The organism is Paenibacillus paludis (assembly GCF_042610515.1).
GTDB lineage: Bacteria > Bacillota > Bacilli > Paenibacillales > Paenibacillaceae > Paenibacillus_AQ.
Genome location: NZ_JBGJZP010000010.1, coordinates 1 through 57,671, shown reverse-complemented (window position 1 = coordinate 57,671; position 57,671 = coordinate 1). Strand labels below are relative to the sequence as shown.

Below are 57,671 nucleotides of genomic sequence, written 5' to 3'. Positions count from 1 at the left end.
CCGGCTGGATAATATCATTAGCCGGGTCAACATCATGGAAGTTCCGGATATTCAGAACTGGGCACAGGCAAATGAGTTTCTGGTGACCACCGGCTATTCCTACCAGAATAATATGGACGCCTTCCTTGAGCTTATCCCCCATCTGGTGAACCGGGGTGTAGCGGCATTCGGCATTAAGCCCAAGCGGTTTATTGCCGAGATTCCGCAGAAGATCATTGATTGCGCAGAAGCTCACGGACTGCCGTTGTTCGAGCTTCCGGAATCGACCATTTTCTCCAATGTGGTGCGTGAGGTCATGGAGAAGGTGATCACATTTGAAACCCGGAACATTCTGCTGCTGCAGCGCCGCCTTGAACAGGTATCGGAGTTGATGCTCCACGGGTATGATATGCCGGGAATTCTTGAGGTCGTCGGGGAGATGATCGGCAATCCGATCTCTATACTGAATGCTTTCAGCCAGTTCATCGTTTCCCCCGGGCAGCTGGACTATTTCAAGTCCTTCTACGACCACCTTCTAAGCTTTGATTCCAGATCTTCTCCCAAGCACAGCACTATTCATGCCATGGTTGCCGCAGATCACAACGTCAACCTGCATGTCTTCAACCTATGGGAGACAGAGAGAGACCCGATCCTGGTGCTGGTCGCGGAGAAGAACGGAGCCTGCAGCGAGCTCGATCTGTCCACAGTGTCCCGGATTCTCCCGCTGCTGAACATCCGGCTTAGCGGTGAGAACACCTATAAGCTGGTTCAGGCCAAATACTTTGATGATTTCCTGAAAGACTGGCTGATGGGCTGCATCCCAAGCTCCGAGGATCTCGATATTAAAGGCCAGTTCTACGGGTGCAGCAATCTGTCAGCCTGCAGCTACCGTGTGGTCATCGTGAAATTCCACTCCAGCGTGCAGCCGACACCGGACTCCACCATTCTATCGAGGCTTAATCATATGGAGCCCAGAAGTCCATCCCTCTTTACGTCGATGTCCGGCAAAATCGTCGCGCTTATGCCTCAGACTGACGGAAGCAGCGATGATCCACATAATAAGGCGGAAGCCTTGGCGGGACAGATTGCAGAAGCATGCGGCACAACAGAGTTCTCCTTATGCATTGGTGAATCCAGCAGCGCACTCTCTATTAATACGGGATATATCGATACTGAGAATTTATATATTGCCTCCTGTATCAGCCGGGAGAATTCCAGACTGATTACCTGGAAGCAGCTTGGCATCTATACGATACTCTCACTGCTCCCCAAGCATGCCAACGTCGAGAAGTTTCTCGACCGCTTTATCCGGCCGCTCGTGCTGTACGACAAAGCCCATAATTCCAGCTTAATTCTAACACTGACCGCCTACTTTCAAGTGGGCTGCAACATCAAAATCACCGCACAAGCCATGTATACCCACTATAATACCGTCGTTTACCGCCTCGATAAGATCAAGACGATACTCGGCATCTCGTTCGACGATCCGGAATTACGGCTTCAGTTACAACTGGGTTTAAAGATTTACGAAATGGGAGAGTAGAGCGAACATACTTTGAAAGGGGAGTTATAAGTGAACAACAGAGGTCTGCTGCGAAATCTGTTTCGGATTCGTCGGGATATTAATCCTCGTCTATTTAATTCTATTATGATCATCACTTTCTTGCTGCTGATTTTGCTGTGGTATGTTGGGAGCAACTTTTCGGGCATCAACCCGATCTTCCTGCCTACACCTCAAGCGACCTTCTCTTACCTGTTCACAGCTATCCTGGATGGAAGCATCTTGCAGGATATCACTATCAGCTGCTATCGCGTGCTGATGGGCTTTCTTATCGCGGTTGTGATCGGCGTTCCGCTGGGCCTGCTGTCAGGCACCTATAAAATCATAAACGCTGTAACCAAACCGTTGATCGAATTCTTCCGCTACCTGCCCGTATCGGCGCTGATACCGCTGATCATGGTCTGGACAGGCGTAGGTGAGACGGCAAAAATTACGATTATTGTCGTCGGCGCCGTCTTTTCGATGACCGCCATGATTGCAGATATCGTCAAAGGCATTCAGATCGACCTGATCAACACTGCTTATACGCTGGGAGCCTCTCAAGCCCAGGTGATCCGCAATGTCATTATCCCCGCCATTATGCCGAATGTCATGGACACGATGCGCATGGTTATGGGCTGGGCATGGACGTACCTGATTATGGCGGAAATGCTGGCTTCCAGCTCCGGGCTTGGCTACAACATCATGATCGCAGAACGGTTTATGAAGACTTACATCATCTTTGGCGGCATTTTTGTCATCGGAATTCTCGGTTTGCTGTTCGACCGTATATTTGCCTTCATCAACAAGCGCCTGTTCCACTGGGCCGAAGACGTGTAAAGCAGCCACACTCGAAAGGGGACCACTCTTATGCAGCAAGTGCCAGCCATCAAAATTTCCTGCAAAAACCTCAACAAGATTTACCGATCCAAAAAAACGGAAACCTTCGCTCTTGAGAACATCAACATTGATATTGCCAACAATGAATTCATTAGTGTCGTTGGTCCCTCCGGCTGCGGCAAATCGACCCTGCTCCGCATTTTTGCCGGACTGGACGAAGCAACCTCCGGCGATATCCTGCTCGACAACCGCGTCATGACCGGCCCGGGCGCGGACCGCGGCATGGTATTCCAGGCGTATACTCTATTTCCATGGCTGACGGTAGAGAAGAACATCCGCTTTGGCCTAAAGCTGAAGAAAATGCCCAAGGCGGAGGCGGATCAAATCGTCGAGAAATACTTGAACCTAGTGGGCTTAACCGATTTTCGCAACAGGCTGCCCAAAGAGCTGTCCGGCGGTATGAAACAGCGGGTAGCCATTGCCCGAGCGCTGGCCAACAATCCGGAGGTACTGCTGATGGACGAGCCCTTTGGCGCACTTGATCCCGACACCAAAGGAAATATGCAGCTGCAGCTGCGGGAATTGTGGGAGAAGGAGAAGCATACCGTCATCTTTATTACACACGACATTGAGGAAGCCGCCTTCCTGTCCCAGCGTGTGTATGTTATGAGCTCCCGCCCGGGGCGGGTCATTGCGGATATCCCGATTGATCTGCCGCAGAAGCGCGATCTGGAGCTTAAGGACACACCGGAATTTATCCAGATCCGCAAAAAAATCCATAGCCTTCTGCATTCAAAAGATTTCGGGAATGACCTTCATGCGACAAGCTAGCTTTATCGCTACATTCCATGAGGATAAGGCTTTTCTGAAAGGCTTCCTGCTCTTATCACTTCCTATCGGCCTGCAAAGCATGTTGACCAGCATCACCAACACCTTCGCTTCCTTAATGGTGGGCCAGCTTGGAGACCTGCAGGTATCTGCTGTCAGTCTGGCGGGGCAAGTTTTTTTCATTCTCAATCTGATGATTGTCGGCATTGTCAGCGGCTCTACCATTTTTCTGTCGCAATATTACGGTAAAGGCGATCAGCACAATCTCAAGATCGCATCGGCTGTCGCATTTGCCCTCGTGCTTGCGGTTAGTGCCTTGTTCACTCTGATCGGCCTGCTGTTCCCGGCAGAGGTGCTCCATATTTTCTCCAATGAGCAAGAGGTGGTTGAGCAGGCTGCCAATTATCTGCAGACGGTGTGCATCAGTTATTTGCCTACAGGGTTGTCCCTGGCCTGCACAATGATCTACCGGAATATCGGGCGGGCCGGCCTGCCTCTCCGGATCACTCTTTTGACGATCATCATCGACATTATTCTCAGCTATATGCTCATCTTCGGCTATGCCGGTCTGCCTGTTCTCGGTATTCAGGGGGCTGCCGTTGCCATTGTAATTGCCAGAACGATAGAAATGCTGATTACGACTTCCATTCTGTACAGCAAGTTCAAAAGCTTTGCTCCGACACTCCGGAATCTATTCTCGGCAAAAAAGGAATTTCTAGCAGTATTCTTTAAAACCTCCGCTCCGGTCATTTTAAATGAGACGGTGTGGAGTATCGGTTACGCCTTGTATAGCGTCGTCTTCTATCATATGGGCTACGCGGTCGGGGCAGCCGTCGGGATCGCCAAAGTGCTGGAACAGCTGCTAATCGCATTGTTTATCGGAACCGGACAAGCTGCCGCGATTATTCTCGGTCAGACCATTGGAGAAGGTAAACCGGAGAAGGCTCCTTATTATTCCAACCGTATGGCGACCTATACCGCTCTCGGCGGAGTACTGCTGGGCATTATTATGATGACCTGTGTGCCGCTCTTCCTGAATCTGTACCAGGCAATTTCGCAGGAAGTCCGCGATACCATTGTCCTGATCGTCATCTATCTGGCAGTCATCATGCCCATCAAGGGAATGAACTTCATTCACATTATGGGAACGCTCCGGGCCGGCGGCGATACGAAGATGTGCTTCATCATTGATAATGTAGCCCTGTGGTGCGTATCCCTTCCGCTCACATTCCTGACCGGCTACGCGCTTAATCTCGGCATCGAAATCGTGTTTCTGTTCGTAATTCTGGATGACTTGTTCAAGTTCACGCTGGTACGCATCCGGATTCGGGGCAACAAGTGGATTCACAATCTGGTGGAATGATTCCTTGGAATCCTTCTGCCGGATGTTGATCATATACAAACCAAATGGAGGGGAAGAAATCAACATGAAACAAAAAAAATTCGGCTTCATTCAAACGGGTGCGACCCTGCTGGCCTCGGTGGCCATGCTGTCCAGCTTATTGGCTTGCGGAAACACGAATTCGGCGGATGGTTCAGCTGATGCTGCAGGCGGCAACAGCTCTGCCGCTCCGGCAAAAAGTCCTGTTACCGTGAAAACGGCCTATGCGCCATTCATCGGCGGAATTGGCATTTATGCACTGGATGATAAGAAATTCGACCTCGACCATAACGTTGACCTGAAAATCGGCGCGTTTGGAGCCACCTCTCCTCTGATGAGTGTCATGACTGGCGATGTAGACATGGCCTTTACGACTCTCCAATCCTATTTGGTTTCAGTGAATGCACTTATTGAAGAAGGCTCCGATATTACCACGTTGCCAAAAATCGTCTATTTGCATAATGCTTCTACGGGCGCAGACGGCATTGTATCCGATGCAAGCATCAAGAGCGTGGCTGACCTGAAAGGAAAATCTGTTAGTGCTCAATACGGCGAGGTAACCCACTATATGCTGGCCAAGGCACTTGCTACGGCAGGGATGACTATAGACGATGTCAAGCTCGTAGATATGGGGCCGGGCAAAGGCGGCGCCGCGTTTGTGGCCGGCAGCGTAGATGCAGCAACCACTTTCGAGCCTTATCTGTCCCAAGGCACAACCTCGCGCGATGGTAATATTATCATTTCGACTGCCGACATGGAGAATACGATTCTGGACGTCGTGGTAGTATCCGCCAAAAACGCCGCAGAGAAGCCGGAATGGCTGCTAAACACGCTTAAAGCGGTGGAAGACGCAACTCAATACATCGAAGGTGATCTGGATGCAGCTGCGGAGCTGACAGCTGACGATCTGCAAGTAAGTGCCGAAGAAGTCAAAGCGATGTTCCCTACCGTTCATTTGTACACACTGGCCGATAATGTGGAAGGCATCGGTGAAGGCGGCTGGATTTACGACACCATGCAGGACGTCGTTGATTTCTACACATCCATCGGTATAATCAAAGAACCGTTTGACGTAACACAGCTTGTATCTACAGACTTTTTGTGGGAATAGCTGCTAGCCCGTAAACTATTATTATAACCGGAGGCGATCCTTGATGATTACGATACCCGAACATAGCGTGTACATCCTGATTGATGTGCAGAACTCGGATCCTGCAAAATCGCGCGGCCTGACTCCACAAAGACAGGCTTATCTCAAAAACGTGGAACGCGTAACTGAATATTTCCGCACACGCGGCGATGTGCCGATTGTGCATATTCGCGAGATTCACCGCAAAGACCTGATCGACTTTGGCCGGGAGCTTGACGGCGCCGAGAATATCCATTGTGTGGAAGGGAATCCCGAAGCCACCTATTATGAGCCTACAGCACCCATCGAAGGAGAATACACGGTCGACAAACGCCGCTATAGTGCCTTCTTCGGCACTGACCTGGAAATTCTGCTGCGCGGCCTCAAGGCTGAGCACCTGTTCCTGGTTGGGGGCATGACAGACATTTGTGTGCATTATACTGCGGTAGACGCGCATCAATACAACTATCATGTGCATGTGTTCAAAGAAGCTGTTGGCACGCCAAGCAGTGACGAAGTAGCTCAAGCCGCACTAGACAACATTGAATACTTTCAAACTGGCTCGATCATCTCTGTCGAGGACTTATTCAACTAAAATCAGGAAAATGAAAGGAGATTTCTTATGAACAAAATACCTGAACATAGCGCCCTCATCGTCGTAGACATCCAGAACGACATGGAGAGCGATGCCATTCCCGTCATGGAGGGCGGCACTTGTATGCTGAACTCGCCCAAGGTTATCAAGCATTTCCGTGAGCTGGGTCTGCCAGTCATCCAAATCCGCGAGCTTCACCGCGCCGACCTCAGCGATTTCGGGCGCGAGCTCGACGGTGTGGAGAAGATTCACTGCCTGGAAGGCACTCCGGCCGAAGAATTCCATCCGTCGACCGCGCCAATCGAAGGCGAATATATTATTACCAAACGGCGGTACAGCGGCTTCTTCGCGACTGACCTCGACCTGCTGCTCCGCTGCCTAGGCGTCAAACGCCTATTCCTCATCGGCGGCATGACAGACATCTGCGTCCGCTTCACAGCCGTTGATGCACACCAGCATGACTATCACTTTCATGTCGTATCAGACGCCGTAATCGGCACCAGTCATCAGGCACATAACATGGCGCTCAAGAACATGGAATATCTGCAGACCGGTGCTAACATAACTACGGAGCAGGTTCTCGCTCTATCTCTGTAATCCTTATATGCTTGTATGTATATATAGAAGGAAAAAAGCAGCATTCTGCCGTATGTTTCCTTGCCAGGGAGCATACAGATAGAATGCTGCTTTTGATTATTGTTCATAAACCGGGTTGGCTGCACTACTGTGCAGCCATCTCATCAGCGTTATTCAGGCTGCTGCCGGAATAACCGTTCCTTCACCGGTGGATTGACATGAGCGGGAATCGGGCAGGTATAACCTTCCATGCCGCCCCGGTTTCTAAGCTCCTGCTTCGCTTCTTCCAGAATGTCATGGTGCATAAGCAGTTCGACTGCGGTTGCAGCCATGACCTTTGCAGCATGCAGCATGCCCTTATGGCTAGCTGAGGTCATCCCTTGCGCCACCATCTGCCAGGAATGAAATGGCGTTTCCGACGCGTAGCAGACGGTCTCCAGCTGAGCCGTCGGCACAACCCAGCTTACATCCGATACGTCAGTAGAGCCTAACATTATTCCGCTGACAGGTTCGTATGGGTCAAGCGTTTTCAGCAGTCCTCCCCCGTTCACAGCCCCTGTCTGTACAGGCTCCAGCGTTGTTAAGATTTCGCTTGCATAGCTTTGCTCGTCCTCTGTAAACGCAGGTATGCCCAAATTTGTGAAACATCGATACATAACCTCTTCCAGCGTTACGTTTGGAATGAGATTGGAGCAAGCCTTTTCGAATTGAATGTCCACTTCTGTTCCGGTCATCAACGCCGCCCCCTTCGCCACATCGTTTATTCGCTGATAAATCTCGTTCACCTGCTGCATTTCCGGTGCGCGAATTAAATAAACAACCTCGGCTACGGCCTGCACCACGTTCGGGAAATGTCCGCCCGTCTCGGTCACCGCGTAATGGAACCGTGCTCCCGGCGGGATATGCTCCCTCAAGTAATTGGCCCCCACGTTCATCAATTCCACGGCATCCAGGGCGCTTCTTCCCTTATGAGGACTTATGCCGGCGTGTGCACTTTTGCCTTGGAACCTGTAGCGGAGCTGGACATTGGCCGATGACGTTTGTGACACCACTGCATTGTTATAGCCAGGATGCCAGGTTAAGGCCGCATCCACATCATCGAAGAGGCCTTCGCGTACCATGAAGGTTTTGCCGGATCCGCCTTCCTCAGCCGGACAGCCGTAGTAACGGATCGTTCCCGGAAGCCCCTTCTTGTCCATATATTCCTTAACGGCGATAACGGCTGCCAGTGAGCCCGTTCCAAGCAGATGATGGCCGCAGCCGTGGCCGTTCCCCTTGTTCTGAAGCGCCTGTTCAACCGTTACACCCGCCTGCTGGCTCATATTTGGCAACGCGTCGAATTCCCCCAATACGGCAATAACCGGACTTCCCGAGCCATACGTACCGATAAATGCGGTTGGAAGACCCCCGCCATGACGCTCGACCCGGAAGCCGGACAGCTCCAGCTGATCTGCCAGCAGACCCGCCGACTCAAACTCTTCGAACTTGGTTTCTGCCAATCCCCAGATTTGATCGCTTAGTTGCGTAAACATTTCCCGCTTATGCTCAATCCTATCCGCCTACCAATCATAATCAGCTTGCTGCTCCTCACGTATGTTCTTCAAGATGCACCTCCGGTATATTTTTGGACGTATTATTACCTTTTCCAAAATTATAGTATACTTAAGAGGCCTATTCAATGAATACGAGTAAAGATTGGACGTGAGCACATGTTAAAAATCGGTTTTATTGTAGCGGAGCACTCGGTGAAACGCCTGAAGCAGGTGCAAGGACAGCTGGAGCAGTTATGCGAGCTGACTCTGCTCCCTTACCGCTCGCTGGATGAAATCACAGCCCTTTATTTGTCCCGGCCGATGACGCTGGACGCTGTTATTTTTGGTGGAGAACTTGCTTATTTAGCTTTGCAGAAGGAGAGCAACGGCCCGTATCCTATCCGGATGAGCTACTTGGATGTTACGGAACGCGACTTCTATAAACTGATGTTTCAAGCCCACTCGGCTCATCCGGAGCTGCGCAGCTCGCGAATGGCTGTTGACTTCCTGGACCAGGATAACGGCTTTCTCGGCATAAAAGAATTACTGCAGCCTGAATTGCTACCCTATATGCCTGAAGAGCAAGCGGACAGGCTGTCGTATGAAGATATGCTCCGGTTTCATTTGGAACTATGGGAACAAGGGAACATCGACCTCTCCGTTACCCGCTACGGTAATTTGGTCGATAAGCTGACGGAGCAAGGGGTAAATGCTGTCCACTTATTCCCCTCAGACGAAACCATTCTTGAAGCGTTCAACCATATGGCTCAAGAAATAGAACGGCTGCAAATGAAAGCCAACCGCACAGCCGTCGGACAGGTTCAAGCTCAAGGGCTCCGCAAGCTGCGCGAGCAGGATGATCCCGAAGCCGTGCTCGTTATGGCGACACTGCACAAAGCGCTGCTGACTTTTTCCGGCCGGGAGGAGCTGCCTCTTATTGTTCAGAAGCACGCAGATTATTTCGAGCTGCTGGTATCTCAGCAGGATTTGGAGGAGAAATGGACAGGCGGATTGGCTAGCTGCCAACTGCTGGCTTTCCTGAACGATCAATTGTCTGTACGCGTGGATATTGGCTGGGGAGCCGGGGAGACACTGTATAAGGCCCGCTTTCATGGGCAAAACGCGCTAACACTTGCAGAGCGGCAGCCCTTGCCTAGCAGCTTCGCGGTAATGGAGGATGAACGCATCATCGGACCGCTTGGCGAGTCTAACCGTCTGAAGTTTACGCATGCCCATGACCCCCAAGCCGAAGCATGGGGCCGGCATATAGGCATCACGCCGCTTCAGGTTCAAAAGATTATAGCCGTCATGCACAAGCTGAAGCGTGATGAGCTGTCGAGTCAGGATATTGCTCTTCATCTGGGGATTACGCTGCGCAACGCCAACCGGATTATGAACCTGTTAACCGAAAAGGGAGTTGCAAATGTAAGCTACCAGAAGCAGGAGAAGCTGCGGGGCCGCCCCACCAAAATTTATAAGCTTCAATTTGAGGTACTGCGGGGCTCATAAGTTAGTGAGTGAGTGCATAGAGCATAGCGAGATTTGTGTGAAACAGCTTGATTACGGATGCACTCGCCAGCTCCCGATTAGCTCAAAGAGGCTGCCCTGGCAGCCGTTGAACGGCTAACTGGACAGCCCCTGCTACATCGGACTCTCTTAGAATCACAACCTAGATGTCCATATCTTTGCCGGTATAATCCACGAACATGAAATGCCCTTCCGGAGCGCGGCGTTGCTCGATCAGGCTGATAATACCCTCGGCACTGCTGCGCGGGTTCGTCGGCGCCTCTTCCCCGCCCATATCCGTATGCATCCAGCCGGGATGTACGCTCAGCACCTGTATGCCGCGTTCTTGCAAATACACATGCAGCTGCTGCGAGAACATATTGAGTGCTGTTTTGGAGATGGCATAAGGATAATCACCCGGATAGGCATTGGTGATGCTGCCCGCTTCCGATGAGATGTTGATGATTGAACGGTCAGGCTCGGTGAGCAGCGGCAGGAAATGCTTGACCACCCGCATCGGCCCGTACAGATTAATATCCATCGTTGTCAGCATGTCCTTCAGATCCAGCTCTTCTACCGGCGTATTCCGGGCGGTCAGGATCGCCGCATTGTTGATGATCGCACCGAGCGTCCGCCCTTGCCCTTTCAGACTAGCAGCCAGCTCCGCGATTCCCTCTTCGTTCGTCACATCCAGCGCGGCCACGGTCAGCTTGGCTCCATAGGCTGCAGCAAGCTGCGACAGCGCGGTCTGTTCCTGATCAGGATGGCGAACTCCGGCAATCACTCCATGCCCGCGCTTCAGTGCTTCGGCCGCCAGCTCAACACCCAGCCCGCGTCCCGCACCGGTAATTAGAATGTTCATCTTTCGCTCCTCCTCTATTGCATAATTTCCCCAAGCGCCGCTGTTCTGTTCATGAATAGGCAGAATTCACAGCGGGAGAATATCAATTTGCATGGGTGTATTCTGCTACTGCACTCAATTGCTGATTTATTGCTAATTTATTGCTTATCGTTCTCCAGTAGCTCCACGAGCACCTTCAATTCCTTGAACGTATCCATATAAGCATAACGTCCACCGTCATACTCGCCCTTCTGCTGCAGCGGGAACCCTCTGCCTTCGAGCAGCATAATCTTTTCCTGCATTCCTTCGATTACAAAAGCGATATGATGAGTCCCTTCCCCATGCTCATTCAAGTAATCGCGCCAAGTGCTCGGCTGATGATCCGGCTCAATCAGTTCCAGCTGCAAGGAGCCCATGTCAAAAAAAGCGAGCTTGGCCCGCGCCTCCGTCGCCCCGCCGTTATACCGGGTCTGGGCAATATCTGCCGTATCGGTAATGATAATTTCCGGCACCGCCAGTCCAAAAAAGTCCGCATACGCCCGGCTTACCTTCTCAATATCATTCACCAAAATTCCAATCTGCGTAACGAAATGATTGCCGAGAACTCCTGACATGTGCCTCAACCTCCTTCTAGTGTGACCAATCTACCATACCCACACTATGAAAGGGCTGTCAAGCCTGAGCTGATAATCGTTCCTGGTGAGTGAATCCGCGTACAAACCTCCGTACCTTCTCACGAGAGGAGTGATATTAGAGGCACATTTACCTCTCATTTCACCACTTTACCCACTTTCGGTGATATCAGAGGCATTACCATAGCTCGTTATCCATGAACGAATGTATAAATTCATATCGGCAAATTCGATTGCTACCCTGGGCCAGCCCAGGTCTAAACTTCCCTTTTTCACACAAAGAGTTCATAGATTTCTTGACTGTACGTGGATTCACTCCAAGCTCGTTCACTAGATCAACAGGCCGGATGAACCCATTCCAACGTGTCGCCATCCGTAGAATGTCCCTCTCCAGCCTGCTGTACGGACGACTCTCCCCATCCGCAATCTTCAACAAGCTTGGAGCCAATAAAGATTTAAATAGAGAAATTGTCAGCTCCGGTACAGATTCCAAATCATCATAGGGAACCGCGACTACACGATACCCTGCAATTTGCAGATAAGTTTCTCTATTTAATTCCTGCCGGTACCTGGTCCGATCGGTCCGCTGCACATGTGGCCCGTACCCCTTGATCTCAATGGCAAACTTAACCTGTCCCGGTTTCCAGACCAGATCAACAAAATAAGGCCGGCCCCGCCAATCCGAGACCTCGTACTCCGGATGAAGATCATCCATATGACCAAAAATCGGCCACCAAACCCGCTCCACAAACATTTTCTCACCATGCCCGTGCCCTCGCACCAACCGGTCAAGTCGTTCTCCTGTTCTACGGTTCTTATGAGAATCCAGCCACTTTTGGTGTTCTTCAGCAAAACCCATTCCTAACTTCCTCCTCTGCATAAAAAAAATCCCGCACCCCAATATGCCATGGAGTACGGGACGTTCTTCGTCCGTTTTTTTTAGATTATAGAGCTTATAGTTTTCTCGCTAATTCCCCCCCGCTAAACACCGGCTTTTCCCCCTGTTTATCCACTTGAGCCCGTCCATAATGAATGCCATTGTCTGACACAACAGCGAGTGAAATCTGGTAAATTCTAGTTTTTCTTGTTTGGTTAATCGGTGATCCGGTTATTTAATGAAATATTTACTTTATACAGAGGGGTGAGGAACGATGGACCATAAAAAAAGATCACGCCTGATGCAGCAGTTTATTTTTGTCGGGCCAACTTCCCTGTTTTTCTTTGTTATTGTGCTGATTCCATTCTTTTTGGGCCTTTATTATTCGTTTACCAGTTGGAACGGAATCTCACGGCATGTCGAGTGGACCGGGCTGCGGAACTATTTACATATTTTCACCAAAGACCCTTCGTTTCTGAATTCGTTCTGGTTCACCGCGAAGTTCACTTTGTGTGGACTGGTGCTGACGAATCTGCTCGGATTCACACTCGCTTATGTGCTGACCTGCAAGCTATTTACGCGCAATGTGCTGAGAACGGTATTTTTTGTCCCCCATGTCATTGGCGGTTTGCTGCTCGGATTCATCTGGCAGTTTATTTTTGTTAGAGGGTTTGCCTCCATGGGACAGGCCACCGGCTGGTCCTTCTTTAATCTGCCTTGGCTCGGTACGGAAGCCACTGCATTCTGGGCTATTGTAATCGTCTTCGTGTGGCAAAATGCGGGTTATCTGATGGTGATCTACATCTCGGCCATCAACAACGTGCCGCAGAGCCTGATCGAAACGTCCAAAGTGGACGGGGCCGGACGTATGCAAGCCTTGCGCCATGTCACCATTCCGCTGGTGATGCCGGCTGTAACCGTTTGCTTATTCTTGTCCATCTCCTGGTCCTTCAAGCTGTTCGACCTGAACCTGTCGCTGACCAAAGGCGGCCCCTTCAAGGCTACCGAATCGGTCGCGCTTAATATTTACAATGAGGCCTACACGATCAGCCGGTTCGGCATGGGATCGGCCAAAGCAATGGTCTTCTTCGTCATTGTGGCCGTCATCTCCCTGCTGCAGGTTAGTGCAACCAAGAAAAGAGAGGTGGAGCTGTAATGGAGACTACCGCCAAAAAATTCAGTGCCCCCCTGCTGTTTGCCGAGTTACTGATGATTGTGCTGGCGCTTGTTTTTCTGGTTCCGTTTTACTTCCTGCTGGCCAATTCGGTCAAAAGCTACAGCGAGATTCTTTCGGATTCCGCTGCGCTGCCCTCCGTGTTCCAATGGAGCAACTACGCCGATGCGTGGAAAGCTACCGATTTCCCGCGTGCTTTCCTGAACTCTTTTGTCGTCACGGTAATCAGCAATATCCTGCTGGCTTTCCTCTGCTCCATGTGTGCCTATAAAATGGTCCGCAACAACAGCAGATACAACCGCTTCCTCTATATCGCGCTCGTAGCGGCCATGGTTATTCCTTTTCAGGCGATCATGATTCCGCTGGTGCAGATCGTCAGCGGCCTGGGCGTAATGGATTCGACGGCCGGTCTGATTTTGGCGTATTTGGGGTTTGGTGCGCCAATGACCGTTTTTCTTTTCCACGGCTTCGTCAAATCGGTACCCATCGACATTGAAGAGGCTTCGCGGGTGGATGGCAGCAGTCCCTACGGTACTTTTTTCCGGATCGTACTGCCGCTGATGCAGCCGATCATCGTCACCGTCATTATTCTGAACACTCTGTGGATCTGGAACGATTACCTGATGCCTTCACTCATTCTGCAGGCCCCATCGCTCCGCACCATTCCCATCGCCACTTACAGCTTCTTCGGGCAATATACGAAGCAGTGGGATTTGGCGCTTCCGGGTCTCGTGCTCGGGATTACACCTGTGGTCATCTTTTTCCTGCTGATGCAGAAGTATATTATTGAAGGGATCGCCCAAGGCTCCGTCAAGGGCTGACGATACATGTGACTTTTCAGGCAGAGAGGATGAATCAATATGAATAAAAAACGTGGAATTCTCCTCGCATGCTCCCTGCTGCTGGCCCTGCTAACGGCCGGCTGTGGACGCGGCAGCGACAATGCGGGTGGAATCAAAACTGTGCATATCTACCAGTTCAAGGTCGAAATCTCCGAAGCACTGGCTTCGCTCAAGACTGAATTCGAGAAGGAACACCCGGACATCCGGCTGGAGATTCAGAGCGTCGGCGGCGGCAGCGACTATGGCGCTTCCCTAAGGGCGAAGTTCTCATCCGGGGATGAGCCGGACATCTTCACTATCGGCGGCAACAATGAGCGTGACATGTGGCTGGAATATCTGGAGGATCTGAGCGGAGAAGCCTGGGCTAAGGATGTGAAGCCACTGGCTGCCGAACAAATGACTGTAGATGGCAAGCTCTACGGCATGCCCATGAATCTGGAAGGGTACGGCTTCATTTATAATAAGGATCTGTTCAAGCAAGCCGGAATTACCGGGAAGCCGCTGACTCTGGCCGCTCTGCGCGAGGCTGCCGAAAAGCTGAAGGCCGCAGGGATCACACCTTTTGCCAACGGCTATCAGGAATGGTTCGTGCTCGGTAACCACAATGTGAACGTAGCCTTCGCCCAGCAGCCCGATCCCGAAGCATTCATCGCCGGTCTGACGGACGGCTCCAAGTCCTTCGCCGGAGACCCGGTTTTTTCCAAGTGGATCGACCTGCTTGACCTGACGGTGGAATACGGGAACAAGAACCCGCTCTCGACCGACTATAATACCCAGGTCACCATGGTGGCCAGCGGGGAAGCCGCGATGATGCAGCAGGGCAACTGGACCCAAGGCCAGATTGACGGGATTGACCCGGATCTTAACCTGGGCATCCTGCCGATGCCGATTGACGATACCCCGGAAGATAACGATAAGCTCTATGTAGGGGTGCCAAGCAACTGGGTAGTCAACAAGTTCTCCCCGGTTAAAGAGGACGCTAAGCTCTTCCTGGATTGGCTCGTTACCTCGGAGACCGGCAAGCAATATATCACCAAGGAATTCCAGTTCATCCCTGCGCTCGACAGCATCAAGGGAAGCGAAGAGGATCTCGGGGCACTTGGCGCTGAGGTGCTGGACTATACAGACAAGGATCAGGCGCTGACTTGGAACTGGTCGCGTCTGCCGAACGGAATGCCACAGGAGTTATCCAGCAGCATTCAAGGTTATCTCGGCGGTAAGCTGCCTAAAGAAGGCATGCTGAAGGAGTTCCAGATCAATTGGGATAATCTGAGTGTGCAGTAATTGCATGAGGACTTTTTTCATATGAGTGCACTTTATACAGCAGAATGCTCATTATTCTCCGGTAAATCGCATTCTGCTGTACTTCGTGCAATAGAGTCTGCTTCCCGGCTATTTTATAAAGATTCTGTTGTAGAAAACACAATAAAATGTGTCTCTACCTGAACTTGAGAGGGTTCGGGTTGAACTGCTAAATAGTACCGAAATCAGTAAAGTTGCCGAATTAGAATTTCAAACCAAATCGAGCTACATAACCGGCACCTTATAAGCGTTCACAGTGACAGCAGACCCATTAATGGTCAATGTGGCGTTGTAATACCCCCGGTCACCGTTTGGCTTGCATTTATAATCCCCTGAACATCCGCACACGAAGAATTTAGTTGAAGGGAACCCCGGATAAATATTGGCCAGCTTCCGATAAAACAAATGCCCGTGGTGTGTAAATATGGCCAGCACTTTATCTCTCACTTTCGCTGGAATCGCCGTAAAAAACTTATTCGTCTCTGCCCCGCTTAACACATGACTGGGAGCAACCGTAATCCCGCTCACTTTCAATGGCCAATGAAAATCAATAATATAATAATAACGGTCGTCTAAATTTTTCAGAATATTTAGGCTTTCCGGTGTGAATGCCCCTAGCGCACAATCCAGCCATACATACTTCACCTTTGCCTGCGTACCCGGGAAATTCATTTGCCCGGCAACCGCACCTAAATATTGTTTGAACAAGGACTGAGTGCTTGCCTCCCAATTTCCTATCGATGCTTTATAAGGAATACTCCCGAGCGTGCTGGTAACCGTATCCTTGAAGTCCTTGTAGAAGGCATCGGCATTATTTCCATGATTGGCTCCTGCCTGGGCATTATCCCCGCCAAAAATCACAAACTTCTTATTCCCGCTGCTCACTGATTTTGGCAAAAGCTTTCTAAAAATAGCCGAGCTGTTCCCATACCCCACATGACTATCTCCGATCACGGCAAAGTTAATGATCTGTGCCTGCACCTTAAGCTTCAAGCTGTCTTTGGGTCGGGGTCTGGGTGAAAGGTTCCGTTTTTTAGCTGTCCCTGCCTGCCTTCTCACTTGGAAACCACCTCTTCGAACTGGATTAGAATATCTGGTTATATTTATATTCGATTCGGATAGCAAGTTCTTGGATTCGCTGGCAGCCTAGATAGTTAGAACCATTTTGAGAACTTTGAGCCTTTTTTCACTTGATGCTGAACGTGCCAATATTTACAATATAAATTAAAATGTTCCACTATCCAAAAGGAAGAAGGATGACGTATGCGTATCAACAAAAAGGTGTCCCGAATACTGTTTCCCATCATGGTCTTGTCTGTGATGGCGGGATGCGGAAGCAACGAACAGAAGAACGAGGCAGAAGCGAATAAGGAACCCGCTACCACAGTAAGCGCCCACCCTGCGCATTGGTCCTATGAAGGTGAAACGTCCCCGGAACACTGGGCTGAACTGGATAAACTGTTCACAACCTGCAGTACAGGTACGGCCCAGTCGCCGATTAACATTCTTCATGAGAAAGTGCAGGATGATGAGAGCCTGTCCCCTATCAAGGTTGAGTATGCGCCGTCCCCGGTGTCTATCATTAACAACGGCCACACGATCCAGGTTAACCTAAAAAATCAGGACAACCGTATCACCCTTGAAGGAAAGACGTATATCTTGCAGCAGTTTCATTTCCATCTGCCCAGCGAGCATGAGGTAGATGGCAAACATGCCGATATGGAGCTTCATTTTGTCCATAAAAGTGAAGACGAGACGCTTGCTGTGCTGAGTGTCCTAATCACTAAAGGCTCCGAAAATGTTGAGCTGAAAAAGCTTTGGTCTGTGCTCCCCTCCGAGGAGAGCGAACAGGAAGTCCCGGTTGAGGGTGTCTTCGACATGAACCAGCTGCTTCCAACAGACCTTCACTCGTTCCGCTATCAAGGATCACTCACCACACCTCCATGTACCGAAGGGGTACAGTGGATCGTCCTGGAAAATCCCGTTCAATGGTCTGATGAGCAAATCGGCAAATTCGAAGGCATTTTCCCGCATGACAATCGCCCCGTACAAGCGCTCGGCTCCCGGGAGATAGATAGCGAGAAATAAAAGGATAATTATTCTTATATTCGAACAAAAGCCTTGGACAACTTCGTCCAAGGCTTTATTTTGTTTAATTCCCTTTAGCCGGGAATCCCATCCTGTAGTTTATCTTGCGCTCCAATCCCTTGCAGGATATGGTTGGCATCCCGCAGCAGATAGGAGGCCGCTTCAGCCTGGATATGCTTGCCGCTTTGGGCTTGAACCTGATGAACGAACGCTTCCACTTGACCGTGTACAAGTTTCACGAGCAGACTGTTCGCAATCCCGTGATTGTCTATCCAAGACTTCTCTTTGAACAGGCCAACGAGTGCTTTCAGCGAGCTTACATCGGCATACGTTGAGAAAGTCACTGTGCTCTCCTGCCTGTTCCCCGCGCTGTCGCTGACGGATACCGCGAACGTGTGAGAGCCGATATCCAGCGTGTACAGTGGAACCTGCGTTCCCGGCTCTACGGCTTCCTCATCCAGCCGAGCAACAGTTTTGGCGGAATCCACCCCGGACATCGCATCGATGGCCGCCCAAGACAAGGTCAGCGATTCTGTCCCCGCATAGGCTTTCGGGGCCGGCTCTGCCACAGTTAACTCAGGGGCACTGCTATCCAGCTTGAAGCTCAAGGTTTTCGATTCCTCACTGTTTCCGGCGTAGTCAACCGAGCGGTAAAGCAGTGAATACTGGCCGTCTTGGCTAAAGGTGAGCGGTCCCTGGTAAGGCAGCCATGTATCTCCGCCATTTATGCTGTATACGGTGTCCGTTACACTGGTACCCGTATCTGCAGTATTCAATTGGACCGTAACGGGCTGAGTATACCAGCCGTCCGCACCATCAGGCAGCGCCGGAGTCAAGACGGCTGTGCTAACAGGTGCGGTCTTGTCAATCCTCGTAAACTTCACGTCGTCGAACCACATTTCACTGAAACCGCCCACATAGAAACCTACCGTTCCCGAAGCATTATGTTTGGGATCGGAACCTTCCAGTCTCAGTTCTCCGTTCACATAGACGCGAATGCTGGAGCCATCCACCAGAATACGAAGATTATAGTCGGTATCCGGCTGCAAGTCTTGGGTTGGAAGATTCTTCGTCTGAAGCACCGTCCAGGCTGGACCGTAGAGAATCCACTGTGAAGTGCCGTCCGCCAATTTCTTGTATGCGATCTTGCCTGAATTGCTGGCGACAGAACGGTCATACACATAGAGGGTCCCAAGATCCGGCATCACAGCAGGCGTTCTCAGCTTGAAGGTCAGATCATAGTCCGTGAACAGCTTCGGATGAAGCGCAGAGGCGCCCTTCAGAATTTTGTACATCTTGTTTCCGTTCACCGTTACAATGCTGCGGTTCGGATCCACCGGCCACCCGTTCGCTCCCGAATCGTAATCTGTGTAGTGAAGAATATCCGACACGATAATCCGGGCAGAAGCGGTGGCCTCCGGGTTGGCAACGGAGGCTACCTTGACAACAGTCTCCCCTTTGGCGTGTGCGGTGACTGTTCCGTTCTCATCGACAGAGGCAATTTCCGGGTTAAGAGACTGCCAGACGACGGAACGATTCTCGGCATCCGACGGATCGAACTGGACCTGCAGTGGCGTCTGTTCATCGATTACCATATTGACGCTGTTCTTGTCGAGCATAAGCCCGGAGACATTTTTTGTCGGGACCATAAATTTGATGTCATCGAACAAGAGATAGTCAAAGCCGCCGGCGTAGAACCCGACTTTGCCGGAAGGATTAAAGGTCGGATCAGTGGCCTTCAGCTTAAGCTTGCCGTCAGCATAGACGCTAATTTCCGAACCCTTGACGATGATCTTGATGTTGTAGACGGTATCCGGCAGCAGGTCCGGGGCAGACAGTGCGTTCTGCTTAACGGTTCCCCAGGCTGCATTGTAGAGAATCCAGGAAGAAGTTCCGTCAGCATACTTCCGGTATCCAATTCTTCCTCCGTTGCCGCCCGGATTCAGCCGGTCGAATATATAGAAAGTGGCCGATTCCGGAATCACTGGAGGCGTCTTCAGCTTGAAGCTCAACTCGTAATTATTGAAGTCGTTCTCATTCAGCGTGGTCGCGCCTTTGAGCAGCTTATACATGTGATTGCCGCCGTCGGCCTCCACGATACTCCGGTTGGCATCGGCCGGCCAGCCATTCCGGCCGTTCTCGAAATTCGTTTCATCTATAATCCCGTCACCGACTTCGACCGTCACCTGAACCTCATCCTTTAAGAGCGGGTTGTCGGCGGATACTGCTGTAACAACTGCGTTCCCCAGGTTAACCCCTCTCAGCTTGCCGGTGGCATCTACTGTCACCACGGAAGGATCACTGGAGGTATACTGCAGTTTATTGTTGGTGGCGTTCCAGGGAAGAACCGCCGAGTACAGGGTAGATGTTTTCCCGATGCCGAGGGTAAGGCTATCGTCATACAGCACGACACCTTGGACGGGAATATTATCCGGTGCGAGATAAGGGCCTGCCTTACCTGAGATTCCCATCTCACTGAAGGGGATCGCCTGGAAGCCCGGTATCTGCTCAAATACCGCTGCATCCGTTTTCAGATTCAGATCGCCGCCCGCCAGATTCACGAAGCCGGGATCCTGTTTCGTTACCCAGTTGTTTGCGTATTGGACCAGATTGAACTTATCATAAGCACCATTCGCATTCGTCGTGCTGCTTATCGTTCTTGTCGGATTGTAGATCACATTCTTCTGGAACGTGTTCGTGTCCGGATAATACCGGTTCTCTGTAAAGAAGTCCGCCAGCTCCGGGTATTTGACCAGATGCGGCATGCCGGCGAAGTTATTGTATTTTTCGAACAAAGCGTGCCAAGGCTGCATATAGTTTTTGGAGATTTGCTGCTCCGGACCGTCGCCCAAATACAGATCCGCATAATCATACGGAACCTTGGCATCGACAAAAATGTTGTTCTTCGTGCGGACATGAGCGCCCCCGTTGTTCAGAATGGCTGAATTGCCCATCTTGTAGAAGAGATTTTCTTCAATTGTGATTCCCATGGTGAAGTTATCCGGATAGATCCCCTGAACCCCGGCTTTGCCTTCTCCAATATTATGGAAGTAATTCCTCCGGATGACCGTTCCCCGCTCCTGTGGTGCAGCCCCCAGGTTCATGTAGATAGCTCCGAGATCCGAGAACGTCTTGCACACATCATAGATGTTGTTGTATTCCACGACATGGTCGTTGCCGAAGATCAGGATCCCCGGATGCGGGGCGTCATGAATTTCACTGTGTGATATGCGGTTCCCTGCTCCTGTCAGAATTACGGCAGGGTTATACGCTTTATGATAATAAGCAAAGTCATGGATGTGGCTGTTCTCCACCACATTGTTGCCCGGCTCAAGCGTCAGCCTGTCGCCGCCGTTCAGAATGACTCCTGTTCCCCCTACATGATGGATATGCGTATTCACGATGGCATGGTTAACCCCTGAGCCCTTGGCAAAGTCATTGTACAACCAGCGGCTCTGGGTATTGATCCGTACGCCTCCTTCGGTGAAATTGCGGATCTCAGAGTGCACCAGCCGGACATGGCTGCCGCCCATGATGACCGCCCCGGAATCCCTGCCGTTCTCCAGAATCAGGTCCTCGAAGGTTACATACGACGTATTGGCCGTATTGATCATGGGTGTCTTCAGCATGGATACGGTGATCTCCGGATTGTCTGCCTGGAAGGCGGCTGTCGGCATGAAATACAGGATGCCTTGGCTCCGGTCAATGTAGTACTCCCCTGGCATGTCGATTTCTTCCAGCAGGTTCTGGGCGAAATGGAAGTCCGGATACCAGTTTTTAAAGAGGCCGCTCATTTCTCCATAAGCTAATGTGATCGACTTGTTCTCGGTATCAATAGAAGCAATTTTATTGTACGACCATTCCCAGCTGTAGCCGAAAATCCCGTCAAGCCATATATCATCCGCCTGGGTCCAGAGCTCAGGCCGATCATAGGTATAGGTGAACGTGCCTCCCCGGGTCTGCAGATCGGCATCCTTGCGGGTGGGTCCCGGATCAAGAATATTGCCCATTTGGACCGTGCCCTTATTGGGCCATCTCGCCAGAGTCATCCCTTCGCCTTCAATGTACAGCTCCATGGGGGGAGTCTGGCTTACGTCATTGGCTTTGTAGTAGCCATGACGGCTCATGACTCCGTAATCGGTAATGCCATGCCCCGGCAGCTCGACCTGCAGAACCTTAGATCTTGCATCGGGACTGATGATCCGGTTCAGAACCGCCGGATCTGTTACCGGGGCGAACCATGACTTCTCCAATTGCTGGCCGCCGTTCAGCCGCACGGATTCACCCGGATATGCTTTGTAGGTGACCGGTTTGTCTGCCGTCCCCGAATCCTGCTCCTCCAGCAGGAAGCTTGCGGTACGGCTGTATGTGCCGCCTCTCAAATAAACCGTAACGCCGCCATCAGGCAGACCCGTGCCCTGCTTCAGCTGGCGGATGGTGTCCCTGGCCTTCTCCAGGGTACGGAAAGGAGCCGCCTCCACACCAGAGTTGGAATCGCTTCCATTTTCCGCTACGAAATAGACTGCTCCGGGACTTGGGACTTCCTCCGCTTGAATCTCCGTACCCGGGACAAACCCCGGGGTTAAACCTATTATCAAGGCAATAATCCAAAAGACAATGACCGCTTTTCTCTTCATGTCAGTACAGGCCTCCTTGTTATCGGTTTTAATTCGAAAGGGAACCGTGAGGTTCCCCGGAGCTTACCCTTTCACCGACCCGATCATTGTTCCTTTCTCAAAGTACTTAAGCAAGAAAGGATAAATGATGAGCACAGGCAAAGAACATACGATTACTGACGCCATCTTCAGGCTCTCTGGTGCAGGAGGCATCAGATTGGTTGCCGTAGTGAACGGATCCAGCTTATTCTCAATGAGGATTTGCCTTATGACTTGCTGCAGGACAAATTTCGACTGGTCGGTAACATACAGCAGATTGTCCATGAACGCGTTGATATGATGAACCAGCGACCACAGCCCGATCGTCACGAGGGACGGAATGGAGAGTGGCAGCACGATACGGAACAAGATCCTAATGTCTCTGGCTCCGTCGATACGGGCCGCTTCAATCAGCGCATCCGGAATGGAGCGGAAGAACGAGAGCATGACCAGAACCTGGAAGGCGTTAGCTGCCGAAGGCAGCACATACACCCAGCGTGAGTTCAGCAAATGCAGCTCCTTAATGAGCAGATAATTCGGCACAATGCCCCCGTCGAAGATCATGGTGAACAGCAGGAGCATGACCAGGACACGTTTCATCGGAAAATCCGGGCGCGACAGCGGATAAGCAGCGCAGACGGTGACCAGCAGCGTCAGGAAGGTGCCTACGATCATGCGGAATATAGTATTCGCATAGCCCGACCAGATGAATGGATACTCCAGCAATTCCTTATAAGCTCTCCATTCGAAGTCCCTTGGGATGAAATGGAAGCCGCTGCGGAGTGCCTCCCCGCGGCCGCTGAAGGATACTGCGATAACATGGATGAACGGGTAAACGACGATAAGCGCGAGTAGTGATAATACAAAATAGATCATTGCCGGGGCAATAAGATCCTGCCATTTTTTTACCTTCATGACTGACTTCCTCCTGCTTCTACCATAATCCGTTCTCCCCTTGGCTCATTTTCCTCACGGTCAGATTGGCGCCCAGAATGAGCAGCAGCCCCACAAATGATTTGAACAGACCGATAGCCGCCGTGTAGCTGTATTGGAACTGCTGCAGCCCCACCCGATAGACATAAGTGTCGATGACATCGCCGGTTTCAAAAGTGACCGGATTCAGCAGGTTAATGATTTGTTCAAAATTTGCGCTTAAGAACCCGCCGAGACTCAAGATGAACATGATCGAAATGGTAGGCATGATCGAAGGAATATTGATCCGGATGATCCGCTGCCAGCGGTTCGCTCCGTCAATAATGGCTGATTCCTGAATTTCGGGGTTGATCCCCGACAAAGCTGCAAAATAAATGATTGAACCCCAGCCCAGATCCTTCAGGATGGAGGAACCTACGATGATGCTCCGGAAGTATTCCTTCTTGCCCATGAAAAAGACAGGTTCCATTCCGAACCAGCCTACGATTTGAGCTACAACTCCGGTAGTTGGCGATAGAAAATAGATAAGAAGACCCGACATGATTACCCAAGATACGAAATGGGGCAGATACATAGTCGTCTGAACAAATCTCTGGAAGCCGCGGGAGCGGACTTCGTTCAGGAGTATTGCCAGAATGATCGGTGCAGGAAAAGCAAAGATCAGCTGGTACATGTTCAGAAGGAGCGTATTTTTAAGCAGACGGTAAAAGTCGCTGCTATGAAACAATTCCTGAAAGTGATGGAAGCCCACCCAGGGACTTCCCCATATTCCATCCACAACCCGGAAATCCTTGAAGGCAATGATCACGCCGTAGAGCGGACCATATTTAAAGATGACGAAGAAGATAAAGGCAAACAGAAACAACGCCATTAGTTCTCCATGCTTTCTTATGGTTTTCATACTGCACTCCCCTGAAACCCCGACCGGCTCATTTCCGCAAGAACCCTTTTTTGCCCTTGCGGAACCACCGTAACCGGATTTATTTATTTTTTAAATTGAGCCTGGTACATCTCATTAGCTTCCTTGGTCAACTCATCGCCGCCTCTGGATTTCCACTCTGTAACGAACTTATCGAAATCATCGAGTGGAATTTCACCGCTGATGATTTGGGCGAAATATTTTTGCATCAGCGAAGTCAGGTCATTCTTGTATTTGCCATCGGAAGGCAGCGCCGAGAAGAGCAGCGCATCCGTCATATTTGGAGCGGAGGAGTAGGTTTTGATGGCTTCATTCAAATCCGGATTAGAGTATTTCTCACGGTAGGCCTGCGTCGTGATGTTACCGAATGAGAAGAGTCTAACGCCGATCTGATCGCGTGCTTCCTGCTTCTCGAAACCAGTCAGGAACGTAGTGGCTCCAGAGGTGGCTCCGCTCTCAACGAAGTCCCAATGAGTGCCCTTCACCCCGAGGCTGGTCATGTTGATGGTTTCTTCGTCACTGCTTTCTGCTCTCAGTATTTCGAACAGCTTCTCAAGCTTTTCCGGTTGATCCTTCACTTTGTTGCTGATGACGACAAAGTTGCTCTTCACTCCCCAGTCCCAGGAGCCGTCACCACCAGGTCCCTTAGGATTCTTAGCAAAGACCAGCTCCGAATTAGGATTCAAAGACTTCATTTCCGTCACGGTTCCCGAAGTCGGGAGCGCACCCTTGGCAATCTGCTCCTCAATAACACCAATCCGGTTATTGTAAAGCTTCTTGCGGTAGGAATCCTGTGTATCCGTGATAAACTCAGGGTCAATGACCCCGTCGGCATACCACTGCCGAAGTTTGGCCAGCGCTTCCTTCGTTTCCGGCATCACGGAGCCGTTCATCAGTTCTCCATTCTTCTCGTGCCACATGGTCGGTTCCACGCCGAACGCACCGAAGATGGAATAGAAGCCGGATGACCAGGTGGACGTCGCCGTACCCGTCAAGCCGTAGGTATCTTTTTTGCCATTTCCGTCCGGATCCTTCTCAGCAAATGCATAGACTGCCTTCTCGAACTCATCCAGTGTCTCCGGAGCCTTTGTGATGCCTACCTTATCCAGCCAATCCTTGCGCCAGAGCATCGCCAGATCATATGGCTTCAGATCAATAAACATTGGGATGGCCCATAACTTGTTGTCTACAGTAACGGTTTGAAACAGCGCGTTGTTTTTTTCAATATCTTTGGAATACTCCGGCATTTTTTCCTTCAGCATGTTCGGATCAATGTCCATCAGAACACCCTGATTCATATACGCTGACACGTTGGAGGGATCGCCCAACATGAAGATGTCGGGAATCTCTCCGGATGCGATGCTGGCATCGGTCACTTTCACCGGTTTGATCTTTACATTGAATTTCTCTTCAAGCCACTTCTGAACGGCGGAGTCCTCTACAACTCCCTGAGCCTGGAAGTGAATCCCCCATGTAATCTCCACCGGCTTTGCTGCCGCCTTTTCAGTGTTTGCAGTGTTTGCAGTGTTTGCGCTCTTGCTTGCTTCTGGCGAAGCCGCGTTTTTTCCATTGTTCGCGTTGTTCCCGTTATCTCCGCCATTGCCGCACCCTGCAAGCAGGCCTGCCACAACGATCACCGGCATAATGGCATTGCCTAGTTTCTTAAGTTTAGTCTGCACAAGAATGTCCCCCTAATCGAAACTGTATTAGACCGCATCCTCACGATAGCTCCCGGCCGGGGTTATGGTAGCGGTTACAACATTTAAGATAGCCTGCTCTGCCCAAGTACACAATCCTCTCTTTCGTTTCTTTTTATGTTTTTGGCCATTTCTGTCCCAGAAATCGGATTATGTTTTTCTTTTTTTTATATGTTTTTCGGTCTTCCCCTTGCCGGAAAACCCATCTGTGATATAATCCCCCTGTACCTCGCTGTGTCGCTGGTTAAATATGTAAGCGTAATCATCTTAGAGAAGTGGAGTGAGTCCCTTGCTGAGAAACCGCTCGATCAAACATAATACAATGTTCGTCAAGCTGCTTCTATCCTTCACTGCCATTGCCGTGATCACCGTCATTCTCATTTCCACCATTACTTACTCCATTTCGGCGGACAATAACATTCAGAACGCTATTGCGTACAACGAATCCATATTGACACAGCAGCAGGAGCTCATCCACAAGGAACTGACCGCCATCAAATATGCCGCCACCGGCATGATTACGACCCAGTCCTACCTGTATCATACAAACGGCAGCAAGTTAAGCGTCAGCTCCCTCATTGATCTCACCGGCTTCGTGGAAGAACAGAAGAAGGTCAGCCCCTACATCGATTCCATCTATTTATATTACGCCCCCTTGGAGCTTATCCTGACCTCGCGTCCCGAGATCAAGGCATCACCCATCTCCACCTTCGTGGACACCTCCTGGATTGAGGTCTGGAATCAGCCTTCTGACAGCCGCACAATCTGGGTTACCGGACGGCAAGACGGCTTTTCGCCGGATCATCCTGCCGCCAGTCTGCTTCAAAAAATGCCTTTAATCGGTCAAGTCGACGGTGCCATCGTCATGAATTTGAAGCTTCAGCTGCTATTCGACGACTATTTAAGCCATTATCATAATAAAAAAGGCAACACCCTTGTTTTAGGGCCGGATTCTGAACTGCTCTATTCCGATGCTGCTGCCGGGGAATCCCTGCTTCAACAGCTGGACCCCGGCCGGCTGACCGGGGCAAGCGGCTTCTACATTGATGATTCCGACCGGATCGTCTCCTATACAACCTCGGAGCTGACCGGCTGGAGATTCGTGGACATTACCAAACGTTCCGCTCTTCTGCAAGGAATGGACCGGATCAAGGTCATTGTCATCACGGTTGCGGCGGCATATCTGATAGCCGCGTTCACCTTATCCTTTTTCCTGTCCAGAAGATTGTATCGGCCGCTCCAGAGTGTAATTTCCTATATTGGCGGCTCCCAAGCCGGTCAGAAGGACGGAGAAGCCTCCCAACTGCCTGCCGGTGACGAAGCCGGCTTCATCCGTCATATCTTCGATCAGCTGGCCCGCAACTGGGAGACGCTGATGACGGAGAAGGGGAAGGCTGATTCCCTTCTTACCGATAACCGGACAGCGATCAAGGAGAAGTATTTGAACGACCTCATCCAGGGCGGCAGTACAGATCAGGCAGCGGAGCTGCTGGGGCTCCGGCTGGACTTTACCCGGTTTGCTGTGCTGACTCTTGAGCTGGAGGAGCCTTATCCGTTGAACGGACCGGATGGCAACCTCCAATTCCACTTGTTCCGCTACGGGCTGATGGAAGAGCTGGGAGGCGATATCAATGGTGAAATCTTCGCCAAGGATGAGAAGCGGACGGTGATTCTCCTGACCGTTCCTCCGGGCGACGACGAATTCCCGCTGGAGCAAGCCAAGAAGCTGAAGCAGCTTCTGCTGACCCGGTACAGCATGAACGCGACCTTCGCCGTCAGTCCAATTTACAAAGGAGAAGAAAAGGTCCGTTTGGCGTACGAGAATACTTTGGAAGCTCTGAATCTGAAAATGTACATCGGCAAAGGCGAAATTCTGTCCTATGACATTCTCGCCGACTGGAAATCAGAAGAGGAGGCTTATTATTATCCGTACGAGCTGGAAACAAAACTGCTGCAGGCGCTGCTGCAGACGGATAAAGAGGAATGCTTCAATGCCATTCGGCAGATCACCCGGACTGTGATTGACAAGAAGCTAGGGAAGGCCAATATCCAGCAGCTGTTCTTCCAGCTGAGCGGGGAAATTATGAAGACGCTTGTCCAGACCCGGGGCGATATGTCCGCAGTGTTCGGGGACAGACCGGCTTACGCAGATGTACTGGCACGTGCCGAGACCTTGTCCGATATGGAAGAGTGCCTGCTGGACATGTGCGGCAGGATCATCACCTACCACAAGGAGAAACGTTCCAAGATGACGGATGTGACCCTGCAGCTGGCGACGGACTATATGGATGCGAACTTCAATAATAATATTTCTGTGGACACGGTAGCCGAATATGTTCAGCGCAGCTCATCCTACTTAAGCCGTATCTTCAAGGAGTCCACAGGGATGACCGTCAACGATTATTTGATCCAGCTTCGCATGAAGCGGGCTATGGAGCTATTGAAGCAGCTCGACCTTTCCATTGAGGAGATCTGCCGGGAAATCGGATATGCGAACGTAAGCTATTTCAATAAGATGTTTAAGACCCGGACGGGGCTGACTCCCGGACAATACCGGCAGCAGCAGGCGGCCGACAAGCTTCTCGCTCAAGGGAAGGAAAAGGCCGAATAATCCGGCAAAAAGCCGCCGGGAAATTCCCGGCGGCTTTACTTGCGGATCAGGCCATTTATGCATTGTGTGATTATCGCCTCGGACTCCTACTTCAAATCAATCGTCTCATTAAGATTCGATTGCTCCGTATCCTGCTTCGTTAGCCGTTTAAACAGGTAAGTCACTTTCTCGGCCAGGTTGCCGCTCTTCCAATATTCAGCCGCTTCGGCTTGGACCCTTATCAGAATCACGTCGGGGTCATCATAGCTGGTCTGCAGAAAAGCATCGTAGCCGGGATTCCAAAATTCTTTTTTCTTCTCCACATCCTGCACAAGCTTGGCCGTTCCACGGATGGAGACATAGGATTTATCAGCGTATATGACATTAACCCTCGGGTCATGAAGAATTTCCTCGAATTTGCTGGTATCCTTCTTGGTAAGAAACCATAAATCTCCGTCGAACTCGACTTCCTGTGTCTTCATGGGACGGGATACCAGTCCTTCGGCCGAAATCGTTGTTAACATGGCCGTATCAATGCCTTTGATCAAATCTCTAACCGTCTCGACAGCTTCCTGATGACTGTTGTTCAATTTGGACATGCTTATCGCCTCGTTTCTTCCGGGTTATGGATAGGTTATCCAAATGCATATCAATTATTACCCAGAAAGCACAAAACATTACCTGTTCATTTCAGTTCAGCGGCGTGATGGTGTGTAATGCTAACCTATAGACGAGCCTGCTTCTTGTATTCTGTCGGATAGCAGCCTTCGGATTCTATAAATAATTTGACGAAATGTCTGGTGCTGTAATATCCCACTTGCAGGGCGATATCTTTTACCGGAAGGTTGGTCGTACTTAAAAGCTCCTTGGCCCGGTGAATCCGCAGACGAGTCAAATATTTCGTAAATGTGGTCCCTGTTTTTTTGTGGAAGGTAGAGCTCAGATAATTAGGTGTGATTCTCAGCCTCTCCGCCAACTGGGCAATGGAGATATTGCTGGCATAATGTTGTTCAATAGAATAGATCACTTCTGAGATCATATCCGGAGGCTCGCCCTCCAGTTTTTTCTTGTCAGTTAGCAGCTTATCCGCATGGCGGGTAAGTAGGGTTGTCAGCTCAACGGTTTCAAGCTCAGTACTATCATTCATTCCATATTGAATAAAACTCCGCATATGCTTTATTTGTTGCTTGGAGTGTTGTTCCGTCCTTAACAGGGTCGTAATTTCTTCCAACTCCCTGCAGTAATCCATATAGAGATGGTGATGGTAATCATCGACCAGCTTGGTCATTACAAGTCCCATATGAGCTGCCGCAGGAGGCTGCTTCTGGAGCTCTTCAAGCGAAAATCTGTGGTTAATTCCTATAACGGCACGCAGCGGCAGCAACCGGCGAATGTCCTGCAGACCTGCCAGCATGCCGCCAATATTTGTATATATGCTGCTATCAACCTGAGTATAGGCAATCCTTTGGTCTGTCAGACGGTTTATTCGGTGATATATGCTGTCCGTCATAACTTCCATCTGCAGATCGTCCTTCGGCTCCCCCTCCTGCCAACACATCGCCACTGCTGTTTCCCCGCTAGTCAGCGTAAATATTGCCACACGGCAAGTTAAAGAGGACCATCCGCTGACAGCTTCCTGTATTGCACTGTATAAACAGCGCTTGGCTTGTTCCATTTGTCCCGGGAATGCATGCGTATCTGTCGCAATCAGTAATACCTTATATTTCGTATAACGGGCTTCGGAGACGAATTCTGCCAGGCCGGGGGACTGCCCGTTATTCAAAGCTGCCAGTATGTAATGCTCAAATTCGTCGTCAAGCCTTTGGTAGGTCTGATCAATCTTAGTAAAAAGTGAATCCAGGACCGCTCCCAGCTCCTCCATCCCCAGAGGCTTTAATAAATACATAAAGGCTCCCAGGCTAAGCGCCTTGCGGGCATAATCAAACTCGGAAAAACCCGACAAAATGACCCACTGGGTATGGGGAGAAAGCTTGCGGCCGCGTTCAATCGCTTCCAGTCCGTTCATTTTGGGCATTCGGATATCGACAAAAGCTACATCGGGCTGCATTTTTGACAAAGCATTCAGCAGGTCCTCCCCGTTGGTTGCCTCACCGGCAATTGAAATGTCGCGCTCCGATTCCTCCAGCATGCTGATCAATGAGACTCTGGATAGCTTTTCATCATCTGCAACAAGCACTCTCATTTCTCCACATCCTTAAGCGGTATTCGAATGGTCACGGTGGTCCCCATTCCGGGCGAGCTATGAATATCAAAGGCAGCGGACGGATAAGCAAATTTCAAACGCTCCTGCACATTACGCAGTCCAATGCTATCCTCTAATTCAGCGGCTGGTTCCAGGAACCCGACTCCGCTATCTTCTATTTTTATGTACAAGCAATCTTCACCCTCTTGTTCAAGTCCCGCATCGACAACAAGGCGGCAGGGCATGGCTGAAGGTTCAATCCCGTGAATAATCGCATTCTCGACCAGTGGCTGGAGCAGCAGTTTGGGAATTTTAAATTCTGAAATCCGGGGATCAAACTGCAGGCTGAACTCCAAACGTTCATCAAACCGTAATTGCTGTAAACCGCAATATTTGCGCAGAAAAGTAAAGGTTTCCCCTATGGTAGTCCAATTCTCCTGAACAAGCGTATATCGCAGTAGCGAGCTGAGAGAAAGGATGGCCTCCTCCAGTTTTTTCTTTTCGCCGATCCTGTTCAGCGCGAAAAATCCATTTAACGTATTGAACAGAAAATGAGGCTCAATCTGGGCTTGCAACGCCCGGAATCTCATCTCCTTTTCATTCAAGACGGCGACGTATTCTTTTTGGATCAGCTCGTTGATGGTGTCAATCATATGGTTGAAGGAGTATCCCAGACTGGCGATTTCGTCTTTGCCGACGGGCTCCAGCCGGACCTGGAAATTCCCTCTCTCCACCTGCTTCATGGCCTGTTTCATTTGAAGAAAGGGACCCACAATCCAGCGCGAAACATAACGCAACAGCAGCAATGTGAGCAGCAGGCCGATAAAGGCGAATAGAAGCCCTACAATATACATCCATTCTACCTTTTCCCTCAGCTCTGATTTCGAAAGCAAGGCAACCATTTTCCAATTGGCCTGGCGAATCGGTTTGGAGATGACGACATAAGATTCTCCGGAATCTTTAACCTGAGATACCCCTGCACTGGAGATCTCTTTGAGAATGTGCTCTGACAAAGGGGCCGTGGAATAAAAGACCTCTCCCTTTTCATTGAGGATCGCACTAATGGACCGCACGCCAAAATCCTTGATCACAATCTCGTCCAGCAAGCTTGTCTCCGCATCAGCCATAATGACAGCCAGCGGACGAAGGGATTCAGGATCTTTAATAACGCGGGCTACGGAAAATACACGTTTGGTCAGCGGGGCTGTAAAATAATCCTGATGGTGGGTGCTAATAAAGGTTGCTTTGCCATCCGCCTGTACCGTTTGAAGATACCACGGCTGATCAAAAAACGGATAATCTTCAACGACATCCGACAGACCGTTGGTCTGACTGTATACGTCACCATTTTGAGTCAGCAGCAAGGCGGCTGATAAATTGTTGCCGTAGGTCAACAGAAATGCCGGCAGGAAGGTATTTAAGGACAGCTCCACCGGGTATTTGACGAATTCGGTGTTGGAAGAATAATCAGAAGTATTCTTAGTAATCAATGCTTGCATTAATTCCGGGCTAAAATAGGGAAGATAAGTGATTTGCTCTAACTGTTCCAGATAGGTCACAATATGTTCGGTCATGGAGGTAAGCGTGTTCCGCGTCAGCGCTTCGGTCTCCCGTTCCAAAAGATACTGATAATAAGCCGGCATGCAAACCATAATAATCGCCACGGGTATGGCTATGATCAATGCGTAAGAAAGGGTTAATTTGGATCGCAGCGTATGCAGTTTCATTGGAAGCCCCTCCTTTACTACAACAAGAATAAGGAAAGTACACCCAGAAGTCAATTCGAGAAATGAGCGCATAAATCGTAGAATGGTGTCATTTGATAGCGCTTTTATAAATGCTATTCTTTTGTATGTAAGCGCGTTAATTAATAATTGGGGGATGACAAAATGAAAAAGAAATATCTAAGTTCTGTACTGGCTGCCAGTCTCTGTCTCGGACTTGCTGCCTGCAGCAATAACGAAAACAAGAATGTGGAAGGTGCTGCAGAGAACGTCAAGCTGACCATGATGCTGACCGTAGGTGAACAGGGTGTACGGGATGTCATCCAGGAAATTGTAGCGAATTATCAAACGGAACATCCGGGGACACAAATCGAGGTTCAGTTCCCAGGCTCCAACTATGAAAGTATTATGAAAATGAAAATGGCCTCCAACGAATTACCGGATATTTTCGATACCCATGGCTGGGCCAAGCTCCGTTACGGTGATTACACCATGGATCTGAAAAACGAACCTTGGGCAGCAAAAATGTCGGACACGATCAAACCGACGCTTACTGATAAAAGCGGTAAAGTCTACGCACTGCCGCTCAACGAAGCGAAAGACGGCCTTTTCTATAATGTTAAAGTACTTGAAAAATACGGTGTGACGCCGCCTGCTACCCTGGATGAGCTTCTGGCTTCCGCCGAAAAAATCAAAACAGAAAGCAAAGGTGAAGTCATTCCGATGTTCTTCTCCGGGCTTGATCCTTGGACCATCGGCCAGTTCTTTGATATGATGGCAAATCCGCTTCTGATTACTCCGCCGCAGAATGAAGCCCAGGCACTTCTTGATGGCACCTTCGACTGGAATAAATGGACCTATCTGCCTGAGAAATTCAAGGAAATATATGATAAGGGCTATACGAACAACGACTTGCTGACGGCAAAATATGCGGACGAAGCCCGTCTTTTCGCTGAAGACAAGCTGGCATTTGCGTTCCATACTCCTTCGTCCTATGCAGATATCCAAAAGATCAATCCTGATGTGAAAATGGGAATCGCTCCGCTGCCGGCTATTGTTGCAGGCGACGAGCCTACCTTTGCCGGAGGCGAGCGGCTTGCACTCGGGGTATGGAAGGACACCAATTATCCTGAACAAACGAAAGATTTCCTGAATTATATGGCGCAGCTGGATAATGTCAAGAAAGTATCCGATGCAACCCTTTCTCCAGCCGCCCTCAAGGATGTATCCGGCGGTGGCGCTTTCAGTGAGTACTATGATCAATATAAGGATACTAAAGTACTGCCTTATTTTGACCGGATATACCTTCCTAACGGCATGTGGGATGTAATGATTACGAACGCCCAGGAATTGTTGGCCGGAAATATTACCGCTAAGAAATACAGCGAGAATATGAAGTCAGAAGTAGAACGGCTAAAAGCTCAGCAGAAATAGATATAGAGCAGGAACAGAGAGTCCTCACTGAAGAGAGGGCTCTCTGTTCCTCATATTGGGAGGGAATTGTGTGAAGAAATCATTACTCGGAATCAATATGATGTATTTGCCGGCATTGATTTTGTTTGCTGCATTTATTTTTTACCCGTTTATGAACGGCATACGGATCTCTTTTACAAACTGGGACGGCTATTCGCAAAATTCCGCCTGGGTTGGCTTAGCCAACTATAAACGCTTATTTACAGATCCGAATATAGGAACGGTTGTCAAAAATACATTAACCTACGGTTTGGGCAGCACAATTCTGCAAAACTTGTTTGGCTTGCTGTACGCGCTTTTGCTGAACCAGAGCATTAAAGGCAGAGGAATCGTTAGAACAATCATCTATTTGCCGGTCATTATCAGCCCTTTGATCATGGGTTACATTTGGTATTTCATCTTCCAGATGAACGGCGGCGCCTTGAACGATCTGGTTAAGCTGTTTGGCGGAGATCCGGTTAATTTCCTGGCCAATCCGCAGCTGAATGTCTGGCTGATTACGCTGGTCAACACCTTTCAATTTGTCGGTACGGCCATGATTATTTATTTGGCAGGCCTGCAGTCCATTTCTGCCGATTATTATGAAGCAGCTTCATTGGACGGCGCATCCGCTTGGCAGCGTTTCAAGAATGTCACCTTCCCTCTGCTAGCCCCGTCAATCACTATCAATGTGGTCATTAATATCATTGGCGGACTGAAGCTGTTTGACGTAATCATCGCTCTAACCAACGGAGGCCCCGGCTACGCCTCACAGTCTCTGTCGACGATGATGTACCAAATGTATTTTGCCAGACAGGACGCTGGATACGCAGCATCTATGGGTAACTTAATGTTCTTTATTACTAGCATTATCGGCATAGCTGCATTGATTCTGCTGCGGAGAAAGGAGAATGCATAATGGCAACCCCCAAAATAAACAAGTGGCAAATCGCGTTGATGGCGCTGATTGGCGTAGTTCATATTGTTCCGCTGTACCTATTAGTCAGCACCGCGTTCAAAAAGGAAAGTGATTTAAGTTCGAAGTGGGTTCTTCCGGGTTATTTCAATCTGGACAATTTCAAGAATGCTTGGCAATATGCCAATCTAGACCGTGCCTTTATTAATAATATAATCATCACGTTTTTTGCCGTTCTCCTTATTCTGGTTGTCGGTTCGCTTGCCTCCTATCCGTTGTCCCGTTTTCAGACACGCTTGAATAAATTCGTTTATATTCTGTTCATTTCCGCGCTGATCGTCCCCCCCTTGACCGTGTTAGTGCCGCTATACCAGTTCATCGTGGACTTGAATGGTCTGAATACGTATTGGGGTGTGATCCTGCTCAATGTAACCTTCAATCTTCCGATGACCATTTTCTTGTACACCGGTTTTATCGGCACCATCCCCAAAGAACTGGATGAAGCCGGGATGATTGACGGAACCTCCAGAGTAGGACTATTCTTCAAAATCATTTTGCCGCTGCTGCAGCCCGTAACGGTGACGGCGATTATTTTGTCAGGGGTTTCGATCTGGAATGACTATCAATTCTCTCTTTTCTTCCTGCAATCGTCCAGCATGCATACACTGACAGTGGCCTTATCCGCATTCTTCTCCCAGTTTACCAGCAATCTGAGCTGGGTAGCCGCCGGATCTCTGATGTCCATGCTGCCGCTTACGCTGTTGTATCTTTTCCTCCAGCGTTTTTTCATTGCCGGCTTATCCGCCGGGGCTGTAAAAAGCTGAACCTCGTTAATTAACCGTTAAAGGAGTGAGCCCAGATGAGTATACAATTTGATGCCGAATCCCGTACGTTCCATTTAACAGCGGGTGAGACCAGCTACATCCTGCGAATTATTGATGGGGGTTACCTGGCCCATCTCTATTGGGGCAAACGTCTCCGCCGATATGATGGCAGCAATGCGCTGCAATATTTGGACCGGGGATTCTCCCCTAACCCCAACCCGGATGACCGCACTTTCTCTCTAGACACACTTCCGCAGGAATATCCGGCTTATGGAGGCACTGATTTCCGCAATCCGGCCTACCAAATCCAGCGAGCAGATGGAACAACTATCTCCGATCTGCGGGTGATCTCCCATCAGATCGTACAGGGAAAACCGTCCATAGACGGACTTCCCGTTACTTACGTGGAAGACGAACACGAAGCACAGACCCTGCAAATCCATCTGCTGGATTCCCTCCTCGGTCTCTCCGTTACGTTGTCTTATACCGTTTACGAAAGACGAAATGTAATTGCCCGCTCCGTCCGGCTGCTGAATAAAGGAGCCGAGCCCTTGCAGGTCCTGCGGGCTTTCAGCGCCAATGTCGATTTCCGCGATGACAATTTTGATATGGTACATCTTCCCGGCGCCTGGGCCAGAGAACGGCATATTGAACGACAACCGCTGCATAAGGGAATCCAGTCTATTGAGAGCCGCAGGGGTGCCAGCAGCCACCAGCACAATCCCTTTCTTGCCTTGGCACGAAAAGGAGCTACAGAAGAATGCGGTGAGATCTTTGCATTCAGCCTGGTGTACAGCGGAAGCTTTACAGCCTCAGCGGAAGTGGATCAGTTCTCGACCACGAGGGTCTCTATGGGGATTAATGATTTTGACTTCAGCTGGAGTCTTGAGCCTGGCGGGGCATTTCAATGTCCTGAAGCAATCCTTGTCTACTCCGCGAATGGATTGGGAGAAATGTCCCGGACGTTTCACGGATTGTTCAGAGAACGTTTATGCCGCGGGGAATACCGCGACCAGGTCCGCCCCATTCTGATTAATAACTGGGAAGGAACCTACTTTGACTTTAATGCAGACAGTATCGAACGGATCGCAGAAGCCGGCAGCTCACTTGGCATGGAGCTGTTTGTCTTGGATGACGGCTGGTTTGGCAAACGCGATGATGATAAATCTTCCCTCGGAGACTGGTTTGTTAATGAGAACAAGCTGGAGGGCGGATTAAACAGGCTGGCCGGGCGAATCGTGGACAAGGAGATGCAATTCGGCTTATGGTTCGAGCCGGAGATGGTCTCACAGGAAAGTGAGCTGTACCGCAAGCATCCTGATTGGTGTCTGCATGTTCCCGGCCGCAACCGTTCCGAGGGACGCAACCAGCTGGTTCTTGACTTCTCGCGGACGGAAGTATGCGACGAAATCATCTCCATGGTTTCAGACATCCTGTCGTCCGCCCCGATTACCTATGTCAAATGGGACATGAATAGACATATGACAGAGATCGGCTCGGCGACCCTTCCGCCGGTGAGACAACGCGAAACCGCTCACCGCTATATCCTTGGCTTGTATAGAGTAATGGAGGAACTGACGACAACGTTCCCGCATGTCCTATTCGAAAGCTGTTCAGGCGGAGGCGGGCGTTTTGATCCAGGCATGCTGTATTATATGCCACAGACCTGGACAAGCGATAACACGGATGCCGTATCCCGCTTGAAGATTCAATATGGAACAAGCCTTGTCTATCCGATCATCTCCATGGGTGCCCATGTCTCCGCTGTTCCGAATCATCAAGTCCACCGCAGCACTTCACTGGACATCCGCGGGCATGTCGCCATGAGCGGGAACTTCGGATACGAGCTTGACGTAACCGCGTTAAGCGAAGAAGAAAAGGCTGAGATTCGGAGGCAGATTGAGCTTTATAAAACAAACCGGATGTTAATCCAATTTGGCGGTTTTTACCGGCTGCTCAGCCCGTTTGAAGGTAATGAAACCGCATGGATGTTTGTTTCCGCCGACCAGAGTGAAGCGCTAGTCTTTTATTTTAGAACCGGAGCGGAGGCAAACAGCCGGGTGAGCTCGGTTCGACTGCAAGGTCTGGATGAGAGCAGCAATTACTCCTGCGACAAAGGCGGAGTCTATGGCGCGGACGAACTGATGAACAGCGGGCTTGCTGTTCCCGCACTATGGAAAGGCGATTATGAAAGCATCATGTGGAAATTAACACGAGAAACGAACATCACCCACTAACAAAACCTACAGGGCAGAGAGGAACATTTTATTATGCAAATCAAAAATGAAGCCATGTTGATCACCTATGCCGATAGCTTGGGACGCAATTTACAAGAATTGAATGAAATATTGGACAAACATTTAAAAGGAGTGGTCGGCGGGGTCCATTTATTGCCCTTCTATCCTTCGTCCGGCGACCGCGGATTTGCACCCATGGATTATACCCAAGTGGATGAATCCTTTGGATCATGGTCTGAGGTTGAAGAGATGAGCGGGAAATTCTATATGATGTACGACTTTATGATCAATCACATTTCCAGACAGTCGCCTTATTTCCGGGATTTCCTGGATAAAAAAGAGGATTCGGAATATGCTGATCTGTTCATCCGCTATAAGGACTTCTGGCCCGGCGGCGAACCCACAGATGCGGATGTCGATCTGATCTATAAACGCAAGCCCCGTGCTCCGTACGTTGAAGTCACATTTAAAGACGGCACTACGGAGAAAGTCTGGTGCACCTTTGATGAGCAGCAAATTGACCTGGATGTGACAACAGAAACCACGAAGAAGTTTGTCCGGGACAATCTGACTTTTCTCGCCGGAAAGGGAGCTTCGATTATCCGCCTGGATGCTTTTGCTTATGCTAACAAAAAGATTGGAACGAACTGCTTTTTTGTAGAGCCGGAGATCTGGGAAATGCTCAAGTATTCCGAAGATATTGTAAATCCTACCGGTATCACCGTGCTGCCTGAAATTCACGAACATTACAGCATTCAGCTGAAGATTGCCGAGCAGGGTTATTATGTCTACGATTTTGCGCTCCCGATGCTCGTACTGCATGCGCTGTTCAGCGGGAAGGCCCATCGTCTGGCCCACTGGCTGCAGATTTGTCCGCGCAAACAATTCACCACCCTGGATACTCATGACGGCATCGGAGTCGTTGATGTGAAGGACTTATTATCAGATGAGGAAGCGGAAATGACCCGTGAACATCTCTACAGTCAAGGTGCCAATGTTAAGAAAATTTACAGTACGGAAGCATACAACAATCTCGATATTTATCAGATTAATTGCACTTATTATTCTGCACTCGGAAACGACGATCAGGCCTATCTACTGGCGAGGGCTCTTCAGTGCTTTGCACCGGGTATCCCGCAAATCTATTATGTAGGCTTGCTGGCGGGAGAGAATGATATTGAACTGCTGGAGAGCACGAAGGAAGGACGCAATATTAACCGGCACTATTATACCAAAGAGGAAATTGAGGTTGAGACCAAACGCCCCGTTGTGCAAAAGTTGTTCCAGTTGCTGAAATTCAGAAACAGCTGCCCTGCCTTCAGTGGCGATATTGCAATTCAAGAGAAAAGCAGTCATGAGCTGGAAATCACGTGGAAACATCAAGCTAGTGAGGCAAAGCTTACAGCGAATCTACTGACCAAGCAGTTTACCATTCTGGCTAGAGAACAGGCAGCAGAGTGGGCTGAGGTATTTGTGTAGGGTAGAATATAAACAACCAGCGCGCACGGATGCAATCCGTGCGCGCTGGTTTATTTTTATATCTGATAAAATAAAATCAACTATCATACATCATGGAGCAGATGATAGAACGTTGAAGGTCTATTTCTCTTTTTACAATCTTAAAAACTTCTTCCAGCGATGAGACAAACACTAAATCTTCTTGAGTGAAATAAGCTAGTGTTACTTTTACGCTCTCTTCATACGTTATAACATAAGGACTATCCTTACTTTGCAGGGTCTCTCGTGCCATTTCAATTAAGTCTATGTAATCAGCATATAGGCGCTCTCGGATGGATGCTGCATCTGCACTTAGGGGACTCCAAGAATAAGCTCCTCCTTCAACAACTGCAGTTGAACCTTCAAGAAAAGTTAATCCCGAATATTGGTTAACAAGTTCTTCATAGCGTTTTTCAATCCCCAAATATGTCTGTACAAGGATGCTTACAGTACTCAAACAAACTTGCCTCCTATCTTAATAATTATATGAAGACAAGATTCTATTCCTTTTTTAAAAATGATCTCAAGAGCTTCATTTTAGCTGACTCAAGTATATATGTATTTAAAGTTCCTGTATATATATATGAATATTTTAATATTTGAAAAATAAGCTTTTTTCTCGGACCATTGTTTCAATTGGATCTCTGCTCCCTGCAGAATTCAAATTCAATTCCCCCTCTATTCCAATGTAACTTTTTAACAAATAATAAGTCTATATATATAGAAGTTCCAGAATATGCACCGGTTACAATATAATTGAGGATGGAGGATTCACAATGAGAAAGGAACAATATTTCAAGAAACTCAGCTGTGCCATCTGTGCTGCACTGATGCTGCCACTCGGAGCGGGTGATGGAACAGCTCAGGCAGAAAAGGCGGCAGTAAGCACAAGCAACGTCTATTACCAGCAAATAGAGGCACCGGCGGTACAACCTGCTTGGTCCCTGTCGATCGCAAAGCCCAAAGTGGCAGATAACCCTGACCCGGTGACAGCCATCGCAGAGAACGGCAAGGTATTTATGCTGCAACCAAACGGCAAGCTGGCCGCATTGAAGGCAGCAACCGGCACCAAGCTCTGGGAATATGGCAGCCAGTTGGCTCAGCGAATGGTGTACAACAATGGCGCCATTTACGGAATGACCCAAGCGGGGACGCTTTATAAGGTGAAAGAAGAAAATGGAGGCAAAGTTTGGTCCGCCACACTCGGCTACTCGGCTGCTGACAGCCTTACGGTAACCGGAGGAACGGTGTATGTGACTCAAGGGCAAAAAATGGCGGCCGTAGATGCCGCAACCGGTAAAATCAAATGGCAGATTGCCGAAGATCCAAATAATTACTACTCTGGCTCAAAACCGCTGGAGGCTGAGGGTGTTGTCACTAGAAATTATGCCGTATCCGGCGCACTCACCATGCCTCTGATCGCCGTATACGATAAATTGACCGGCACCAAGCTGTGGGAGGCTTCCAGGCAGAAGGGTACGCTGGCCATAAAGGATGGCATTCTTTATTCGGAGCGCGAGTTATTCATGCTGGATGATGACCCGGTGAACCGCAAAATCAAAATCGCCGCCTTCAATCTCCGGACCGGAGCACTCAAAGGAGAGCGGACCTACAGTTGGACGGACAATGCCGTAACGGACGGAATATATCGCGGGGGCGGCTCTTATGGCTCCGCATTTCTTAACGGAAACGATCTGTACATTTACCAAGGGCAGCGCCTCGCTCTATACGATTTCAATAACTATGTACCCGGGGCAGAGCCGGTGAAGAAATGGGCCCAGGAGAGATATGATCAGCGCTCCCCTCTGGGCCTGGTGCATCAGGACCGGGTCTATTTCACCGATTACAACAGCCATGGCCTGATTGCCATGAAACTGAATACCGGACAATATATACACTTTGATGAGGGAGAGAACGCTACGGTGCAAGCCGCTATATTCGGCAAGGGGGTTTATGTCGGACAGTCCGACGGACTGCTGCATGCCTATGACCTCATAAGCTCGAAACCTGTATTCACTGTCCGTACCGGATCACGCGAATTCGGCCCCCTGCTGAAGACCGGCGGCATGCTGCTGATTCAATCCGGCGGCAAGCTCCATGGGATTAAACTGCCCGCCTCACTGAAATAGCCGGAGAACAAGAAGGTTCAGGCATATTGTCATGTCGAATGAGAGGTTCATTATGAAGAAAACTAAAATATGGATAATATCCACAATATTTATGGTCGTCTTAACCGGTTTACGTCTGGAATGGCTGCAATATAATCTGGCTGCAGACTATCCAGTTGCGGAACAAGGGGTACTGGATCTGCGGGGATGGGATTCTCTGACCGAACACTCTCTGCCGCTGAATGGCGAATGGGAATTCTATCCCGGTGTGCTCCCATTCAGGAATGGCAGTTCATTGTCTGAACTTCAACCACCAAGCCAATGGATCCAAGTTCCGGCTACTTGGAATTTAAAGGATGATTTATATGGCAAGGGCAAGTATGGTTCCGGTACTTACCGCTTGAGGATTCTTCTGGACCCAGACAAGGGAGAGTCTTACGGCGTCCACATCACGCGGATAAAAAGTTCGTCAGAAGTATACATAAACCGACAGCTGCTAGGTCACTCAGGACAGCCGGGAATGACCAAAGACAACTACACACCACTAGAAAAACCGTATACAATGTATTTTACAATAAAAGATCAGAGCGAAATTGAGCTTATCATACAAGTCTCTAATTTTGACGGAATTCGTAGTGGCGGGATTGTTCATTCCGTTGAATTCGGACTGGAAAACGCACTTAGAAAAAACATAAAAATAAAAGAAAATGTGCTCTGGATTGCCTGTGTGGCTTATGCCCTTCATGCCCTCTACGGATTTTTGTTATATGTTTTAGGAGTCCGGAACAAGCAACTGATTTCTTTCTCAATGATGATAGTTTGTATTATTTTCGCTACGTTACTAACCGATGCAAGGTTATTGTATAAGTGGCTTCCCTTCACCTATATCTGGGGACAAAAAATTGTCTATATCGTTATGCTGTCAGGTGCGTTCTTTTTGCAGCAATTGATTAAGGACAAGCTTCCTTCTTGGGTGCCCAACCGGGCGGTTCAAGTCTACAAGCTCCTGTGCTGCGTTGCAATTCTGGCGGTGTGCCTTCTGCCTTTACATATTGTGAAAGGTCATGAAACCCTATATTTCGCTCTAATGTTCATTCCTTGCCTGCTTACTCCTTATGTGATGTACAGATCGACGGTCAAGCAGGTTTCGGATAATATTTTTCTGTTCCTAGCGGCTCTTGCTGCTGTCAGCAGTATGATTTGGCTTGTTATTTACGAAAAGGCCCGGATTGAGGTGCCCTCATATCCTTTCGACCTTATTATTGCGATGATTTGTATTGCAGCCTTTTGGTTCAAACGCTTTATCGGGGTGTCACGGGACGCTCAGGAGCTGGCAGGTATACTGCAAAAGGCGGACAAACAAAAGGACGAGTTTCTGTTTACTGTGGCCCATGAACTACGTAATCCACTGCACGGTATGATTAACCTCTCAGAGTCGGTATTCGACAGAGAACAGAACAAGCTGGGGATAAACAGTGCTAACGACCTTCATTTGCTGGTCAAGGTTGGCCGGCGTATGTCTTATATGCTGAACGATCTGCTGGATATCGCCAGACTTAAGGAAAATCAGATTCATTTAAACTTTGAGGCTATTTCCGTACATGGCGTTGCTTCAAGTGTTCTCGATATGCTTCGCTTTATGATAGAGGGCAAGCCTATTCAGTTGGTCAACTGTATACCGGCAGATTTCCCGCCAGTATTTGCTGATGAGTACAGATTGAATCAAATTCTGTTCAATCTTTTACATAACGCTATAAAGTACTCCGAAGCAGGCGAGATTTCAGTATATGCCGAAATTAAAGGCGAATGGGCGAGCATTTCGGTTGCAGATACGGGGATGGGGATGGATTCGGAAACAATAAGTAGAGTGTTCGAGGCGTACGTTCAGGCACCTTTAGACTCGGCTTCATTCAGGGGGGGAGTTGGCCTGGGGCTTAACATATGCAAACAGCTTGTTGAAATGCATGGTGGAACGATAGAGGTACGATCGGAGAGCAATATCGGCTCTATTTTCACTTTCACATTAAAGCTTGATACAGATGGAGCTGATGGGAAGCTACCTGCACTGGTACCTGAAGCTCCAGATAATACTGCTGTAAGCCATGATGTTAGAGCTTCTCTCGACACGAGCTCTCCTTACACAGAGCTAAATCTCACTTTACCTACTGACAAGATACAATTGATGATTGTTGATGATGATCCTGTTAATCTAAATGTGCTAAAGTCAATTTTTGCGAATGAGCATTATGATCTGTTTTCAGCAATCAACGGCGTAGAAGCACTAGCCCTGCTGGAAACAGGCGTATGGGACCTAATCATTTCCGATGTAACCATGCCGATAATGTCCGGCTACGAACTGACTGCACGAATTCGCGAACGTTTTTCTATTGCAGAGCTTCCTGTCCTTCTCTTAACAGCCAGTAATCGAGAAAAGGATATTGAAGCGGGATTCCGGTCCGGGGCAAATGACTATGTAACCAAACCAGTGAATGCAACCGAACTGAAGTCCAGAGTAAGATCGCTGACAAATCTCAAAAAATCGGTAAATGAAGGATTGCGTATGGAAGCTGCATTGCTGCAGGCTCAAATCAAACCTCATTTCCTGATTAATACGTTTAATGCTGTATCTGCTCTCAGTAAGATCGATCGGGGAAAAATGGATGATTTAATCGATGAACTCACCAACTATTTTAGGCTTGGCATAGATTTTCAAAACTCTGACCGCCTTGTAACACTTGATCGGGAGCTTAGTCTTATTCGTTCCTATCTGTATATCCAGCAAAAGCGATTCCAGGACAGGCTTCAGGTGGTATGGGAGATTGACGATAACATACAAGTCGAAATTCCTCCTTTGACTATTCAACCGCTTGTAGATAATGCCGTTACCCATGGCATATTAAATAGGCCTGAGGGCGGGGAAGTACGAATTAGAGTAGCCGATATTGGCCAGGCTGTCGAGATTTCCGTTTCCGATAATGGTATGGGGATTGATGAAGAAACCCTCAAACATATTCTAGATATAAAGACAAACAGCCGAACGGGTATTGGTCTGTTAAATACCGACCGGCGGTTAAAACGATTTTGTGGGAGTACGCTGAGAATCCAGAGCGTAGTCGAGTCAGGGACTGTGGTCTCATTCAGTGTGGCGAAAAAACTTTAAGTTAACTGAAACAACTTATTTTGTAAATAGGTGGTGGAATGACAATGATTCAAGCTTTGCTTGTAGACGATGAGTATCTGGCCCTACTGAATCTGGAACTGATGCTGAACGAAATGCCCATGGTTAACGTTGTCGGAGCTTACACTGATCCGGCCAAGGCTGTACAAGCATCTGCACAGTTGAATCCAGACGTCATATTTCTGGATATCGAAATGCCGGGACTGAACGGCATGATGGTTGCAGAGCTGCTGCAAATACAGTGTCCGCGAACCAAGATAGTCTTTTTGACCGCCTATAATAACTATGCTGTGGGTGCTTTTGAGCTGAATGCGCTGGACTATTTGTTGAAGCCTGTAAAGCTGGAGCGATTGCTCAAAACCATTCAGCGCCTTGAGGAGCAAAAGGTTGAGGAATCTGCCGATAAGCACGAAAATAAAACCGTGATCCGTAGTTTTCAGTCGCTCCGGTTCGAACGTTGCGGACAGCCGCTTCCAAATATCCGCTGGCGCACCTCAAAGTCTCAGGAATTATTCGCCTATTTACTACATAACCGCAACCGTTTCGTCGGAAAAAATCATCTCATTGAGATGTTATGGCCCAATATCTCATACAAAAAGGCTTCCACTTTACTGTACACAACAATTTACCAGGTGCGGAATTGTTTGAAACAAGCTGAAATTGATCTGCAAATCAACAGTATCAGTACCGAAGGAGGATATATCCTAGAGACAGACAACTTACTTATCGACGTTATGGAGTGGGAAAAAGGCATTCAGGCACTCCCCGCCATTAATCACGATAATTATGCGGAACATCAGCGGTTATTTGATTTTTATGCAGGAGACTATCTGGGAGATTATGATTATTTATGGGCGGAAAGTGAACGGCAGCGATTAAGATCCATCTGGCTGCATCATGCAATGGGCATGGCGGAGTTCTGCACCAGTAGCGATAAAATCACCGAGGCGCTTACTGTATACCAGCGGGTTGTTCAGATGTATCCCTATTTCGAGCAGGCCCATTTCGGACTAATGAAAGTTTATAACAGCATTGGAGAACGCGCGGCAGTCGAGGAGCGCTACAACCTGCTAGCAGAGCTGCTTAACAGAGATCTCAGCATCGGCCCCCCGGCAGAAATAACAAACTGGTATGAAGAATGGAAGCAGCTTAATTTAAGAAAGCTATAATCTTCTTTTCCTCACAAAACATACAAAGACACCCGCTCTTCAGCTGGGTGTCTTCGTATGTTCCAATGAGTTCTCGATTATTTATTGCGTGTCTTATATCTTCTGGAGAGTCCTGCACCCAGAATAACCAAGACAACTCCGGTCAAATAAAACAATAGTGGACTTTCTTCTCCGGTCTGAGGCAGCCTGTTTGGCACGTCTTGATTTTCAGGCTTTTGCAGTGTGCCTGTAGGCACTTCATCGACCAGAATCTCAATCTCGACCTCCTCGGAGTTCCCATCCTCATCGGTAATGATAATCGTAAACTTGTCTTTTCCGGTAAAGCCGTGGTCAGGCACATATTTCCACTTGCCATCAGGTTTAAGCACTATTGTCCCATGTTCAGGATCACTTCCGATACTTGGTACGCCGCCAAGCGGAATTTCCCCTTCGATCGGTATTTCTTTCAATGTGCTGACTTCGGTCCGCTGCGGAGCAGGTGTGATGGCAGGTTGGGTCGGAACCGCTGACGGTACTGTAGAAGGTACGACCGACGGGGTCGCCGTTGATGTCGGCGGTGCCGGTTCCGTTGGCGATGGTGCTACCGTTGGTGTTGGTGTCACGGTCGGTGTCGGCGTCTGTGGTTCCGCCGGTGTCGGCGGTGCCGATTCCGTTGGCGTTGGCGCTACCGTTGGTGTTGGTGTCACGGTCGGCGTCTGTGGTTCCGCCGGTGTCGGCGGTGCCGGTTCCGTTGGCGATGGTGCTACCGTTGGTGTTGGTGTCACGGTCGGCGTCTGTGGTTCCGCCGGTGTCGGCGGTGCCGATTCCGTTGGCGTTGGCGCTACCGTTGGTGTTGGTGTCACGGTCGGCGTCTGTGGTTCCGCCGGTGTCGGCGGTGCCGGTTCCGTTGGCGATGGTGCTACCGTTGGTGTTGGCGTCGGTGTCGGTGCCGATGGCGCTACCGTTGGCGTCGGCGCCACCGTTGGTGTTGGCGTTAGTGTCGGCGTCGGCGCCACCGTTGGTGTCGGCGTCGGTATCGGCGTCGGCGTCGGCGTCGGTGTCGGCGTCGGTGTCGGTGTCGGTGTTGGCGTTGGTGTCGGTGTTGGTGTCGGCGTCGGCGTCGGCGTCGGTGTTGGTGTCGGCGTCGGTGTTGGTGTCGGCGTCGGTGTTGGTGTCGGTGTCGGTGTCGGTGTCGGCGTCGGTGTCGGCGTTGGTGTCGGTGTCGGCGTCGGTGTCGGCGTCGGTGTCGGCGTTGGTGTCGGTGTTGGTGTTGGTGTCGGCGTCGGCGTTGGTGTCGGTGTTGGTGTTGGTGTCGGCGTCGGTGTTGGTGTCGGCGTCGGTGTTGGTGTCGGCGTCGGCGTTGGTGTCGGCGTCGGTGTTGGTGTCGGCGTCGGCGTCGGCGTCGGTGTTGGTGTTGGCGTTGGTGTTGGTGTTGGTGTTGGTGTCGGCGTCGCAGCTTTTTTGTTGGTAATCTGTTGCTCTACGCCTGTTGTCGAATTAATCGTGACCCTATGAGGTTTGGTATCCAGCAGATAGCCACCGGGTGCTGTTTTTTCGATCACAGCATAATTCCCCCCGATCAGTTTAGTGAATTCCAGCTTACCCTCTGCGTCCGTTACACCCTCACTGATCCAAACCATCTCATCATCAAATACACGGAACAGATCAAAGGCTGCACCACTTAACTTCTTGCCAGGATCACTGTAATCCATTTTAATGATGCGTAAAGGTCCTCTGACACCGTTGCCTGTGCCGGAGCCGTTTGAAAGCTTGACCGTGATTTCCTGGTTACTCTCATTCGTAATTTCTTTTACATTTTTACCTTCGAAGCTTACTTTGTTGCTGACTTTTTCATTGTTTTGTGCAGTGATCAGCGACTGGTATTTCAGAATGTACGCCTCCGAAATATCCTTCTCAAACTTCAGCGTGAAACTTTCCTTCCCGTCGCTGTCTTTTAGAAGAGTCAGCGTATAATCCGAATCTTTCTCCAGTTCCTCCCCGGTTGGACTAATCGTTCCATCGCTGGAAACCGTTGTTTTGTAGAGATGAAATGTGCTGCTGAGCAGGATTTGGTTTTCACTCGGGATGTCCTTAATCACAGCATCTTTAACAAATGATTGGTTGCGGTTGATATTGATGGACCAGTCAATTTTATTGCCGTTTTGGGTCCCCGTCTTGTTGATATATTCTCCCCCTTGAGGGATATTGACGGAGGCGCTCAAGTCTGCGGACTCCTTCGTTGTGTCGTTATACAATACAGCCGTATTGTCAACCTTATTCAGATCAATAGCCTGGTCGGCAAACGATGTTTGGAAGGAAACATAAAACGCATAATTGATGTCCTTGTTAAAGCTTATTTTCAACTTGCCGCTATCCATTACTACTGCATAGTCCTCTTTACTTACATTGGAGCTTGTGGATGGATTCCCATTCGCACCGTAAACCCATTTGAAGACCTTAACCGATCCCATGTCAACAATCTGTCCGCCGGCAATGGTATCCTCCAAAACGGCTTTAGCCAGCGTCTTCATATTATAGTTAGCACCAATATTCCAGGTAATTCTCTTCGTAGTTGCATCATAAGAACCGTTCTTGAGTCCGTTGTTCTTCACTTCACCTCTTGGGTTCAAGGTAGAAGTCACCGTTTTCCCGCTTGGAGTCGCTGCTCCATTCTCGTACCATTCCAGCCCGGCAGTGTTGATAAATCTGTCTTTGCCTGCGGACAGCCAATCATAATTGAATGTTGTGGTATAAGAAATTACATAGGGTTCGGAGATCGGATCATCAAAGGTAATGGTAAAGCCGTCATTCGCAGCTGCAGGATCATGTGCTGTGTAGACCACATCATTGCTGACTGCAGCGCCGACGCCAATAGGTTGAATCACAAGCGAACCCTTAACAAGCTTTAGCCCCGCATTGCTGAACGTATCCTTAACAATCAGGTCGTTCATAATTTTGGAATCCTTGTTAACGGTAATCGTCCATTTTACAGTCTTGTTCAAATAATCAACATTGCTGTAGTTTTTAAATAGAATTTGCTGACTTATACCTTGCGAGGCCGATACAGTTTCTCCATTGTAAGTCACTTTATTGGTAATCGTATCATTGTCAAAGACACGATTCTTCGCTTTCGTCTGATACTCGATCCGGTAGGCAGACTTAACGTTATTGTTAAATTTCATTTCAATATCATAGGTGCTTGCAGTTACAGAGGTGGTTATCGTGTAATCAGTATCAGGAAGCGGCGTACCACCCTTTACTACCTTTCCATTAGACTCAATCGTAACCGGGAATACCTTTAGCGAGCTTGGGATGAGCTCCTGGGTAGCATTCAAGGAATCCTTCAGTACTGCATTGCTTGCCGGAATCAACTTTTGATTGTAATTGTATTCTATCGCCCAGGAAATAGTCTGACTGGCCTCATCGTAGCCTGCTGCGATTTTGTTCAGTGGTTTTCCCCTTCCCGCCGTTACAGTGACCGTAGATTCCTTGGAGAATCCGTTACCTCCACTAAAAATTGCAGTATTGGCATAGCTGGTAGCATCGGCACCCGCACTTGTAATATCCGTAACGAATTCAATTCGGTATGCCTTGGTCATCGGACTCTCTGTGAATTTCAAGTTCAATTCATCCGGAGTTGAAGATGTAAGATCATATTTGCTGCTGTCAAGTATATTGCCCACTGTGACCGAACCATCCAGATTCACATCAAGATCATGTACCAGGATTGAAGCCGTATCCAGCGACAACCCGTCCGGAATGTCATCCTTCACAGCTGCATTTCCCACATGATCCAATGCCTTGTTCACATCCACGGTCCAGGCAATTTGCGTCGGATTGTAGAACTGCGGAAGAGGAGTGCCTTTCTTCTCTATAGTTGAACCGGCTTTCGGCTTGAACTGCAGTTCAATGATCTGAGTACCGCCATGGATCGGAAAAGTCAGAATCTGCTTGGATGAGCCATGGATTTTCTTCGAGCTGAGAAGGGATTGGACCGTAAACGTTCCACCCACTTGGTCATGTTTCTCAATATAATCATTGAATGTGAAGATAACATGATTGTTGTCTTTATTGACCATATAAGTGCCGACGGATTCGCCTTCTAACAGAAGATCTCCGTTCAGATCGTTGTAAAGTTCAAACTGCCCGGGAAGATCAAACTCAAATGTTGATCCCGCCCCGTACCCATGTCCATCAGCAAGCGACCATGTATAGTTCAGCTCGGTAAAGGAGTCAAGCTGATATACATTTCCCGTCACGGTCTCCGTGTAATTATCATCGGTGTACACAGCCAGAGTAACACTTGTGATCAAATTATCTGCAATATTTTTTGGCTCTGCGTACACGCGGTCATTAAACCCAAAGCTGTAGGTCCACTGCGTTAACAGCAGAATAACAATTAGCCAGATATTTAACTTCCTTCTTCTCACTTGTGAACTGTCCTCCATTTCGTAAAGTCCCTCTTTTACTGATAGCCGCGTCTCAATGAGACGATTCATTTCCGTGATTCCCCCTTTACACTCCCCCCCCCCTTGTCCCTTTGACCTCTACAAGTGCCCAACTGTATAGATGCCTGGTACTGTAATAGTAAATTCCCGGTATGGACAATTTCTGAACATTTCCCCAAAATACAATTAAAAACTTTCATTTTCCGACAAACGCCAACCATTCATCTTACGTCGCTTCCTTCCGAAACGACAAATAACCGCATAAAAGGGATGCCTCCGCGCCATTTCATAGTACGCGGGGCATCCCTTTCAACGGTGAATGATACATAGCCATAAATCTGTCGGTGTACAGTTCAGACTGGTCAAGGAAACTAGCCTGCAATTCCTTTTCCGGTGAGACGGAAGGTCAGCATCTTACATGCTTGCGTTTAAACCCAACCCGGCCTTTGCCGACTGCCTTTTGAATATTTTCATAAGCGTGAATAAATTTACTTTTGGCCTTATCTTTATTGACTTCTACCGGGCCTACGGCCCTAGCGGTCTCACAAGCCTGATCATGAAGCGGCAGATAGGATACCGCTACGGTGTATAAAAAGTTGTTCATCGCGTATTTGGTGCGTTCCGGCGATTCATGAATCGTTTTTTTCACAAGCTCAAGCATACCGGCAATTTTGCTTTCGGAAAATTCATCGTCCGGCCGGTTGCCGAGCAGCCAGCAGTAACAGTTCCAGCCCCCTGACATTCTCAGCTCCTCACCGCTCGCGATCCATTTATCGGCAACCTCTTGCGCAATATCCGCTTCTGCCAAAGTTACTGCAACTACAAAATCGGACAACATATAAAAATAAGCCGCATCCATCCACCGGTCATAATCGGCTTCCGTCATTGCATTAGGGTCGGCAATGATGCCGGCAAAATACATGGCGTCGTAATTCCCTGTCGCGTATAGCTGCTCAGCCAGCGGCTGATTTATTTTGGTTTTCTTAAAGATAGGCTTCATTTCTCCGGTGGCCACGCCAAAAAGCGGTTCCTGCGCGCCATTCGAGCTGTATATTTTCTTGGTTCGTTCCTTGCCGAGCGCCTCAAGCTCCTGCATGACCATCTCTGCATTCATTGTTTAACACTTCCTTTTTTACTGGATACAGAAAGTGTACTTCACAGATTGCCCTATCGCAAGCTTGTCCATTTGAAAAAATTTAACAAAAAAAGCTTGTAGACTCACGTCTACAAGCTGAAGCTGCTGAATGCTTCTCTTCTGGTTCATACTATTGGGGTTAAGCTGCTTATTGGTTGTAATTCAGTATACAACCTTACTTACAATCTGTCCGGGGAGGTCTTGTTTGTAAAGTAAGTTATTTAGTTGACGCTGCAGTAAACTATTCTGTAAAGTTATTTAATGTGATTAATTGTAAATTAGGACGGTGTATATTAATGAAAAAGGATCGTTGGGGAAGTGCGGGTTACAAGCAAACATGCGATAAATAGATTTGCGTAAATAAGCCATGACCGTTAAAGCGGTATCCGTACAAGCGAAGTCTATGATTAGAATATGGCTCATTGAATCACCACTATCTTTTAGAAATTATTATTTGATCGAAACATTCATTCCTTATCGTTTCCTTATAATCGCTTGGTATTCTGACAGCAGATCAACAAACAAGACGATTTTATTGATTCGAGGAGGAATACATATGATTACGAAAGCTAGAACGTTAAAGTGTTTCATGGTAGTTGGGATTAGCATTTCCTTAATGCATAATGCGGTTTCTGCCTCAGCAGCGAGCCAATCCCATTCCATATCGAGCCAGACAGATGACTTGCTCCCGCTCAGACAAGTAGTAGAGAAGTTGGGCATGAAGGTGCAGTGGGATGAGACAACGCGTACGGTCAAGGTTATAAACTGGGCTGGTGGGCTGCAGATTCAACAACAGGCTAACAAATTGGTTGCCAAGCTGAATGGCAAGCTTGTTCAGAACGCTGGCAAGATTGAAATGAAGCAGGGGACGACGTATATGTCGGAGCAGCTTTTCAATACCATTATGAAGTCGAAGCTGGATTGGGTACCAGAGACGAAAAATTTCCATTTGAGCCAAAGTGATTTAACAATGAGAACTGCAGCTTTTCTGACTAATATGCAACGGGGACAACTGATAGAGGCCCTAGCGTATGCTGATCAGAAGCTCGTTCAGACTTCCATCCCGACTCCTATTACTATGATGCTTAACCAGCTTATTGGAGCATCCATCATAGAAATAAATAGGACGAATAATGCTGTGCATCACGTGGTAACAGCAATTTTAGAGCTGCAGGGCAGCAAGTTTGATGTGGAGATACGCTATAATAACCAGGGATTGATAGATGATATTTATGTCAATATGCATGTTCCAAACAGTTATAAGCTACCAGACTATGCAGATCCCTCTTCTTACACAGAGAAGGCAGTCGTTATTAACGAAGGAAAATATACTGTACCAGGCACTTTGACGATGCCGCAAGGCAAGGGACCTTATCCGGCGGTTGTATTGATTCAAGGCGATGGAGAGTCGGATCAGGATAACACATTTATGGCGGTTAAACCTTTCAAAGATATGGCTGCTGGTCTTGCAAGTCGTGGTATAGCAGTAATAAGAGCTGAGAAGATTACTCGTGAGCATTACGCACAATCCTATTCCACTTATACCGTGCAAGAAGAGTTTGTAGATCCTGCGTTATCAGCGATCAACATCTTGCAGAAAACTGAAGGTATCGATTCGAGTCGAATCTATTTAGCAGGCCACAGCCGTGGTGGGTTGATGGTACCACAGATTGTTGCACAGGCAGAGCCAAACTCTATTTCCGGTGCTTTCATTCTGTCATCACCGAACCCTCAGTTGACGGAGATTGATACTTACTTTGAAGCGAGTGCCGAAGACCAGGTAGAAGCGGATACACTGGCGATCTATCGAGAACAGTTAGGCCTAGTGCTTCAACCAGACTTTGATCCGCATCATGCTGCGGCGTTTCAGTTGACACCAAATGCATACTGGTGGAACAGTTTGAAGAGCTATGTGCCAGGACAGGTGCTGATCAAGCATCCTCTTCCGCTTCTTATCCTGCAGGGGGGCAGAGATGCACAGGTTGCCTCAACTGAACTGGAACTATGGAAGGAGACGTTGTCAGATCTTTCAGATACAAGCTATAAGCTCTACCCTGAATTGAATCATGCCTATATCGAAAGTGGCAAGGGTGATCCGATGTATGAATTCCTTGTTCCTGGCAATGTGCCAACATATGTGATTGATGATCTGGAGAGCTGGATCAAGAGTCATTAGGTCAGTAACTGGACAGTGAAAAGTTGTTCTATGAGAACTATTCACTGTCCAGTGATACTCTTATGAGATGGTAAATTCCGAGACACAAGTATCGTTATACTTAGAGCCTAGGTTGACTTCTAATATGGTGAACGTAATGCTGGTTGTTGCTTTAACTTTTGGCAGATCCCATACAGATTCCTTCGTGAAATCAGCAATGACGGAGGTTCCATCGGAGAAGGTTATTTTTGCTTTGCGCACACTGTTGTTCTCCAGATAAGCGGAGACGGATTTACCATACCCCGGAAAAACCTTCAAGCTGCTAACCTCAGTTTTTTGGGGGAAGCTAACCGTAAAGCTTTGTCCTATTCCACTCCCTTTAACCCCTTCGCACCAGCATGTGGCTGTATCCCCATCGATTACTTGATTTGCACTATAAGAGCCGGCCTTCGATTTAGGTAATGTGGATGATGCTGTGATTTTTGAAACCTTAACTTTGTTGGCAAAATGTGAGGATTGCGACCATAAATCCTTGATTTCTGTTGCCTTATAGGTGTGCAAATTCACTTTATACTCGGTTAAGAGAATCCCTCTTACATACACTTCGACATAAGCAATCCAATTTTTATTGCTTTCATTATCTGCAACGGGGTAAATGAATTTCACCAGATTGGACTCTTTGCATTTGCAGTATTGGGATACAACAGCTATGGCATCCTCAGGCTTTGGAACCCGGTTCGCATAAGGATCACGAATGAAGGTCCGCGGCTGAGCAAAAATTTTGTTTATGTCCGGGGGAAGTCCTCCCATTTTAAGCACAATTGTGCCAGTTTTAAATTCAATGATACCCTCTCCTCGCATAGTCCTTGGATTTTCATGCTCGGTATAGTCCAGGTATTCGTAGGTGAATTTCACAGGTTTCTGTTCATTAACAGTAATAGGTGCCGTTGATTGAAAGGTATAGTTTTCTTCGTCCCAGACTGAATACTCTAAAGCAGCTTTGCCCGTATTCTTATCAAATGTAAGATTTATCGTACCGTCGAGATCTTCGACCTCAACCAATGCTTTGTCAACCCATTCACCTCCGTAAGACGCCCCCAATGAACTGGAAGTTGGAGACGCCGCATACAAACTGTAGGTGAAAAGGGAGTTAACAACCATAAAGATAAACAAAACATTAATCATTAGTTTTCGAATTGCCATCGCATCCTCGCTTCTTTTCATATAAATTAATTTTTGATGAACAAGTACTCATTTAATATAGTCGCTTTACAAACTCATGTACAAGCTTAGAAATAAAGTGAAGGTTCAAAGCATTATCCAAAAATAAAGCTATTGACTTCCGCCACCATATACACTAGTACTTGACAGCCATATGCTATAGTAAAAATAAAAGGTGAAGGTATGGAGCGTAATAAAGCAATAAAAGACAAAGTTAATGAAGAGGATAACAAAGTATTTGCTTTATTAAGCAATTATTTAAATAATAAACCTGACTTCATAAGCAAAGAAGAAATTGATGAGATTGTTAAATATGGTGTATCTATCGAATATGCGTTTAATGTAATATTTGCAGCTGCTTTAGGACTAGATATTGTTGATAAGGTTGATGATGCAGACTTATTCAACAAATATTTCAATAAGATGTCTCATAAACTGGATGCCAATGAGTATTATAACAATTCGTATTTTAAGAACATTAAGATACCAACAATAAAAAAAGGCAATAGTGAACTAAAATATGAAAAATACAAACCTTACGAGGTCTTTGTTTGTAATGACATAATCACAACACACGAAGGAAGACAAATTCCACAGATTGGTTTCTTTGAAACTGAATTCATATTCCCAGCAATTCTAGAGAATAATAGAATCTGGATGACCATTACACCGAATGAAATAGAAACCATGAAAGAAGCTGTTGCCAAGGCATTTGGTAATGTGCTTACTTTTGGACTGGGGCTTGGTTATTATGCCTATATGATCTCAGAAAAAGATCAGGTTGAAAGTATTACGATTGTTGAAAGCAATGAAGATGTTATTCAATTATTTAGCAAATGTATATTACCACAATTCAAAAACACTCAAAAAATAAAGATTATCAAAGCAGATGCCTTTGAATATGCACAAGAACATATGGCTAAGGGGAATTATGATTTTGTCTTTACGGATTTATGGCATGATGTTTCTGATGGAATTGATATGTATTTAAGTATGAAAGAGCATGAAAAACAAAGTCCATCAACTGTATTTATATATTGGATAGAAAAATCTATTTTGTGCTATCTATAACTATGTAACTTGATTCTAACGCAGCATCAGCGTCCGACGACAGCTACCTTTTCACGTTCATCCAAAATGTCCAGGTTAGACGTCGTCGGCTTCCTAACCGATGATTTTCTCAATCTACTGAAGAACTACATTGTCTCCAGCCTTCAGTCCAGACAGCACTTCAACCTTATCCGTTGTTTCCAATCCGATTTTTATTTCTTTTCGTTCTATTTGCCCGTTACCATTATCCAACATAACATAAGAAAGGTCTCCTTCATGAATGACAGCAATGTTGGAAAGCACAGTGACATTTTCTTTACGTATGATCTCAATCTCGCCGTTCAAGCTAAGACCGCCGATCAGGAGCTCATTCGGCTCGAGCGAAATGACTACTTCGAACTGAGGAGGTTGAGTAGAAGCACTTTCTTTACCTGATGTAGCTGTTGCGAATTTTGAAATTTTCTCCACCTTTCCAGCCAGCTTAACATCCTTGGAAGCGGTCATTTTGACGGTAACCTTCATGCCAGCCTTAATGCGGAATACATCCTGTTCCCCCACAAGGGCTATAAACGCCAGTTTGTTCAAATCCACAATTTTCCCAATATACTGGTTATCCGTAACTAATTGTGGGAGTTCACTATTGTTTTCGAACAAGAATATCCCAGAAGAAGGGGCCTGATAACTCGCCGATTGGATCTTTTTCTTCTTCTCTGCTATCTCCCGCGCTTGAATATCTCCATTCACATTATTTAGATCTTCGCTAATTCGTCCTGTCTCCTGTGTAGCCAAACTCTTTAACCGTTCTGCTTCGGATGCACCTACTGTGATCGTCTCATCATTCTGCTGGCTTACAAATGAATTTAGTTCAGCTTCCAGCTTCGCCTTGCGAATAGCCGCCTCTTGGGTTGCAATTTCATTCTTGAGTGTGCTGGTATCAAGGGTATACAGCAGCTCCCCCTTCTTCACTTGATCACCGTTCTTTACTTTCCAGCTTGTCACCTTGGAGGCAAAGGGAGCATACACAAGGGTCTCGTGCTCATATTTGGATGTCCCTTTAACTTGTATGGATTGAGTAATCGTTTCTTGAGTGACCGGAAAAGTAATAGCCTCCATCGGCGGTAATTCGCCCACTACTTCCTCCGCCTTGTTAAAAACCTTTGTATACAACAAGTAACCTGCGGCAGCGATGACCGCTGTGATAATAACCCACTTTATAATTTTCTTAATGGTACTCTTCATCACTTTGGCTTCCTTTCAATTAACAGTGGATAATTATATTAAATGGTGAACAGCACATTACCCTTCTTCCATTATCATTTAGCGTTGGCATCTTTCGTATTAGTTATCAGCTGGCGGTCGATGAACAGGTTGAAAACCTGACCCCCAAGCTCCTGCCGCTCGCCTTGGAATTCATCAAATAAAGTTAATTTGTAAGTGCCGCTCTTGAGCTTCGTGTACAGATTTTTACTGAAGGACATCGAGAAGGTATTGCTATTTCCTTCTGTCAGATCCGTGCCTATAGTCAGCACTTTATCCTGTGATACGCCATAGGGATCAGTCATTCTAAGCACAAGCTTATGCTCCAAATCGCCACTGTCGATACTGTTGTCCCGGGTCAGATCATAGGTCATTACGATGTTGATAGTGTCGTTTAGTTCCAATAGTCTGCCTTCTGAGTTGATGACCGACAAATTATAGGGGAAGAATGGGATCTTCGTTAAATTACCCGCCGGTGCTGTGGTTTTAGGTGTGAGCAGCAGGGCACTTGCATTAATAAATCCGGTAGCCTCTTGTCCGCTTTCACTTAACTTGTTTCCTGTCACCCCGGAACCTAATACCAGTGAGATGTCTTCGGCACTTGCCGTCTTCGGCAGCTTCGCCCAGAACGAAACCAACTGCATACCGCCAGGTGTTGCAGC

The 57,671-nt window shown here is 48.4% G+C and carries 40 protein-coding genes and 1 pseudogene (1 of these 41 running past the window's edge); 23 read left to right on the top strand and 18 right to left on the bottom strand.

Annotated features, from left to right (window positions below; all coding sequences use genetic code 11):
• The 7 genes from ACAN56_RS19775 to ACAN56_RS19745 form a co-directional block, all read left to right on the top strand.
• Positions 1-1,522: the 3' portion of a PucR family transcriptional regulator gene (locus ACAN56_RS19775; RefSeq protein ID WP_379145233.1), read on the top strand. 107 nt of this gene lie to the left of the window's left edge; only the last 1,522 of its 1,629 coding nucleotides appear in the window; its start codon lies beyond the left edge, outside the window; its stop codon occupies positions 1,520-1,522.
• Between the two features lie 30 nt (positions 1,523-1,552).
• Entirely contained in the window at positions 1,553-2,359 is an 807-nt protein-coding gene (locus ACAN56_RS19770) for an ABC transporter permease (protein ID WP_063848030.1), read from the top strand.
• Between the two features lie 30 nt (positions 2,360-2,389).
• Complete coding sequence (locus ACAN56_RS19765; RefSeq protein ID WP_379145229.1) at positions 2,390-3,190, top strand: ABC transporter ATP-binding protein; 801 nt, start codon at positions 2,390-2,392, stop codon at positions 3,188-3,190.
• The gene (locus ACAN56_RS19760; RefSeq protein ID WP_038587754.1) at positions 3,177-4,550 is read left to right on the top strand and encodes an MATE family efflux transporter; all 1,374 of its coding nucleotides are present in this window, start codon (positions 3,177-3,179) and stop codon (positions 4,548-4,550) included. The genes ACAN56_RS19765 and ACAN56_RS19760 overlap by 14 nt, the downstream gene beginning before the upstream one ends.
• A 64-nt stretch (positions 4,551-4,614) precedes the next feature.
• The gene (locus ACAN56_RS19755; protein ID WP_038598964.1) at positions 4,615-5,679 is read left to right on the top strand and encodes an ABC transporter substrate-binding protein; all 1,065 of its coding nucleotides are present in this window, start codon (positions 4,615-4,617) and stop codon (positions 5,677-5,679) included.
• Between the two features lie 43 nt (positions 5,680-5,722).
• Complete coding sequence (locus tag ACAN56_RS19750) at positions 5,723-6,292, top strand: cysteine hydrolase family protein (RefSeq protein ID WP_038587752.1); 570 nt, start codon at positions 5,723-5,725, stop codon at positions 6,290-6,292.
• 27 nt (positions 6,293-6,319) lie between these two features.
• Positions 6,320-6,889: a cysteine hydrolase family protein gene (locus ACAN56_RS19745; protein ID WP_038587750.1), complete on the top strand. Its 570-nt coding sequence runs from the start codon at positions 6,320-6,322 to the stop codon at positions 6,887-6,889.
• Positions 6,890-7,038: 149 nt separating this feature from the next.
• On the opposite strand, the gene ACAN56_RS19740 is transcribed toward ACAN56_RS19745, so the two are convergent.
• Positions 7,039-8,400 carry a M20 family metallopeptidase gene (locus tag ACAN56_RS19740; RefSeq protein ID WP_052092479.1) on the bottom strand — a complete coding sequence of 454 codons (1,362 nt, stop codon included), beginning with the start codon at positions 8,398-8,400 and terminating at the stop codon, positions 7,039-7,041.
• A gap of 177 nt (positions 8,401-8,577) precedes the next feature.
• On the opposite strand from ACAN56_RS19740, the gene ACAN56_RS19735 reads away from it, so the two are divergent.
• Positions 8,578-9,909: a hypothetical protein gene (locus tag ACAN56_RS19735; RefSeq protein ID WP_379145224.1), complete on the top strand. Its 1,332-nt coding sequence runs from the start codon at positions 8,578-8,580 to the stop codon at positions 9,907-9,909.
• A 160-nt stretch (positions 9,910-10,069) separates the two neighbouring features.
• On the opposite strand, the gene ACAN56_RS19730 is transcribed toward ACAN56_RS19735, so the two are convergent.
• The 3 genes from ACAN56_RS19730 to ACAN56_RS19720 all read right to left on the bottom strand — a co-directional run bounded on the left by ACAN56_RS19730 (position 10,070) and on the right by ACAN56_RS19720 (position 12,238).
• Positions 10,070-10,768, bottom strand: coding sequence for an SDR family oxidoreductase (locus ACAN56_RS19730; RefSeq protein ID WP_379145222.1), 699 nt, complete (start codon positions 10,766-10,768; stop codon positions 10,070-10,072).
• A 137-nt stretch (positions 10,769-10,905) separates the two neighbouring features.
• Positions 10,906-11,361 (bottom strand): VOC family protein, encoded by a 456-nt coding sequence (locus ACAN56_RS19725; RefSeq protein WP_379145220.1) that lies wholly within the window; start codon positions 11,359-11,361, stop codon positions 10,906-10,908.
• Between the two features lie 196 nt (positions 11,362-11,557).
• Positions 11,558-12,238: a hypothetical protein gene (locus ACAN56_RS19720; RefSeq protein ID WP_379145218.1), complete on the bottom strand. Its 681-nt coding sequence runs from the start codon at positions 12,236-12,238 to the stop codon at positions 11,558-11,560.
• A gap of 292 nt (positions 12,239-12,530) precedes the next feature.
• Here ACAN56_RS19720 and ACAN56_RS19715 point away from each other — a divergent pair, with 292 nt between their 5' ends.
• Genes ACAN56_RS19715 through ACAN56_RS19705 form a run of 3 tightly spaced genes read left to right on the top strand, consistent with a single transcriptional unit; the run spans position 12,531 to position 15,556 of the window.
• Positions 12,531-13,412, top strand: coding sequence for a carbohydrate ABC transporter permease (locus ACAN56_RS19715; RefSeq protein ID WP_379145216.1), 882 nt, complete (start codon positions 12,531-12,533; stop codon positions 13,410-13,412).
• Positions 13,412-14,251, top strand: coding sequence for a carbohydrate ABC transporter permease (locus ACAN56_RS19710; protein WP_379145214.1), 840 nt, complete (start codon positions 13,412-13,414; stop codon positions 14,249-14,251). Before ACAN56_RS19715 ends, ACAN56_RS19710 begins: the two co-directional genes overlap by 1 nt.
• A gap of 39 nt (positions 14,252-14,290) precedes the next feature.
• Positions 14,291-15,556 (top strand): ABC transporter substrate-binding protein, encoded by a 1,266-nt coding sequence (locus ACAN56_RS19705; RefSeq protein ID WP_038587737.1) that lies wholly within the window; start codon positions 14,291-14,293, stop codon positions 15,554-15,556.
• 243 nt (positions 15,557-15,799) lie between these two features.
• Here the strand turns inward: ACAN56_RS19705 and ACAN56_RS19700 are convergent, their stop codons facing one another.
• Positions 15,800-16,633: a metallophosphoesterase gene (locus tag ACAN56_RS19700; RefSeq protein WP_038587735.1), complete on the bottom strand. Its 834-nt coding sequence runs from the start codon at positions 16,631-16,633 to the stop codon at positions 15,800-15,802.
• A 204-nt stretch (positions 16,634-16,837) separates the two neighbouring features.
• Here ACAN56_RS19700 and ACAN56_RS19695 point away from each other — a divergent pair, with 204 nt between their 5' ends.
• Positions 16,838-17,662 carry a carbonic anhydrase gene (locus tag ACAN56_RS19695; protein ID WP_038587732.1) on the top strand — a complete coding sequence of 275 codons (825 nt, stop codon included), beginning with the start codon at positions 16,838-16,840 and terminating at the stop codon, positions 17,660-17,662.
• A 74-nt stretch (positions 17,663-17,736) separates the two neighbouring features.
• On the opposite strand, the gene ACAN56_RS19690 is transcribed toward ACAN56_RS19695, so the two are convergent.
• The 4 genes from ACAN56_RS19690 to ACAN56_RS19675 form a co-directional block, all read right to left on the bottom strand.
• Entirely contained in the window at positions 17,737-22,299 is a 4,563-nt protein-coding gene (locus tag ACAN56_RS19690; protein ID WP_379145210.1) for an Ig-like domain-containing protein, read from the bottom strand.
• A gap of 63 nt (positions 22,300-22,362) precedes the next feature.
• Positions 22,363-23,232, bottom strand: coding sequence for a carbohydrate ABC transporter permease (locus tag ACAN56_RS19685; RefSeq protein WP_038587729.1), 870 nt, complete (start codon positions 23,230-23,232; stop codon positions 22,363-22,365).
• 19 nt (positions 23,233-23,251) lie between these two features.
• Entirely contained in the window at positions 23,252-24,151 is a 900-nt protein-coding gene (locus ACAN56_RS19680) for an ABC transporter permease (protein WP_038587726.1), read from the bottom strand.
• Between the two features lie 83 nt (positions 24,152-24,234).
• Positions 24,235-25,848, bottom strand: a complete 1,614-nt coding sequence (locus ACAN56_RS19675; RefSeq protein WP_038587724.1) for an extracellular solute-binding protein — start codon at positions 25,846-25,848, stop codon at positions 24,235-24,237.
• A 307-nt stretch (positions 25,849-26,155) separates the two neighbouring features.
• Here ACAN56_RS19675 and ACAN56_RS19670 point away from each other — a divergent pair, with 307 nt between their 5' ends.
• Entirely contained in the window at positions 26,156-28,477 is a 2,322-nt protein-coding gene (locus tag ACAN56_RS19670) for a helix-turn-helix domain-containing protein (RefSeq protein ID WP_038587721.1), read from the top strand.
• Between the two features lie 86 nt (positions 28,478-28,563).
• On the opposite strand, the gene ACAN56_RS19665 is transcribed toward ACAN56_RS19670, so the two are convergent.
• From ACAN56_RS19665 to ACAN56_RS19655, 3 genes are all read right to left on the bottom strand, one after another.
• Positions 28,564-29,055, bottom strand: coding sequence for a pyridoxamine 5'-phosphate oxidase family protein (locus tag ACAN56_RS19665; RefSeq protein WP_038587718.1), 492 nt, complete (start codon positions 29,053-29,055; stop codon positions 28,564-28,566).
• A 125-nt stretch (positions 29,056-29,180) separates the two neighbouring features.
• Positions 29,181-30,659 (bottom strand): response regulator, encoded by a 1,479-nt coding sequence (locus tag ACAN56_RS19660; RefSeq protein ID WP_038587715.1) that lies wholly within the window; start codon positions 30,657-30,659, stop codon positions 29,181-29,183.
• A complete protein-coding gene (locus ACAN56_RS19655; protein ID WP_038587712.1) occupies positions 30,656-32,386 on the bottom strand; it encodes a cache domain-containing sensor histidine kinase in 1,731 nt (576 codons plus the stop codon). The genes ACAN56_RS19660 and ACAN56_RS19655 overlap by 4 nt, the downstream gene beginning before the upstream one ends.
• 162 nt (positions 32,387-32,548) lie before the next feature.
• On the opposite strand from ACAN56_RS19655, the gene ACAN56_RS19650 reads away from it, so the two are divergent.
• The 5 genes from ACAN56_RS19650 (at position 32,549) to gtfA (ending at position 39,291) form a co-directional block, all read left to right on the top strand.
• Complete coding sequence (locus tag ACAN56_RS19650) at positions 32,549-33,817, top strand: ABC transporter substrate-binding protein (protein WP_379145204.1); 1,269 nt, start codon at positions 32,549-32,551, stop codon at positions 33,815-33,817.
• A gap of 97 nt (positions 33,818-33,914) precedes the next feature.
• Positions 33,915-34,754: a carbohydrate ABC transporter permease gene (locus tag ACAN56_RS19645; protein WP_052092475.1), complete on the top strand. Its 840-nt coding sequence runs from the start codon at positions 33,915-33,917 to the stop codon at positions 34,752-34,754.
• Positions 34,754-35,575, top strand: coding sequence for a carbohydrate ABC transporter permease (locus ACAN56_RS19640; protein WP_038587703.1), 822 nt, complete (start codon positions 34,754-34,756; stop codon positions 35,573-35,575). The genes ACAN56_RS19645 and ACAN56_RS19640 overlap by 1 nt, the downstream gene beginning before the upstream one ends.
• Positions 35,576-35,610: 35 nt before the next feature.
• Positions 35,611-37,812: an alpha-galactosidase gene (locus ACAN56_RS19635; protein WP_038587700.1), complete on the top strand. Its 2,202-nt coding sequence runs from the start codon at positions 35,611-35,613 to the stop codon at positions 37,810-37,812.
• A 33-nt stretch (positions 37,813-37,845) separates the two neighbouring features.
• The gene (gene gtfA, locus ACAN56_RS19630; RefSeq protein WP_038587697.1) at positions 37,846-39,291 is read left to right on the top strand and encodes a sucrose phosphorylase; all 1,446 of its coding nucleotides are present in this window, start codon (positions 37,846-37,848) and stop codon (positions 39,289-39,291) included.
• A gap of 76 nt (positions 39,292-39,367) precedes the next feature.
• Here gtfA and ACAN56_RS19625 read toward each other — a convergent pair whose 3' ends face one another.
• The gene (locus tag ACAN56_RS19625; RefSeq protein ID WP_038587694.1) at positions 39,368-39,766 is read right to left on the bottom strand and encodes a hypothetical protein; all 399 of its coding nucleotides are present in this window, start codon (positions 39,764-39,766) and stop codon (positions 39,368-39,370) included.
• A 319-nt stretch (positions 39,767-40,085) separates the two neighbouring features.
• Between ACAN56_RS19625 and ACAN56_RS19620 the strand changes: the two genes are divergently transcribed.
• Genes ACAN56_RS19620 through ACAN56_RS19610 form a run of 3 tightly spaced genes read left to right on the top strand, consistent with a single transcriptional unit; the run spans position 40,086 to position 45,764 of the window.
• Entirely contained in the window at positions 40,086-41,438 is a 1,353-nt protein-coding gene (locus tag ACAN56_RS19620; protein WP_379145200.1) for an outer membrane protein assembly factor BamB family protein, read from the top strand.
• A gap of 52 nt (positions 41,439-41,490) precedes the next feature.
• A complete protein-coding gene (locus tag ACAN56_RS19615) occupies positions 41,491-44,577 on the top strand; it encodes a hybrid sensor histidine kinase/response regulator (RefSeq protein WP_379145197.1) in 3,087 nt (1,028 codons plus the stop codon).
• A gap of 44 nt (positions 44,578-44,621) precedes the next feature.
• A complete protein-coding gene (locus ACAN56_RS19610) occupies positions 44,622-45,764 on the top strand; it encodes a response regulator (RefSeq protein WP_379145195.1) in 1,143 nt (380 codons plus the stop codon).
• Positions 45,765-45,841: 77 nt separating this feature from the next.
• Here ACAN56_RS19610 and ACAN56_RS19605 read toward each other — a convergent pair whose 3' ends face one another.
• The gene (locus ACAN56_RS19605; protein ID WP_379145193.1) at positions 45,842-50,242 is read right to left on the bottom strand and encodes a collagen binding domain-containing protein; all 4,401 of its coding nucleotides are present in this window, start codon (positions 50,240-50,242) and stop codon (positions 45,842-45,844) included.
• Between the two features lie 355 nt (positions 50,243-50,597).
• The gene (locus tag ACAN56_RS19600; RefSeq protein WP_379145191.1) at positions 50,598-51,305 is read right to left on the bottom strand and encodes a DNA alkylation repair protein; all 708 of its coding nucleotides are present in this window, start codon (positions 51,303-51,305) and stop codon (positions 50,598-50,600) included.
• A gap of 577 nt (positions 51,306-51,882) precedes the next feature.
• Here ACAN56_RS19600 and ACAN56_RS19595 point away from each other — a divergent pair.
• On the top strand, positions 51,883-53,502 hold the full coding sequence (locus tag ACAN56_RS19595) for an alpha/beta hydrolase family protein (RefSeq protein ID WP_379145189.1): 1,620 nt from the start codon (positions 51,883-51,885) through the stop codon (positions 53,500-53,502).
• A gap of 60 nt (positions 53,503-53,562) precedes the next feature.
• On the opposite strand, the gene ACAN56_RS19590 is transcribed toward ACAN56_RS19595, so the two are convergent.
• Positions 53,563-54,684 carry a discoidin domain-containing protein gene (locus ACAN56_RS19590; RefSeq protein ID WP_379145186.1) on the bottom strand — a complete coding sequence of 374 codons (1,122 nt, stop codon included), beginning with the start codon at positions 54,682-54,684 and terminating at the stop codon, positions 53,563-53,565.
• A gap of 201 nt (positions 54,685-54,885) precedes the next feature.
• On the opposite strand from ACAN56_RS19590, the gene ACAN56_RS19585 reads away from it, so the two are divergent.
• Positions 54,886-55,773 carry a spermine/spermidine synthase domain-containing protein gene (locus tag ACAN56_RS19585; RefSeq protein ID WP_379145184.1) on the top strand — a complete coding sequence of 296 codons (888 nt, stop codon included), beginning with the start codon at positions 54,886-54,888 and terminating at the stop codon, positions 55,771-55,773.
• Positions 55,774-55,887: 114 nt separating this feature from the next.
• Here the strand turns inward: ACAN56_RS19585 and ACAN56_RS19580 are convergent, their stop codons facing one another.
• A complete protein-coding gene (locus ACAN56_RS19580; protein WP_379145182.1) occupies positions 55,888-56,991 on the bottom strand; it encodes an efflux RND transporter periplasmic adaptor subunit in 1,104 nt (367 codons plus the stop codon).
• Positions 56,992-57,065: 74 nt separating this feature from the next.
• Positions 57,066-57,671, bottom strand: a pseudogene (locus tag ACAN56_RS19575) (hypothetical protein); the annotation flags it as partial.

Excerpts from the sequence above, each read along its gene's own strand:
- ACAN56_RS19765 (WP_379145229.1), top strand. The coding sequence starts at position 2,390 with ATGCAGCAAGTGCCAGCCATCAAAATTTCCTGCAAAAACCTCAACAAG.
- ACAN56_RS19760 (WP_038587754.1), top strand. The coding sequence starts at position 3,177 with ATGCGACAAGCTAGCTTTATCGCTACATTCCATGAGGATAAGGCTTTT.
- ACAN56_RS19755 (WP_038598964.1), top strand. The coding sequence starts at position 4,615 with ATGAAACAAAAAAAATTCGGCTTCATTCAAACGGGTGCGACCCTGCTG.
- ACAN56_RS19750 (WP_038587752.1), top strand. The coding sequence starts at position 5,723 with ATGATTACGATACCCGAACATAGCGTGTACATCCTGATTGATGTGCAG.
- ACAN56_RS19745 (WP_038587750.1), top strand. The coding sequence starts at position 6,320 with ATGAACAAAATACCTGAACATAGCGCCCTCATCGTCGTAGACATCCAG.
- ACAN56_RS19740 (WP_052092479.1), bottom strand. The coding sequence starts at position 8,400 with ATGTTTACGCAACTAAGCGATCAAATCTGGGGATTGGCAGAAACCAAG.
- ACAN56_RS19735 (WP_379145224.1), top strand. The coding sequence starts at position 8,578 with ATGTTAAAAATCGGTTTTATTGTAGCGGAGCACTCGGTGAAACGCCTG.
- ACAN56_RS19730 (WP_379145222.1), bottom strand. The coding sequence starts at position 10,768 with ATGAACATTCTAATTACCGGTGCGGGACGCGGGCTGGGTGTTGAGCTG.
- ACAN56_RS19725 (WP_379145220.1), bottom strand. The coding sequence starts at position 11,361 with ATGTCAGGAGTTCTCGGCAATCATTTCGTTACGCAGATTGGAATTTTG.
- ACAN56_RS19720 (WP_379145218.1), bottom strand. The coding sequence starts at position 12,238 with ATGGGTTTTGCTGAAGAACACCAAAAGTGGCTGGATTCTCATAAGAAC.
- ACAN56_RS19715 (WP_379145216.1), top strand. The coding sequence starts at position 12,531 with ATGGACCATAAAAAAAGATCACGCCTGATGCAGCAGTTTATTTTTGTC.
- ACAN56_RS19710 (WP_379145214.1), top strand. The coding sequence starts at position 13,412 with ATGGAGACTACCGCCAAAAAATTCAGTGCCCCCCTGCTGTTTGCCGAG.
- ACAN56_RS19705 (WP_038587737.1), top strand. The coding sequence starts at position 14,291 with ATGAATAAAAAACGTGGAATTCTCCTCGCATGCTCCCTGCTGCTGGCC.
- ACAN56_RS19695 (WP_038587732.1), top strand. The coding sequence starts at position 16,838 with ATGCGTATCAACAAAAAGGTGTCCCGAATACTGTTTCCCATCATGGTC.
- ACAN56_RS19690 (WP_379145210.1), bottom strand. The coding sequence starts at position 22,299 with ATGAAGAGAAAAGCGGTCATTGTCTTTTGGATTATTGCCTTGATAATA.
- ACAN56_RS19685 (WP_038587729.1), bottom strand. The coding sequence starts at position 23,232 with ATGAAGGTAAAAAAATGGCAGGATCTTATTGCCCCGGCAATGATCTAT.
- ACAN56_RS19680 (WP_038587726.1), bottom strand. The coding sequence starts at position 24,151 with ATGAAAACCATAAGAAAGCATGGAGAACTAATGGCGTTGTTTCTGTTT.
- ACAN56_RS19665 (WP_038587718.1), bottom strand. The coding sequence starts at position 29,055 with ATGTCCAAATTGAACAACAGTCATCAGGAAGCTGTCGAGACGGTTAGA.
- ACAN56_RS19660 (WP_038587715.1), bottom strand. The coding sequence starts at position 30,659 with ATGAGAGTGCTTGTTGCAGATGATGAAAAGCTATCCAGAGTCTCATTG.
- ACAN56_RS19655 (WP_038587712.1), bottom strand. The coding sequence starts at position 32,386 with ATGAAACTGCATACGCTGCGATCCAAATTAACCCTTTCTTACGCATTG.
- ACAN56_RS19650 (WP_379145204.1), top strand. The coding sequence starts at position 32,549 with ATGAAAAAGAAATATCTAAGTTCTGTACTGGCTGCCAGTCTCTGTCTC.
- ACAN56_RS19645 (WP_052092475.1), top strand. The coding sequence starts at position 33,915 with ATGATGTATTTGCCGGCATTGATTTTGTTTGCTGCATTTATTTTTTAC.
- ACAN56_RS19640 (WP_038587703.1), top strand. The coding sequence starts at position 34,754 with ATGGCAACCCCCAAAATAAACAAGTGGCAAATCGCGTTGATGGCGCTG.
- ACAN56_RS19635 (WP_038587700.1), top strand. The coding sequence starts at position 35,611 with ATGAGTATACAATTTGATGCCGAATCCCGTACGTTCCATTTAACAGCG.
- gtfA (WP_038587697.1), top strand. The coding sequence starts at position 37,846 with ATGCAAATCAAAAATGAAGCCATGTTGATCACCTATGCCGATAGCTTG.
- ACAN56_RS19620 (WP_379145200.1), top strand. The coding sequence starts at position 40,086 with ATGAGAAAGGAACAATATTTCAAGAAACTCAGCTGTGCCATCTGTGCT.
- ACAN56_RS19615 (WP_379145197.1), top strand. The coding sequence starts at position 41,491 with ATGAAGAAAACTAAAATATGGATAATATCCACAATATTTATGGTCGTC.
- ACAN56_RS19610 (WP_379145195.1), top strand. The coding sequence starts at position 44,622 with ATGATTCAAGCTTTGCTTGTAGACGATGAGTATCTGGCCCTACTGAAT.
- ACAN56_RS19605 (WP_379145193.1), bottom strand. The coding sequence starts at position 50,242 with ATGAATCGTCTCATTGAGACGCGGCTATCAGTAAAAGAGGGACTTTAC.
- ACAN56_RS19600 (WP_379145191.1), bottom strand. The coding sequence starts at position 51,305 with ATGAATGCAGAGATGGTCATGCAGGAGCTTGAGGCGCTCGGCAAGGAA.
- ACAN56_RS19595 (WP_379145189.1), top strand. The coding sequence starts at position 51,883 with ATGATTACGAAAGCTAGAACGTTAAAGTGTTTCATGGTAGTTGGGATT.
- ACAN56_RS19590 (WP_379145186.1), bottom strand. The coding sequence starts at position 54,684 with ATGGCAATTCGAAAACTAATGATTAATGTTTTGTTTATCTTTATGGTT.
- ACAN56_RS19585 (WP_379145184.1), top strand. The coding sequence starts at position 54,886 with ATGGAGCGTAATAAAGCAATAAAAGACAAAGTTAATGAAGAGGATAAC.
- ACAN56_RS19580 (WP_379145182.1), bottom strand. The coding sequence starts at position 56,991 with ATGAAGAGTACCATTAAGAAAATTATAAAGTGGGTTATTATCACAGCG.